This window comes from Pantoea sp. X-Soil-TKNS-1207 (assembly GCF_059730485.1).
Genome location: NZ_AP035959.1, coordinates 515,180 through 572,293, shown reverse-complemented (window position 1 = coordinate 572,293; position 57,114 = coordinate 515,180). Strand labels below are relative to the sequence as shown.

Annotated in this window: 53 protein-coding genes (2 of these 53 only partly in view); 31 read left to right on the top strand and 22 right to left on the bottom strand. The window is 58.8% G+C overall.

Going from position 1 to position 57,114, the window contains the following annotated elements; translation table 11 throughout:
- On the top strand, positions 1-219 hold the final stretch of the coding sequence (locus tag AC6I8V_RS22780; RefSeq protein ID WP_497846086.1) for a pentapeptide repeat-containing protein. Its footprint begins 1,899 nt before the window's first position; only the last 219 of its 2,118 coding nucleotides appear in the window; its start codon lies off the left edge, out of view; the stop codon is at positions 217-219.
- Between the two features lie 19 nt (positions 220-238).
- Here AC6I8V_RS22780 and AC6I8V_RS22775 read toward each other — a convergent pair whose 3' ends face one another.
- The gene (locus AC6I8V_RS22775) at positions 239-1,273 is read right to left on the bottom strand and encodes a LacI family DNA-binding transcriptional regulator (protein WP_497846085.1); all 1,035 of its coding nucleotides are present in this window, start codon (positions 1,271-1,273) and stop codon (positions 239-241) included.
- A gap of 218 nt (positions 1,274-1,491) precedes the next feature.
- Between AC6I8V_RS22775 and AC6I8V_RS22770 the strand changes: the two genes are divergently transcribed.
- From AC6I8V_RS22770 to AC6I8V_RS22750, 5 genes are all read left to right on the top strand, one after another.
- A complete protein-coding gene (locus AC6I8V_RS22770; RefSeq protein WP_497846084.1) occupies positions 1,492-2,520 on the top strand; it encodes an ABC transporter substrate-binding protein in 1,029 nt (342 codons plus the stop codon).
- 81 nt (positions 2,521-2,601) lie between these two features.
- Entirely contained in the window at positions 2,602-4,830 is a 2,229-nt protein-coding gene (locus AC6I8V_RS22765) for an ABC transporter permease (protein WP_497846083.1), read from the top strand.
- Positions 4,827-5,888, top strand: coding sequence for an ABC transporter ATP-binding protein (locus tag AC6I8V_RS22760; RefSeq protein WP_497846082.1), 1,062 nt, complete (start codon positions 4,827-4,829; stop codon positions 5,886-5,888). The genes AC6I8V_RS22765 and AC6I8V_RS22760 overlap by 4 nt, the downstream gene beginning before the upstream one ends.
- A 23-nt stretch (positions 5,889-5,911) precedes the next feature.
- Positions 5,912-6,712: an inositol monophosphatase family protein gene (locus AC6I8V_RS22755; protein WP_497846081.1), complete on the top strand. Its 801-nt coding sequence runs from the start codon at positions 5,912-5,914 to the stop codon at positions 6,710-6,712.
- Positions 6,713-6,792: 80 nt separating this feature from the next.
- Complete coding sequence (locus tag AC6I8V_RS22750) at positions 6,793-7,599, top strand: AraC family transcriptional regulator (RefSeq protein ID WP_497846080.1); 807 nt, start codon at positions 6,793-6,795, stop codon at positions 7,597-7,599.
- Here AC6I8V_RS22750 and AC6I8V_RS22745 read toward each other — a convergent pair.
- On the bottom strand, positions 7,570-8,208 hold the full coding sequence (locus AC6I8V_RS22745; RefSeq protein ID WP_497846079.1) for a LysE family translocator: 639 nt from the start codon (positions 8,206-8,208) through the stop codon (positions 7,570-7,572). The genes AC6I8V_RS22750 and AC6I8V_RS22745 overlap by 30 nt on opposite strands.
- A 390-nt stretch (positions 8,209-8,598) precedes the next feature.
- Here AC6I8V_RS22745 and AC6I8V_RS22740 point away from each other — a divergent pair, with 390 nt between their 5' ends.
- From AC6I8V_RS22740 to AC6I8V_RS22715, 6 genes are read left to right on the top strand one after another with little or no spacing between them, the layout of a single operon-like run.
- The gene (locus tag AC6I8V_RS22740) at positions 8,599-9,804 is read left to right on the top strand and encodes an SfnB family sulfur acquisition oxidoreductase (protein ID WP_497846078.1); all 1,206 of its coding nucleotides are present in this window, start codon (positions 8,599-8,601) and stop codon (positions 9,802-9,804) included.
- A gap of 9 nt (positions 9,805-9,813) precedes the next feature.
- On the top strand, positions 9,814-11,004 hold the full coding sequence (locus tag AC6I8V_RS22735; RefSeq protein ID WP_497846077.1) for an SfnB family sulfur acquisition oxidoreductase: 1,191 nt from the start codon (positions 9,814-9,816) through the stop codon (positions 11,002-11,004).
- Entirely contained in the window at positions 11,001-12,362 is a 1,362-nt protein-coding gene (locus AC6I8V_RS22730; protein ID WP_497846076.1) for an LLM class flavin-dependent oxidoreductase, read from the top strand. The genes AC6I8V_RS22735 and AC6I8V_RS22730 overlap by 4 nt, the downstream gene beginning before the upstream one ends.
- A gap of 23 nt (positions 12,363-12,385) precedes the next feature.
- Positions 12,386-13,183, top strand: coding sequence for a MetQ/NlpA family ABC transporter substrate-binding protein (locus AC6I8V_RS22725; RefSeq protein WP_497846075.1), 798 nt, complete (start codon positions 12,386-12,388; stop codon positions 13,181-13,183).
- A 2-nt stretch (positions 13,184-13,185) separates the two neighbouring features.
- The gene (locus AC6I8V_RS22720; protein WP_497846074.1) at positions 13,186-14,286 is read left to right on the top strand and encodes a methionine ABC transporter ATP-binding protein; all 1,101 of its coding nucleotides are present in this window, start codon (positions 13,186-13,188) and stop codon (positions 14,284-14,286) included.
- Positions 14,270-14,920 carry a methionine ABC transporter permease gene (locus AC6I8V_RS22715; RefSeq protein ID WP_497846073.1) on the top strand — a complete coding sequence of 217 codons (651 nt, stop codon included), beginning with the start codon at positions 14,270-14,272 and terminating at the stop codon, positions 14,918-14,920. Before AC6I8V_RS22720 ends, AC6I8V_RS22715 begins: the two co-directional genes overlap by 17 nt.
- Here AC6I8V_RS22715 and AC6I8V_RS22710 read toward each other — a convergent pair.
- Complete coding sequence (locus AC6I8V_RS22710) at positions 14,917-15,819, bottom strand: LysR family transcriptional regulator (RefSeq protein WP_497846072.1); 903 nt, start codon at positions 15,817-15,819, stop codon at positions 14,917-14,919. The genes AC6I8V_RS22715 and AC6I8V_RS22710 overlap by 4 nt on opposite strands.
- Before the next feature lie 100 nt (positions 15,820-15,919).
- Here AC6I8V_RS22710 and AC6I8V_RS22705 point away from each other — a divergent pair, with 100 nt between their 5' ends.
- Complete coding sequence (locus tag AC6I8V_RS22705) at positions 15,920-16,987, top strand: SDR family oxidoreductase (RefSeq protein WP_497846071.1); 1,068 nt, start codon at positions 15,920-15,922, stop codon at positions 16,985-16,987.
- 52 nt (positions 16,988-17,039) lie between these two features.
- On the opposite strand, the gene AC6I8V_RS22700 is transcribed toward AC6I8V_RS22705, so the two are convergent.
- The 6 genes from AC6I8V_RS22700 to hipB all read right to left on the bottom strand — a co-directional run bounded on the left by AC6I8V_RS22700 (position 17,040) and on the right by hipB (position 21,714).
- Entirely contained in the window at positions 17,040-17,669 is a 630-nt protein-coding gene (locus tag AC6I8V_RS22700) for an NrsF family protein (RefSeq protein WP_497846070.1), read from the bottom strand.
- Positions 17,662-18,213, bottom strand: a complete 552-nt coding sequence (locus tag AC6I8V_RS22695; RefSeq protein ID WP_497846069.1) for a sigma-70 family RNA polymerase sigma factor — start codon at positions 18,211-18,213, stop codon at positions 17,662-17,664. The genes AC6I8V_RS22700 and AC6I8V_RS22695 overlap by 8 nt, the downstream gene beginning before the upstream one ends.
- 16 nt (positions 18,214-18,229) lie before the next feature.
- The gene (locus tag AC6I8V_RS22690) at positions 18,230-19,462 is read right to left on the bottom strand and encodes a protein-disulfide reductase DsbD family protein (RefSeq protein ID WP_497846068.1); all 1,233 of its coding nucleotides are present in this window, start codon (positions 19,460-19,462) and stop codon (positions 18,230-18,232) included.
- 15 nt (positions 19,463-19,477) lie between these two features.
- On the bottom strand, positions 19,478-20,056 hold the full coding sequence (locus tag AC6I8V_RS22685) for a peroxiredoxin (RefSeq protein WP_497846067.1): 579 nt from the start codon (positions 20,054-20,056) through the stop codon (positions 19,478-19,480).
- A gap of 96 nt (positions 20,057-20,152) precedes the next feature.
- A complete protein-coding gene (locus tag AC6I8V_RS22680; RefSeq protein ID WP_497846596.1) occupies positions 20,153-21,466 on the bottom strand; it encodes a type II toxin-antitoxin system HipA family toxin in 1,314 nt (437 codons plus the stop codon).
- Positions 21,460-21,714 (bottom strand): type II toxin-antitoxin system antitoxin HipB, encoded by a 255-nt coding sequence (gene hipB, locus AC6I8V_RS22675; protein ID WP_497846066.1) that lies wholly within the window; start codon positions 21,712-21,714, stop codon positions 21,460-21,462. The genes AC6I8V_RS22680 and hipB overlap by 7 nt, the downstream gene beginning before the upstream one ends.
- Before the next feature lie 251 nt (positions 21,715-21,965).
- Between hipB and accB the strand changes: the two genes are divergently transcribed.
- The 3 genes from accB to AC6I8V_RS22660 are packed head-to-tail and all read left to right on the top strand — an operon-like array spanning position 21,966 to position 25,082.
- On the top strand, positions 21,966-22,412 hold the full coding sequence (accB, locus tag AC6I8V_RS22670; protein ID WP_497846065.1) for an acetyl-CoA carboxylase biotin carboxyl carrier protein: 447 nt from the start codon (positions 21,966-21,968) through the stop codon (positions 22,410-22,412).
- An 11-nt stretch (positions 22,413-22,423) separates the two neighbouring features.
- A complete protein-coding gene (accC, locus tag AC6I8V_RS22665) occupies positions 22,424-23,770 on the top strand; it encodes an acetyl-CoA carboxylase biotin carboxylase subunit (protein ID WP_497846064.1) in 1,347 nt (448 codons plus the stop codon).
- Positions 23,771-23,810: 40 nt separating this feature from the next.
- The gene (locus AC6I8V_RS22660) at positions 23,811-25,082 is read left to right on the top strand and encodes a Glu/Leu/Phe/Val family dehydrogenase (RefSeq protein WP_497846063.1); all 1,272 of its coding nucleotides are present in this window, start codon (positions 23,811-23,813) and stop codon (positions 25,080-25,082) included.
- Positions 25,083-25,163: 81 nt separating this feature from the next.
- Here the strand turns inward: AC6I8V_RS22660 and AC6I8V_RS22655 are convergent, their stop codons facing one another.
- Positions 25,164-26,243, bottom strand: a complete 1,080-nt coding sequence (locus tag AC6I8V_RS22655; RefSeq protein ID WP_497846062.1) for a porin — start codon at positions 26,241-26,243, stop codon at positions 25,164-25,166.
- Positions 26,244-26,755: 512 nt separating this feature from the next.
- On the opposite strand from AC6I8V_RS22655, the gene nac reads away from it, so the two are divergent.
- Positions 26,756-27,679 carry a nitrogen assimilation transcriptional regulator NAC gene (nac, locus tag AC6I8V_RS22650; RefSeq protein ID WP_497846061.1) on the top strand — a complete coding sequence of 308 codons (924 nt, stop codon included), beginning with the start codon at positions 26,756-26,758 and terminating at the stop codon, positions 27,677-27,679.
- A gap of 3 nt (positions 27,680-27,682) precedes the next feature.
- On the opposite strand, the gene AC6I8V_RS22645 is transcribed toward nac, so the two are convergent.
- Positions 27,683-28,375 (bottom strand): SDR family NAD(P)-dependent oxidoreductase, encoded by a 693-nt coding sequence (locus AC6I8V_RS22645; RefSeq protein WP_497846060.1) that lies wholly within the window; start codon positions 28,373-28,375, stop codon positions 27,683-27,685.
- Between the two features lie 321 nt (positions 28,376-28,696).
- Between AC6I8V_RS22645 and AC6I8V_RS22640 the strand changes: the two genes are divergently transcribed.
- Genes AC6I8V_RS22640 through AC6I8V_RS22625 form a run of 4 tightly spaced genes read left to right on the top strand, consistent with a single transcriptional unit; the run spans position 28,697 to position 32,588 of the window.
- Positions 28,697-29,599, top strand: a complete 903-nt coding sequence (locus AC6I8V_RS22640) for an ABC transporter permease (RefSeq protein ID WP_497846059.1) — start codon at positions 28,697-28,699, stop codon at positions 29,597-29,599.
- Positions 29,596-30,399 (top strand): ABC transporter permease, encoded by an 804-nt coding sequence (locus AC6I8V_RS22635; RefSeq protein ID WP_497846058.1) that lies wholly within the window; start codon positions 29,596-29,598, stop codon positions 30,397-30,399. The genes AC6I8V_RS22640 and AC6I8V_RS22635 overlap by 4 nt, the downstream gene beginning before the upstream one ends.
- A gap of 22 nt (positions 30,400-30,421) precedes the next feature.
- Positions 30,422-31,486 (top strand): extracellular solute-binding protein, encoded by a 1,065-nt coding sequence (locus AC6I8V_RS22630; protein WP_497846057.1) that lies wholly within the window; start codon positions 30,422-30,424, stop codon positions 31,484-31,486.
- 7 nt (positions 31,487-31,493) lie between these two features.
- Entirely contained in the window at positions 31,494-32,588 is a 1,095-nt protein-coding gene (locus AC6I8V_RS22625; RefSeq protein ID WP_497846056.1) for an ABC transporter ATP-binding protein, read from the top strand.
- A gap of 76 nt (positions 32,589-32,664) precedes the next feature.
- Here AC6I8V_RS22625 and AC6I8V_RS22620 read toward each other — a convergent pair whose 3' ends face one another.
- Positions 32,665-33,327: a TetR/AcrR family transcriptional regulator gene (locus AC6I8V_RS22620; protein WP_497846055.1), complete on the bottom strand. Its 663-nt coding sequence runs from the start codon at positions 33,325-33,327 to the stop codon at positions 32,665-32,667.
- A gap of 80 nt (positions 33,328-33,407) precedes the next feature.
- Between AC6I8V_RS22620 and AC6I8V_RS22615 the strand changes: the two genes are divergently transcribed.
- Entirely contained in the window at positions 33,408-34,928 is a 1,521-nt protein-coding gene (locus tag AC6I8V_RS22615) for an MDR family MFS transporter (protein ID WP_497846053.1), read from the top strand.
- A gap of 120 nt (positions 34,929-35,048) precedes the next feature.
- Positions 35,049-36,404, top strand: coding sequence for an 8-oxoguanine deaminase (locus tag AC6I8V_RS22610; protein WP_497846052.1), 1,356 nt, complete (start codon positions 35,049-35,051; stop codon positions 36,402-36,404).
- A 38-nt stretch (positions 36,405-36,442) separates the two neighbouring features.
- On the opposite strand, the gene AC6I8V_RS22605 is transcribed toward AC6I8V_RS22610, so the two are convergent.
- The 3 genes from AC6I8V_RS22605 to AC6I8V_RS22595 form a co-directional block, all read right to left on the bottom strand.
- Positions 36,443-37,168, bottom strand: a complete 726-nt coding sequence (locus AC6I8V_RS22605; RefSeq protein ID WP_497846051.1) for an SDR family oxidoreductase — start codon at positions 37,166-37,168, stop codon at positions 36,443-36,445.
- Between the two features lie 73 nt (positions 37,169-37,241).
- Positions 37,242-38,012: an enoyl-CoA hydratase/isomerase family protein gene (locus AC6I8V_RS22600; RefSeq protein ID WP_497846050.1), complete on the bottom strand. Its 771-nt coding sequence runs from the start codon at positions 38,010-38,012 to the stop codon at positions 37,242-37,244.
- A 22-nt stretch (positions 38,013-38,034) separates the two neighbouring features.
- The gene (locus AC6I8V_RS22595; RefSeq protein WP_497846049.1) at positions 38,035-38,658 is read right to left on the bottom strand and encodes a glutathione S-transferase family protein; all 624 of its coding nucleotides are present in this window, start codon (positions 38,656-38,658) and stop codon (positions 38,035-38,037) included.
- 135 nt (positions 38,659-38,793) lie between these two features.
- Here AC6I8V_RS22595 and AC6I8V_RS22590 point away from each other — a divergent pair, with 135 nt between their 5' ends.
- A complete protein-coding gene (locus AC6I8V_RS22590; RefSeq protein WP_497846048.1) occupies positions 38,794-39,672 on the top strand; it encodes a LysR family transcriptional regulator in 879 nt (292 codons plus the stop codon).
- A 6-nt stretch (positions 39,673-39,678) separates the two neighbouring features.
- On the opposite strand, the gene AC6I8V_RS22585 is transcribed toward AC6I8V_RS22590, so the two are convergent.
- On the bottom strand, positions 39,679-40,614 hold the full coding sequence (locus tag AC6I8V_RS22585; protein ID WP_497846047.1) for a LysR family transcriptional regulator: 936 nt from the start codon (positions 40,612-40,614) through the stop codon (positions 39,679-39,681).
- 163 nt (positions 40,615-40,777) lie between these two features.
- Here AC6I8V_RS22585 and AC6I8V_RS22580 point away from each other — a divergent pair, with 163 nt between their 5' ends.
- Positions 40,778-42,112 (top strand): MFS transporter, encoded by a 1,335-nt coding sequence (locus AC6I8V_RS22580; protein WP_497846046.1) that lies wholly within the window; start codon positions 40,778-40,780, stop codon positions 42,110-42,112.
- 16 nt (positions 42,113-42,128) lie between these two features.
- A complete protein-coding gene (locus AC6I8V_RS22575) occupies positions 42,129-43,295 on the top strand; it encodes a M20 aminoacylase family protein (protein ID WP_497846045.1) in 1,167 nt (388 codons plus the stop codon).
- A 168-nt stretch (positions 43,296-43,463) separates the two neighbouring features.
- On the opposite strand, the gene AC6I8V_RS22570 is transcribed toward AC6I8V_RS22575, so the two are convergent.
- A complete protein-coding gene (locus AC6I8V_RS22570) occupies positions 43,464-44,735 on the bottom strand; it encodes a gallate dioxygenase (protein ID WP_497846044.1) in 1,272 nt (423 codons plus the stop codon).
- A 13-nt stretch (positions 44,736-44,748) separates the two neighbouring features.
- Positions 44,749-46,128 (bottom strand): MFS transporter, encoded by a 1,380-nt coding sequence (locus tag AC6I8V_RS22565; protein WP_497846043.1) that lies wholly within the window; start codon positions 46,126-46,128, stop codon positions 44,749-44,751.
- A 493-nt stretch (positions 46,129-46,621) separates the two neighbouring features.
- Here AC6I8V_RS22565 and AC6I8V_RS22560 point away from each other — a divergent pair, with 493 nt between their 5' ends.
- Entirely contained in the window at positions 46,622-47,305 is a 684-nt protein-coding gene (locus tag AC6I8V_RS22560; protein ID WP_497846042.1) for a hypothetical protein, read from the top strand.
- Between the two features lie 18 nt (positions 47,306-47,323).
- Here AC6I8V_RS22560 and AC6I8V_RS22555 read toward each other — a convergent pair whose 3' ends face one another.
- The gene (locus AC6I8V_RS22555) at positions 47,324-48,559 is read right to left on the bottom strand and encodes a LysR family transcriptional regulator (protein WP_497846041.1); all 1,236 of its coding nucleotides are present in this window, start codon (positions 48,557-48,559) and stop codon (positions 47,324-47,326) included.
- 136 nt (positions 48,560-48,695) lie between these two features.
- Here AC6I8V_RS22555 and galB point away from each other — a divergent pair, with 136 nt between their 5' ends.
- Genes galB through AC6I8V_RS22535 form a run of 4 tightly spaced genes read left to right on the top strand, consistent with a single transcriptional unit; the run spans position 48,696 to position 52,108 of the window.
- Positions 48,696-49,433 carry a 4-oxalmesaconate hydratase gene (gene galB / locus AC6I8V_RS22550; protein ID WP_497846040.1) on the top strand — a complete coding sequence of 246 codons (738 nt, stop codon included), beginning with the start codon at positions 48,696-48,698 and terminating at the stop codon, positions 49,431-49,433.
- Entirely contained in the window at positions 49,430-50,146 is a 717-nt protein-coding gene (locus AC6I8V_RS22545; protein WP_497846039.1) for a 4-carboxy-4-hydroxy-2-oxoadipate aldolase/oxaloacetate decarboxylase, read from the top strand. Before galB ends, AC6I8V_RS22545 begins: the two co-directional genes overlap by 4 nt.
- 2 nt (positions 50,147-50,148) lie before the next feature.
- A complete protein-coding gene (locus AC6I8V_RS22540; RefSeq protein WP_497846038.1) occupies positions 50,149-51,240 on the top strand; it encodes a 4-oxalomesaconate tautomerase in 1,092 nt (363 codons plus the stop codon).
- A complete protein-coding gene (locus tag AC6I8V_RS22535; RefSeq protein WP_497846037.1) occupies positions 51,233-52,108 on the top strand; it encodes an NAD(P)-dependent oxidoreductase in 876 nt (291 codons plus the stop codon). The genes AC6I8V_RS22540 and AC6I8V_RS22535 overlap by 8 nt, the downstream gene beginning before the upstream one ends.
- 44 nt (positions 52,109-52,152) lie before the next feature.
- Here AC6I8V_RS22535 and AC6I8V_RS22530 read toward each other — a convergent pair whose 3' ends face one another.
- The 3 genes from AC6I8V_RS22530 to AC6I8V_RS22520 form a co-directional block, all read right to left on the bottom strand.
- Positions 52,153-54,186 carry a glycoside hydrolase family 31 protein gene (locus tag AC6I8V_RS22530; protein WP_497846036.1) on the bottom strand — a complete coding sequence of 678 codons (2,034 nt, stop codon included), beginning with the start codon at positions 54,184-54,186 and terminating at the stop codon, positions 52,153-52,155.
- Positions 54,183-55,562, bottom strand: a complete 1,380-nt coding sequence (locus AC6I8V_RS22525; RefSeq protein ID WP_497846035.1) for a glycoside-pentoside-hexuronide (GPH):cation symporter — start codon at positions 55,560-55,562, stop codon at positions 54,183-54,185. Before AC6I8V_RS22525 ends, AC6I8V_RS22530 begins: the two co-directional genes overlap by 4 nt.
- 203 nt (positions 55,563-55,765) lie before the next feature.
- Positions 55,766-57,114, bottom strand: partial view of a hypothetical protein gene (locus tag AC6I8V_RS22520; protein ID WP_497846034.1) — the end only. The gene runs 7,228 nt beyond the window's last position; 1,349 of the gene's 8,577 nt are visible here — the last part of the coding sequence; the start codon falls outside the window, past its right edge; the stop codon is at positions 55,766-55,768.

Below are 57,114 nucleotides of genomic sequence, written 5' to 3'. Positions count from 1 at the left end.
GGACCGGCGTTGGATCTGTTTGTGTATGCACGCATCAAGTGCCCGACGATGTTCACCATTGAAGCAAAAGAACGCTGGCGTTCATATTTCGCTCTCGGCGCCCTGCGAGATCCGCTGGATGCCCAGGCGTTTCTCTCCAGGCTCGATCGTTATGAATTTCCTGGCAGCGAGGGTCCCGCCATCAGGACGGTATTTAATGAGGTTTATCCTTTGCCTTAATCGCCGCTGGCAGCCGGTATCACCCGCCGCGTACCGATCCACGCCACACCACATCCGCCTGATACAGGCGGGTGTCGAGCTGTTGATCGCTTTTCGGCTGCAACGCCTGCTCATCGCGTTCGGCCTGCATCAGCCACTGCACCGCATCGCGGGCGAACTGTTCCACCGGCTGCGCAAAGGTGGTGAGGTTGTAGGATGACCAGCCCGCCTGCGCGATGTTGTCATATCCCATCAGACACAAATCTTCCGGTACGCGCAGCGCAAAGCGGTGGCGCGCTTCATCCATAAAACCACAGGCCACCAGGTCGGTAACGCAGAACACCGCATCCGGGCGCTGGTGCCGCGTCAGCAGGCGATGCGCCAGAATCTGGCCGCTCTCATACGACGTGGTGCCGAAGCGCTCGACCATCACCGGCAGCCCTGCCGCCGCCGCGGCGTGGAGAAAATCACTCTCGCGTTTCATCAGGCTGGGCGTACCCGCCAGCGAGTTTGCAAAAGCGAGGTGGCGACAGCCCGCGCGCATAAACGCCATCACCGCCGTTTCGGCCGCCGCGCGGGTATCAAGGTTGATGCTTAGCGAGCCGGGCAATGATTCGTCGCGGTTAATCAGGATGATGCGCTGACCATGCTGGTAGCACTGGCGGGTGATGGCGCTGTCGGGCATCCCGGAGAGGATGATCGACGCATCGGCGCGAAAATTGATGGCCTGTTGCAGCGCGGCAGACACGCTGTTGTCGGAACGATCGGTGTTGATCAGCATCGACACTTTCCCGGCTTCCTGCAAAAACTGCGTCAGCCAGCGCACCAGGCTGGCGCGATAGGGGGTGGCGAGTTCGGAAACCACCAGGCAGACGATGCCGCTGCGATTGCGCACCAGTCCGCGCGCCAGATGGTTAACGTGATAACCCAGCTCCTCAGCTGCTTTCATTACCCTGGCGCGGGTGGCGGCGGAGACGCTGGCCCCCGGCGTAAAGGTGCGTGACACCGCCGAACGGGAAACACCGGCGCGGTCCGCTACATCCTGCGCACTCACCACCGTCTTCTCATTGTGCATGGCAACCTCTCCGGCGATATCTGGGTGAACACGAGTCTGCCCGATTTTGCAAAGCTGTGCAAAATGAATCGCGTGTGAATTGTTTCAATTTTGTGACATCGCCTGTCAATTGCACAGCAAGCCAATTGACAGGCTATTTTATGTTCTCTACAAATTTGCACACATGTGCAAATAACAAAGTGCCAGTGAAGCACACCCTGCAAACCAAGGAGAACATCATGCGCTACACCCCTCTGTATGTCGCCATCGCTGTCAGCTGCACTGCCTTACCGTTCACCGCCTCCGCTGCGGGCAATCTGAATATGATCTGCTCCGCCGATGTGGTGGTGTGCGAACATATGACGCGCATCTTTAGCCAGTCACACCCGGACATCCAGGTAAATATGGTGCGTCTGTCGGCGGGCGAAGCCTACGCACGTCTCCGCAGCGAAGCCCGCAATCCGCGCACCGATATCTGGTGGGCCGGGACTGGCGATCCGCATATGCAGGCCGCAGAAGAGGGGCTGACGCAGGTGTACAAATCCCCGCTGCTCGATCAGCAACAGGATTGGGCGCAGAAGCAGGCGGAAAACTCCGGTTATCGCACCGTCGGCATTTACGCCGGTGCGCTCGGCTGGGGCTACAACACCAAATTGCTGGCGGATAAAAAACTGCCCGTCCCGGCCTGCTGGCGCGACCTGCTCAATCCGGCGCTGAAAGGGGAAATCCAGATCGCCAATCCGAACTCCTCCGGCACCGCCTACAACACTCTCGCCACCCTGGTGCAGATCATGGGTGAAGATCAGGCCTTTGATTACCTGAAAAAACTGAACGCTAATATCTCCCAGTACACCAAATCCGGCTCCGCGCCGGTAAAAGCCGCCGCGCGCGGTGAAACCACCGTGGGCATCGTGTTTATGCATGACGCGGTGGCGATGCAGGTGGATGGCTTCCCGATCAAAACCGTCGCACCCTGCGAGGGCACCGGTTATGAGATCGGTTCGATGTCGATCGTTAAAGGCGCGCGCAATCTGGCCAGCGCCAAAGTCTGGTATGACTGGGCGCTGAGCGCCGAGGCGCAATCCCATATGAAAGAAGCCAAATCCTTCCAGCTGCCCTCCAACCGCAACGCGGAAATCTCGCCATACGCGCCGCGCTTCGAAAACATCAAACTGATTGATTACGACTTCAAAACCTACGGCGACTCCGCCAAACGCAAAGCGTTGCTCAGCCGCTGGGACAAAGAGATTGGGTCCAGCGCGCAGTAATCCTTGCAGTCGCACATGCTGAATCGCGGTGGCCCTGGCCAGTAGTCCGCTTCAGCCTGAATTTTCAGGTCGAGGTGATTTATGAATGCGAACAATCGCCGCTTAGTCGCTGCGCTGATCGCCGGTGCCGTGGCGCTGACGCTGCTGCCCTGGTACAGCCTTGAGGCCGGTTTTTTCTCCGGCGGCTGGCTGCTCTCCCTCTGGCGCGATGCGGCCAATGCGCCCGCGTTGTGGCAGATGGTCGAATTTCAACATCCGTGGCTGGCGATCGCGCTGGCGCTCTATCTGCTGTGCGCGGCCTGCGGCCTGCTGGCGTCCGGTGGGTTGCGCAGCCGTCTGCTGCTGCTGTTTAGCGCGCTCGGCGTGCTGTTTCTGGTGATTGAGGGGCACGCCATTGGCTACAGCGGCTGGAGCTGGCTGTGGCTGGAAAATCACTTTGGCGCGCTGCAACAGGGACAACCGGCAATGGGGGCGGGCGCGATCCTGCTGCTGACCACGTTCCTGCTGCTGTTCTCCTGCGCGCTGGCCGAGCGCGGCGTGCTGAAGGGCGATGCCTTTGTGGTGGCTTCTCTGGTGCTGCTGACTGCCCTGGTCAGCGTGTTTGTGCTCTATCCGGTGCTGAGTATGTTTGTGGTCTCGGTGCAGGATGTGGACGGCAGTTTCAATCCCAGCGGCTTAATCAGCAACCTTCAGGACCCTTCTATCTGGAGCCTGTCCTGCCTGGCCGGCGGCACCTGCGGCACCGCCTGGCGCACCCTGTGGCTGGCGCTGATGACCGCCAGCGGTGCGACGCTGCTTGGGCTGGCGTTCGCGCTGGCCGCCACGCGCACGCCGCTGCCGCTGAAGAAAGCGCTGCGCATGTTGACCATCCTGCCGATTATCACGCCGCCGTTTGTAATCGGTCTGGCGCTGATTCTGTTGTTTGGCCGTTCGGGCGTCGTCACGGTGCATCTGGCGGCGCTGTTCGGCATCGAACCGGGGCGCTGGCTGTATGGCTTAACCGGGATCTGGATCGCACAGGTGCTGTCGTTTACCCCGATCGCCTTTCTGGTGCTTATCGGCGTGGTGGAAGGCGTCAGCCCCTCGCTGGAAGAAGCCTCACAGACGCTGCGCGCCAATCGCTGGCGCACCTTCAGCCGCATTTCGCTGCCGCTGATGGCGCCGGGACTGGCGAATGCCTTTCTGATCTGCTTTATCGAAAGCATGGCCGATTTTGGCAACCCGATGGTGCTCGGCGGCAGCCATGGCGTGCTGTCGACGGAAATTTTCTTCTCCGTGGTGGGGGCGCAAAATGACCCAAGCCGTGCGGCGGTGCTGGCGATGATTCTGCTGTGCTTCACCCTGGCGGCGTTTATCCTGCAACGGCTATGGCTGGGCGGCAAAAACTTCGCCACCGTCACCGGCAAAGGTGATGGCGGCCAGCATGGTCAGCTGCCGCGCGCGCTGCGCTATGGCGTGTACGGCATGGTGCTGCCGTGGGGACTGTTCACGCTGGTGATCTACGGCATGATTGTGGTCGGCGGTTTTGTGCAGTCGTGGGGATTAAACGATGCGCTGACGCTGGAGCATTATATCCGTGCGTTCCGCGTCAGTTTCAGTGACGGTCATCTGCTGTGGAGCGGGGTGGCGTGGAATTCATTCTGGACCACGCTGGAGATCGCGCTGATTGCCGCGCCGCTCACCGCGATTGTCGGCCTGCTCACCGCCTGGCTGATCGTGCGGCAGAAGTTTGCCGGTCGCCAGACCTTCGAGTTTCTGCTGATGCTGAGCTTCGCCATCCCCGGTACGGTGATTGGCGTCAGCTATGTCATGGCCTATAACCTGCCGCCGCTGGAGATCACCGGCACCGCGCTGATCCTGATCGCCTGTTTTGTCTTCCGTAATATGCCGGTCGGCGTGCGCGGCGGCATCGCAGCCATGAGCCAGCTGGACAAAAGCCTGGATGAAGCCTCGCTGACGCTGGGAGCCAGCAGCTTCCGCACTCTGCGCAAAGTGGTGCTGCCGCTGCTGAAACCGGCGATCAGCGCCGCGCTGGTGTATGCCTTTGTGCGTGCCATTACCTCCATCAGCGCGGTGATTTTTCTGGTGTCCGCGCAGTACAACATGGCGACGTCCTACATCGTCGGGCTGGTGGAGAACGGCGAATATGGCGTGGCGATTGCCTATTCCACGGTGTTGATCGTGGTGATGCTGCTGATCATCGGCGTGTTTCAGTGGCTGGTGGGTGAGCGTCGGCTGCGTCGGGCGCGGCCAGTCGCGGTGATCGCCCCGCCTGCCGCTACCTCATTAACTCAGGAGAGTGTCGTATGACTACAGTCAAAGCGGGTTCCGTGGTGTTTGAACATGTGGCAAAACGCTTTGCCGATTTTACCGCGCTGCCGGATCTGTCGCTGACGGTGGAACCGGGAACGCTGGTGACGCTGCTCGGTCCGTCCGGCTGTGGCAAAACCACCACGCTACGGCTGCTGGCCGGGCTGGAACATCCCACCGCCGGGCGCATCCTGATTGGCGGCCAGGATGTCACCCATCTGCCCGCCAACGAACGCGATGTGGCGATGGTGTTTCAGTCGTACGCGTTGTTTCCGCATATGAGCGCGATCGACAACATCATGTATGGCCTGCTGTCGTCCGGCATCAGCAAGCGCGAGGCGCAGGATCGGGCGCGCGAAGGGCTGAAGCTGGTCGGGCTGGAGCATCAGGGCGCGCGTTTGCCGTCGGAACTCTCCGGCGGCCAGCAGCAACGTATCGCCGTAGCGCGTGCGCTGGTGCTGGAGCCGCAGGTGCTGCTGCTGGATGAACCGCTATCGAACCTTGATGAGCGTCTGCGCCGCCGCGTACGGACCGATATCCGCGATCTGCAACAACGGCTCGGCTTTACCGCGGTGTATGTCACGCACGATCAGGAAGAGGCGCTGGCGGTGTCCGATAAGATCATTGTCATGAAAGAAGGGGATATTGCTCAGCAGGGCGCGCCGGAAAGTCTCTACCATGCGCCTAACTCGGTGTTTATCGCCGACTTTATGGGTGAGGCGAATATCCTGCCGTGCGAGGTGGAACAGGTGGAAGGCAGCGAGGCGCTGGTGCGGCTCGGCAGCCAGCGTTACCGCGTACGCGGCGCGGCGGCGCGCACCGGCAGCGCGCAACTTGCAGTGCGGCCGCAGTTTATCACCCTGAATCATCAGGGCAACGGCGCGCTGCGCGGCGAGGTGACGCACAGCACCTGGCTCGGCGACCATATCGAATATGAAGTGGCGACCGAGCTGGGTTCGCTGTTTATCGTCGATGCGCAGATGGAGCAGCAGTGGCCGTTAGCGACACCGGTCGCCATCGATTTTAAACCTCAGGGCCTCGCCCTGATTGCCGGATAACTGGCTTAACAAAAGGACAAATTATGAGTGAAGTGGATAACCAGGCCCTGCTGACGCGCCTGGCGCTGGCTGAAGAGGTGGCACGAGCCGGGGGAGCGGCGGCGCTGCACTGGTTCCATCAGCGCGACAGTCTGGTGGTGGAAACCAAGCACGATTTACAGGACGTGGTGTCCCGTGCCGACCGCGAAGTGGAACAGATGATCGGCCAGCGAATTCGTGAGCAGTTTGCCGACGACGGTTTTCTCGGCGAAGAGTATGGCCTGCAACCCGGCAGCTCCGGCTATACCTGGGTGGTTGACCCGATTGACGGCACCAGCCCCTTCCTCAACGGGATGCCCAACTGGTGCGTGTCGGTGGCGGTGCTGCACGCAGGCGTACCGGTGATTGGCGTGATTTTTGCGCCCACTTATCAGGAGTGCTACGTGGCGGCGCTCGGACAGGGCGCGACGCTCAACGGGCGGCGGTTGCAGGTTGACCCCGCGCGTACCCTGCAAAACCATGTCACCGGCTTTGGCGCTAACAGTTACGTCAGCCCGGAAAAAGTGGGCGAGATTCTGGCATCGTTACTGGCGGCGGGCGGCAACTTTATCCGCATCGGCTCAGGCGCGCTGATGCTGGCGTGGGTGGCGGCCGGACGGGTGGTGGGTTACTACGAACCCTATATGCACGCCTGGGACTGCCTGGCCGGTTATTGTCTGGTCAAAGAGGCGGGCGGCTGGTATCACCCGTTTAATACCGAAGGCGAACGGCTGCTGAAAGGGGCGCAGGTGCTGGCGGTGGCGCCGGGTGCGGAAGCGGACCTGAAGCGCATTGCCGGTTTGTAAGCGGCGGCGGGAATGCAGCGTTGCATTCCCGCGATTCCAGTGTTTTGATTAACCTCTTTTCCTGCATCGGATTTCACCTCGTGTCGCTGTCTGCTTCTGAATGGTTTAACCGCAAAGGTATTGAATGTTCACGCGTGACGGCCAGCGACGCCGCTTTCCCGCGCCATCTGCATGATGAATATGTGATTTGCGCCAACCTGAGTGGACGTGAAGCGGTATGGCTGGATGGCAAAATGCTGGATGTGCCCGCCGGACAGGTGACGGTTTACAATCCGGCGGCGATCCAGGCATCGCAGTTCAGCGTGGAGCCGGTGAGTTTTATCAGCGTGCATCTGCCGCAGGCGGTACTGCGTGAGGTCGTCAATCAGCAGGGATTAAGCAGTACCGATCAGGCGCCGGTGTTGCGTGAAGGCGCCTGGCACGATGCGCGGGTGTTTAGCGCCATCTGCCAGTTTGCCACTGCAACGCCTGAGGATGACGATCAGTGGCTGATGTGGTTATGCGGCGAACTGTTGTTCGATCGCGACAGTCGCCAGCAGGGCGATGCGCAGCTGATTGCCCAGGTGAAGGATTTTCTGCGTGCCAACCTGAGCGTGAAACCGCAGCTGGATACGCTGGCGCAGCTGGTGGGATTGAGCAAATATCATCTGGTACGCCGCTTTACGCAGCTCACCGGGATGCCGCCGCTGCAATATCATATGCAGCTGCGGCTGCATCATGCGCGCGATCTGTTGCGTCAGCGCGTGCGTCCACAGGACGCGGCGTTGCAGCTCGGCTTTTACGATCAAAGCCACTTTATCAACGCCTTCCGTAAAGTGATGGGCACCACGCCCCATCACTACGCGCAGCAAATTACCTCAGCTGAGGATAAATTCCCGATAGCCTGAGCCGATCACGTAAATCGCGAAATAACAGAAGATCAGCGCCGAAGCGAGGTAGGAATATTTCAGCAGGCGCTGCCCCAGCAGCTTCCCGCCCATACTCCCTACCAGACAGAGCACGCAGGTCCAGACTACGCCTGCGATAAAGAAACCGCTAAGGAACCACGAGGTGGAACCGGCGTTGCTATGGCCCATACGTGAAATCAGCGCGCCGCCGACGCTGGCAAACCACAGGATGGCGGTCGGCGACGACATCGCCAGCATAATGCCACGAGTGAATTCACGCGCCAGCGAACGCCGGGGTTGCTGCTGGTCGGTGTTGATGGCGGTCACCGAGTGATACGCCGCCAGCAGCATTTTCACCGCAAACCAGATCAACATCGCGCCGCCGCCAATCCACAGTACCCAGCGCACCGCGGCAAACTGCAATACCACCGCCATGCCCGCCAGCGCCAGCAGCGCATAGATCAGATCGCCAATGCAGGTACCGATCCCGAGCCAGAAACCGTGGAAATAGCCGCGCTGCATCGCCAGGGTGATCATCGCGATATTTGCCAGGCCAATATCCAGGCATAACGACAGACTCAGCAGAAAACCATTTGAAAACTGCAACATAGTAAAAACGCATCCCGCGCCGTTAAGAGAAGCGACATTGAACCATATTGCGCTGGGGTGGGTATTGGAAAGAATTGCGCGGCGCGGATGTTGGCCTGGTGCGCATCAATGCGCACCCTGCGCCCGGCATGAATGCCGACCGTATTAATTGCGTTACAGAGATGCGGTTATCCGCATGCTGCAAATCTATAGCGATATTTGTTATTAAGAATTGGATCACCGTAATAAATATTAAATATGCCGTGATTCAGACCTCAAATAATTATTATCTCAATAACGAAAACCCTTGTGCGGATATAGCATAACCGCGCTATTTACTTGTTTTATACCGCCTGATTATTATCCCTGCCATTCCGTTATTTCCCCGCAAAGCGAAAAGTGAAATAAATCATGACGCAAAATATTGTCAGGAGCCACGCCTGCGCGGCGGTGCTGAATAATGATGATGATGCGCTCAAAGCCGCACGCAATCTGGCGGAGCAGGCCAGGGCGGGCGCGGTTGAACGCGATCAGCAGCGTATTTATCCCCGCGAACTGCTGAATCAATTTACGCAGCTGGGGTTGGGCAGCATTAGCGTGCCGCGCCAGTTTGGCGGGGCAGGTTTGTCATTCCAGACGGTGGCGGAAGTATTCCGTTTAATTTCCGCCAGTGATCCGTCGCTGGGGCAGATTCCACAAAATCACTTTGGCCTGATTCAATTTATCCTCGGCGAGGGCACAGCCGGGCAGCAGCGGCAATTGCTGACTGCGGTGGTCAGCGGGCAGCGCCTTGGTAACGGCGGCCCGGAAAAAAATACCCGTCATACCCGCGATGTACAGGCGCAACTGGTGACAACGTCACAAGGGCTGCAACTCACTGGCGAGAAGTTTTACTCCACCGGCGCTTTGTTTGCCGACATCCTGGTGACCACGGCAATGCAGGATGGGCAGCCGGTGATGGCATTTATTCCTTTACCGGCCGCCGGGCTGACGATCGTCGATGACTGGTCCGGAATCGGCCAGCGCACCACCGCCAGCGGTACGGTGCAACTGCATCAGGTGGCGGTTGATCCGGCATGGGTAATGCCTTTGCCCGCGCCGGAAAAACCCACGCTGCGCGGCGCGGTCTCGCAGCTTATTCAGGCGGCAATTGATGCCGGTATCGCCCAGGGCGCGCTGGATGATGCGCTGGATTTTGTGCGCAGCAGTTCACGCCCGTGGGTGGATGCGGGGGTCAGCCGCAATGCCGACGATCCCTATATCCTGGCGGATGTGGGCCGCATCAGCACCGAGCTGACGGCAGCTAATGCCCTGCTGGCGCGGGCGGCGAAGGTGCTGGACAGCATCGACCCGCAATCGCTTAACGCGGAAAACTGCGCGCGGGCGTCGATTGCGGTGGCCGAGGCCAAAGTGCTCACCACCGAGGTGGCACTGCACGCCAGTGAAAAGTTGCTGGAGTGGGGCGGCAGTCGCGCCACGCTGCTGCGCCATGGTCTTGATCGCCACTGGCGCAATGCCCGCACCCATACCCTGCATGATCCGGTGCGCTGGAAAACCCATGCCATCGGCAACTATTACCTCAATGATGCGCTGCCCGCGCGCCATGCCTGGATTTAAGGAGCTGCCATGACCCAGGTTCAGCCAAAACAGCCTGCCGTGCGTCTCGCCACGGCGCAACAGGCGCTGGCGGCGGCGCAGGAACTGGCCGCCCGTTTTCGTCGTGATGCCGCGCAGCGCGACCGGGAACGTCAGCTGCCGCACGCCGAGTTACAGCAATTTTTTGCCGCCGGGCTGGGAGCGATTACTGTGCCTCAGGCCTGGGGCGGCATCGATATCCCCACCGCCACCCTGGCGGCGATCGTCGCCATCCTCAGTGAAGCGGATGCGGCCATCGGCCAGGTGCCGCAAAACCACTACTACGCGCTGGAAGTGCTGCGCGTTAACGGCAGCGCGGCGCAGCAGCAGCGGCTGTTTGGCGAAGTGCTGGCCGGGGTGCATTACGGCAACGCGCTGGCGGAGTACAGCGCACCCGCCGCGCATCAGCGCAGCACGCGTGTCGAGGGGCTGCGGCTGAACGGCACCAAGTTTTACGCCACCGGCGCGCTGTTTGCCGACCGCATCCCCACCGCCGCCCGTGGCGACGATGACAAAGAACTGCTGGTGTTTGTGCCGCGTCACCAGCCGGGCGTTAGCGTCATTGATGACTGGAGCGGCTTCGGCCAGCGCACCACCGGCAGCGGCAGCGTGCAGTTTGTGGATGTCGCCGTCAGCAGTGAGGATGTGGTGCCGTTTCAGACCGCTTTCGAACGGCCAACCTCCGTCGGCCCGTTCGCCCAGATTCTGCACGCGGCTATCGATCAGGGCATCGCCCGCGCCGCCTTCAACGACATGCTGGCGTTCCTGCGCAGCCGCGCACGGCCCTGGCCGGATAGCGGCGTAGAGCGTGCCACGGACGACCCGCTGACGCTGGATCGCACCGGTCGGCTCGCCGCGCGTCTGGCGGCGGGCGATGCGCTGCTGGCGCTGGCCGGCGATGCGGTTGATGCGGCGCGCCAGCAATCGACGGCGGAGAAGGTTGCAACGGCGTCGGTGGAGGTGGCGAAAGCACGCGCCTGGACCACGGAAATCGCCCTGGAAGCGGGCAATTTGTTGTTTGAACTCGGCGGTTCTCGCGCCAGCCTGCGCGAACACAATCTGGACCGTCACTGGCGCAACGCGCGCACCCATACGCTGCACGATCCGGTGCGCTGGAAATATCCGGCGATTGGTAACTACCTGTTGAACGGCGTGTTGCCGCCGCGTCGGGGAACGATATGAGCCAGAAGCAGATCCTGATCAACGCCTTTAATATGAACTGCGTCGGACATATTCATCACGGCATGTGGACGCACCCACAGGATAGATCCGTCGATTTCAATTCGCTGGAGTACTGGACCGATCTGGCGCGTTTGCTGGAACGCGGCCTGTTCGACGGCATCTTTATCGCCGATATCCTCGGCGTCTACGACGTTTATCAGCAGGGCATCAGGCTGACGGCCAGCGAGTCGATTCAGCTGCCGGTTAACGATCCGCTCATGCTGGTTTCCGCCATGGCGGGCGTAACGCAGCATCTCGGCTTTGGCGTCACCGCCAATCTCAGTTACGAAGCGCCTTATGCCTTCGCCCGGCGTCTCTCGACGCTCGATCATCTCACGCGCGGACGGATTGGCTGGAACATCGTCACCGGTTATCTCGACAGCGCCGCGCGGGCCATGGGCCAGCGTGAGTTGCTGGCGCACGACCGCCGTTACGACCAGGCCGATGAGTTCCTCGATGTGGTGTATCAGCTGTGGGAAGGCAGCTGGCAGGATGATGCGCTGGTGGTGGATCGTCAGCGGCGCCTGTATGCCGATGCGCAGAAAATCCATCAGATCGATCATCAGGGTGAATTCTACCAGGTGCAGGGCTACCACCTCAGCAGCCCGTCGCCGCAGCGAACGCCGCTGCTGTTTCAGGCGGGCAGTTCAGCGCGCGGGATGCAGTTTGCGGCGCGTCATGCCGAATGCAGCTTCGTCAACGCCAGCACCCCCGAGGCGATGCGCCAGCAAACCCAGCGTCTGCGTCAGGCGGCGGTGGATGCCGGACGACGCGCCGACGATCTGCGCATCTTTATGGGCGTCAGCGTGATTGTTGCCCCCACCGAGCGCGAAGCGCAGGAGAAGTACCGCAGCTATCTCGCGTATGCCAGCCCGGAAGCGGGCATCGCCCACTTTTCCAGCTCGATTGGTATGGATCTGGCGGCGTTTGATTTCGATGAGCCCATCACCAGCGGTGACACGCGGGCGATTGAATCGGTCAGCAAAGCCTACAACGGCTGGACGCGGCGACGTTTGCTGGAGCAGCACGCGATGGGTAGCCGCTACCCGCTGGTGGTGGGCAATCCGTCGCAGGTCGCCGACACCTTAATCAACTGGATCGACGCCGGTGATATCGATGGCTTCAACCTGACGCGCATCCTTAATCCGCAAAGCTACCGCGACTTTATCGATCTGGTGGTGCCGGAGCTGCAACAGCGCGGGCGCTATAAAACCGCCTATCAGCCCGGTTCGTTACGCAAAAAGATTTTTCAGCAACAGGATCGTCTGCCTGAACGCCACCCGGCGGCGCGCTGGCGGCCTGCGTCCAACCTTCGTTAATCCATTTACCTCAGGGAATCGTTATGAACATTTCATTAAAACTGGCCGCGTCATTGCTGGCCTTTAGCACCCTGGCCAGCGCCGCCAGTTACAGCGGTCCGCTGAAGGTGGGCACCACCGCCGCATTCGCGCCCCCGCTGGAAACCGCCGTCGCCGAAGCGAAAAAGCAGGGTCTTGAGGTGCAGCTGGTGGAGTTTACCGACTGGACGGCACCAAACGTCAGCGTGGAGAACGGCGATATTGACGTGAATCTGTTCCAGCACAAACCTTTCCTCGCCAACGCTAACCAGGAGGGCGGTTTCCACCTGGTGGCTTATGCCCCGGCGATCATCAATAACATTGGCCTGTATTCGAAAAAACACACTTCGCTGGATCAGATCCCGCAGGGCGGCACGGTGGCGATAGCCAACGACCCGATTAACGGCGCGCGTGGTCTGCTGCTATTGCAGAAAGCCGGGCTGATCACCTTAAAACCGGGCGTCGGTCTCAAGGCTACCGTCGATGATATCGCCAGCAACCCGAAAGATTTGAAGATTATTGAGGTGGAAGCGGTGCAGTTGTCGCGTTCGCTGGATGAAGTCGATCTGGCGCAGGGCTACCCGCACTATCTGCGCCTGGCGAAAACTATCGACCCGGAAAAAGCGCTGCTGTTTGATGGCCTGGAACACCCGGAATATGTGATTCAGTTTGTCATCCGCGACGGACATCAGGACGATCCGCGTCTGGCGAAGTTCGTGGATATCTATCAGCATTCGCCGGTGGTACGCGCCAAACTGGATAGCTTCTACGGCAAGCTGTACCAGCCGGGCTGGAGCCAGTAATCATGGTCAGCCTGACATTGCCCGGAGAACAGGATGCGCTGCTGACGCCTGCGCGACAGCGCGCGGGCAAGGTGCACGTCCAGATCCGGGGATTAACTAAACGTTATGCCGGGCAGACCCAGGACGCGTTGAAAAACATCGATCTGCAAGTTCAGCGCGGGGAGATCTTCGGCATTATTGGTCGCAGCGGCGCCGGGAAATCGACGCTGATCCGCTGCCTTAACCGGCTGGAAGCCCCCACTGCCGGGCAGGTGGTGATTGAGGGTATGGATATTGGCACCCTGAGCGATCGCCAGCTGGTGCAGTGGCGACGCCGCACCGGCATGATTTTTCAGCACTTTAACCTGCTGTCGGCGAAAACGGTGCGGGAAAACATCGAGCTGCCGATGAAGGTGGCTGGCGTACCGGCGGCAGAGCGTCAGCGCAAGGTGGATGAACTGCTGGCGCTGGTGGGGCTGGAGCAGCGTCAGCACGCCTGGCCCGCCCAGCTTTCCGGCGGGCAGAAGCAGCGCGTCGGCATTGCGCGTGCGCTGGTGCATGACCCGGAACTGCTGCTGTGCGATGAAGCGACCTCGGCGCTCGACCCGGAAACCACCCGCGCCATTCTGGCGCTGCTGAAGAAAATCAATCAGCAGCGCCATATCACCATCGTCCTGATCACCCATGAAATGGATGTGGTGCACGATCTTTGTCATCAGGTGGCGGTGATCGAACAGGGCGAAATCATCGAGCGTGGCCCGGTGTGGCAGGTCTACAGCGACCCGCAGCAGGAGACCACACGTCAGCTGCTCAACCCGCAGCATCAGGCGTTGCCGGAAAATATTGTGCCGTTGCTGACCGCCACGCGGCAGAGCAATGCCTCGCGCCTGCTGGTGCGGCTGCGTTATACCGGGCAGGGCGCGTTACCGGATCTTGGCGCGCTGAGCCAGCGCGTAGCAGGGGAAGTGACGCTGTTGTTCAGCGCGATCGAGTGGGTGGACAACAAACCAACCGGCCAGCTGTTGCTGTTGCTGGACGCGCGTCATCACGCTGACGCCGCGCAACAGGCACTGGCGGGTATCGCCGACCAACTGGAGATTGCAGGGTATGTCACTGGCTATTGAGCGTTTATGGACCGGGCTGCTGGATACACTGCTGATGGTCGGGGTGTCGTCGGTCTTTGCGCTGGCGCTGGGCCTGCCGATGGCGGTGGTTCTGGTGGTCACCGGACGCGGCGATCTGTTTCCCAATCCGTTACTGAATCGGCTGCTAGGCTGGCTGGTGAACCTGTTTCGCTCCATCCCGTTTTTGATTCTGATGGTGGCGCTGATCCCCTTTACCCGCTGGGTGGTGGGCACCACGTACGGCGTATGGGCGGCTACGGTGCCGCTGACGCTGGCGGCCACGCCGTTTTTCGCCCGCATTGCTGAAGTGAGTCTGCGCGAGGTGGACAAAGGGCTGACCGAAGCGGCGCAGGCGATGGGGTTTCATCGCTGGCATATCATCTGGCACGTATTGCTGCCGGAAGCGCGGCCTGGCATCGTCAGCGGCTTTACCATTACGCTGGTGACGATGATCAACGCCTCCGCGATGGCCGGGGCGATTGGCGCGGGCGGCTTAGGCGATCTCGCCTATCGTTACGGTTATCAGCGTTTTGATACCCAGGTGATGCTGACGGTGATTGTGGTACTGGTGGCGCTGGTCACTCTGCTGCAATTTTTCGGCGATCGACTGTCACGGCGGCTGAACCATCGTTAACGTATCGGCAGGCCGCTCAGCGCGCCCAGCAGCGCATCGACTTTCGGCAGCAGCTGCTTGCGACGCGGCCACACCAGCGTCAGCGCCAGACCCGCGGGCTGATGCTCGGGCAGGATAATCTCCAGCTCGCCGCGCGCCAGCTGCTCGCGCACCAGCCATGACGGCATCTGACCCACGCCTAATCCGGCGCACACGGCCTGCACCTGGGCATCGACATCGCCCAGCGCCATCCGGTGCGGCAGGGTGCGCCAGTACAGATGACCATCCTCGCCCTGCAACAGCCAGGGTTTGGTGGTGCCGTCAACCCGTTCATATAAAATCGCCTGATGCTGCATCAGTTCGGCGGTGCTGATTGGCCGCCCGGCCCGCGCCAGATAATCCGGCGCGGCGCAGAACACCATGCGCTCACGGCCCATCTGCCGACAGCCGAGCGAAGCGGGCAGATCGGTGACGTTCCCGATGCGCACCGCCACATCAATCCCTTCATCGAACAAATCAACAAAACGGTCAGAAAAACTCAGGCTGAGTTCCAGCTCGGGATGTTGCTGACAAAATGGGATCAGCAGCGGCATCACCGCCAGACGGCCGTAGGTGTTGGGCACCGCCAGCCGCAGCCGTCCGGACGGGATGCTGCGTTGTGCCGCCAGCACCGCTTCCGCCTCCGCCAGTTCTTCCATAATACGGATGCAGGTTTGATAGTAGGCGTTACCGGCATCGGTGAGCTTCAGGCTGCGCGTGGTGCGCTCCAGCAGGCGCGAACCCAGCCGCGCCTCCAGCCGGGTAACGCTTTTGCTCACCGCCGAACCGGTGATATGCAGGCGCTCCGCCGCCGCGGCAAAGCTGCCGCTTTCCACGCTGGCAACAAAAGGGACGATATCTTTCAGGCGCTGATCGTGCATCTATTCATGAACTCAGGTTGGGAATGATGTGAATTAATGCCAGAGATGGGAATTCAATTCTCTATTACGCTAATGATTACGCAAACCGAGGAGAATTGAAATGCAAAAGCAGGCGTTAATTGTAGGCATCAGCGGCGTGATTGGGCGTGCGCTGGCAGATAAGTTACTCAGCGAAGGCTGGCAGGTGACTGGCCTGTCACGCGGGCGCGGCGCTGTGCCGGAAGGGTGCCGCAGCCTGACGGCGGATCTCACCGATGCCGATGCAGTGAGCAAGGTGCTGGCCGATGTGCAGCCGGATGCGCTGTTTTTTAGCGTCTGGTCGCGTCAGGCGAATGAAAAAGAGAACATTCGCGTCAACGGCGCGATGGTGCGTAACGTGATCAACGCGCTTGGCGATCGTTTGCAGGGGGCGCATGTGGCGCTGGTCACCGGGCTGAAGCATTATCTGGGGCCGTTCGAAGCCTACGGCAAAGGTGCGGTGCCGGTGACGCCGTTCCGTGAGGAGCAGGGCCGTCAGCCGGTTGACAACTTCTACTATGCGCAGGAAGACGAGATCTTTGCTGGTGCGGAGAAGTTTGGCTATCGCTGGAGCGTGCATCGTCCGCATACCATCATCGGTTATGCGTTGGGCAATGCGATGAATATGGGGCAGACGCTGGCGGTGTACGCCACGCTATGCCGGGAGAAAGGCTGGCCGTTTATCTTCCCCGGCTCGCCTGAGCAGTGGAATGGCCTGGCGGATGTCACCGATGCCGGACTGCTGGCGGAACAGCTGCTGTGGGCCGCCACCGCGCCACAGGCGGCGAATCAGGATTTCAACGCAGTGAATGGCGATGTGTTCCGCTGGAACTGGCTGTGGCCGCGTCTCGCCGCGTATTTCGGCATTGAGGCGGCGGCGTATCCGGCGCAAATGATGCCGCTGGAAGGACGGATGCAGGATGCCGCGGCGGCGTGGCAGGAGATTGCTCAGCGTGACGGGCTGCGCGAAGCCGATATCAACAAACTGGCGTCGTGGTGGCATACCGATGCCGATCTGGGACGTCCGATGGATGCCTTTACCGATATGAGCAAAAGCCGCAAGGCAGGATTTACCGGTTATCGCAGCTCGCTGGATTCATTTATTCAGCTGTTTGATAAGCTGAAAGCGGAGAAGGTGATTCCGGGGTAAGTATCAATTAACAGGGTCGGTATGAATACCGACCCTACCGATATTGCTGGCGTTACGACAACGCCACCCAACGTTTCCCCAGCAGCACCGTCAGCGCCACGATGGTGACAATCGCTGCCAGATGCATAATAAAATCATCCACATGCAGATGCACCGGGTGGCAGAAGGCCAGCAGCGTCACGGCCATGCAGGCGACGCCAAAGCCTGCCATCGCCAGGCTGCGTACCGGATGCAGCGCGCGGGTGCGCCGCAGGCTGGCAATCATCATCACCATCATCGGCGTGCTGACCACCAGCAAAAAGGTGTAGCAGTTGGTGCCATCTCCCACATGCAACGGTGGTTCGACGCGGGGAATATTGATGATGCTTAACGCCAGCCACAGCAAACCCAGCGGCAGCAGGGCTTTCCAGCTGATGCTGCGACGTCCGGCGATGCTCATATTAAAAGCGTTGCGGATCGCCAGCGTCCCCAGCACAAATGCCAGCGCCAGTTGCAGCATCGCCCAGTGGGCGCCGGGTTGCGACCAGTCAGTCAGGCTGCGCTGCACCAGAAAACTGGCTATCACGCCGCACGGCAGGGCAGCAGCCAGCCAAGCCAGCACCCGCCAGCCGGTGGGCAGCGGCCGTTTTACCGGCTGTGCGGACTGGCTGAGTTTTTCAATCAACAGGTTGTGATCAGTCATGATGTGCTCCAAAGCGGCGCAGATTGGTTAGCGCACGATGCAGCAGCGATTTCACCGCTGCCACGCTCAGGTTGTTATGCGCTGCCGCCTCTGTCAGGCTCATTTCGCGTAAATGGACGTGTTCGACAATTTCCCGCTGGCGTGAAGGCAGCTGCCGCAGATAACCTGCCAGCTCCTCCTGCGAATCCTGACGCTGCGCATCTGCCGGGGCGGGTGTCTCCGCCAGCTCATCCTCTTCCACTTCCCAGCGTTGATGGCGTCCACGGCGGCGCAGCGCATCCACTGCGCGCGCCGAGATGATCGCCATCAGCCAGGGCAGGAAGGGATAGGCGGGATCGTAGGTATGACGTACCCGATGCACTGTCAGCAGCACATCCTGAATCACGTCTTCAATCAGCGCGTCGTCAGCGAGCTGTTTTCGTACCTGCGAACGAATCACCGGCACCAGCGCTTTTAGCAGCCGCGTGTAAGCCTGCTGATCGCCTGCCTGCGCGCGTTCCATCAACGCAGGCCAGCTGTCGCGCCCGGTATCGCTTATATCCATAATCCGCCTTGTAGGGTCAGGCCTTTTTGCTCGCCGCCTGATTTAGCGCATCGACCACGATGCCGGGGGTTAGCACCTGCGGCAGCACTTTAGGTGGTCCGCCATCAGCTGGGTAAACCAGATACATGGGTAAACCACCCTGGCCAAACTGGCCAAGCGCGTCATCGACATCGGGGTTAAATTTGGTGGAATCCGCCACCATGTAGAGGGTGCCGGTTTTCGCCAGAGCATCTTTCACTGCCTGGGTAGACAGCGTGGTTTTCTGGTTGACCTGACAGGTTATACACCAGGACGCGGTGAAATCCACAAAAATGGCTTTGCCGTGCCCGCGCTCTGCCGCCACGTTTTGCGGCGTCCATTTGACTTCGGTGACGCTGGCTGTCGCCTGGTCGCCAGGTAGGCCCTCACCGGGTTTGATCATCCCCGGCAGTGGGGCGAGCACCGCAATCACCAGCACGGCGGTGACGGCAAACAGGACTTTATGCCCTTTCCCGGCAAAACGACGTTTCTGCGCCATGCCGTATAACCACCCGGCAAAGCCCAGCACCACCGAACCTGCCAGCAAGGTTGCCAGCGCGCCACTGCCCGCCTGCTGTGCCAGCACCCAGACCAGCCAGGCATAGGCGCCAAACATCGGGAACGCCAGGCCACGTTTCAGAATATCCATCCACGCGCCGGGACGCGGCAGAAACTTTGCCAGCGCCGGGAACAACGACACCAGGGTGAAAGGTGCGGCAAAGCCGAGCGCCAGCGCGAAGAAGATCACCAGCGCCACCGCCGGTGGCTGCACCAGCGCGTAACCGATAGCGCTGGCCATAAAAGGAGCGGCGCATGGGGTAGCGACAATAATCGCCAGCGCACCGGTCAGGGCCGAACGGACAAACGCACCGCGTCCGATATCGATGGCACCCACCTGCTGCACCGACAAACCCACTTCAAACACGCCAAGCAGGTTAAGGGCCGCCGCGAGGATCACCAGCGCCAGCAGGGCGATAACCAGCGGCGATTGCAGCTGAAAACCCCAGCCAACCGCCGCGCCACCAGCACGCGCAGCCAGCAGGATACCCGCCAGAGCCATCATGGTGACTACAACACCGAGTAAAAATGCCAGCCCTTCACGGCGCGCGCTGGCGCTGTTATCGGAGTGACGCAACAGGCCAAGCGCTTTCAGTGACACCACCGGAAAGACGCAAGGCATAAAGTTGAGAATGATGCCGCCAATAAAGGCGGCCAGCATGGCGGTTAACATTGCTGGCCTCGTCGGTTAGTTAGTCGCGGTTTGCGGATGGGCGTCGCTGTACTGTTTCACGGCAGCGAGCGCTTTCTCGATATGGGTATCCGGGTTTCTGTCAGTATAACTCAGCAGTATGTCGCCATTTGGCGCGATCACGTAGGAGGTACGATCGGACAGGGTTTTGCCTTTCATCTGCATTGTTGTCTGATACTCTGCGGCCACTTTGGCGCCAGGATCGGCAGCGACGGTGAATTTATCGCGGCACTCCAGTTTGGAGAAGTCGCTAACCTGATCGGTGTTACCGGCGGTCACGCCAATCACCGTCGCCCCCATTTTTTTGAAGTTGTCGGTGGCTTCGGCGAAATCATGTGCTTCGACGGTACAACCCTTGCTGAACGCAGCCGGGAAGAAGTACAGCACGACCGGACCTTTCTGCAACGCCTGTTGCAGTGAGAAGGTCAGCGGTTTACCCGCCAGCGCGCCCTGCAATTCAAAGTTGGGCGCTTTAGCACCGACGGGCAGGGCGGCAGTGGCCGACAGCGAGGTCACAGACAGGCCCAGCGCGGCAGCCATGGTCAGGGTACAAACGAGGTTTTTCATGCGTTTCATTATTTGCTCCTGCGGGTTTGAGGGAGTTCCGGTTGGGTGACTCTTTTAATCAGTTCGCTGGAGCCTGCGGGAAAGTTTCGGTGGCGTGAAAAAATTTTATTGTTGCAGACGCGCCAGCATCCGCAGGCTATGGGTAAACAGCGCATCGGCGATACGCGGCGGGAAGTCGGCAGGTAACTCGCTCTCTACCCGACGGATGGCCTGGGGAAATTGGGTAATAAAGAAATCGATGATCTCAGCCATCCGGTTCTGATCAAAATTGACCGCTTTGGCCGTTGCCATAAAATGCCGGGGGAAAATTTTATCGACCTCTGCTTTTTTGCCTTTGGTTGCTTTCAGCCCCATTGCCAGCTTCAGATCGCGAATATTCAGTCCGGTGCCGCCCATCACGGGATAAGCAGAGATGACATCATAGAAAGGCGTCAATCGATAGCTGCCGCCTCTTTCAATAAAGATCGAGAAGTTTTTAGCATGTCCATCCGTAGCGCCCATTAGCCACTGGAAAACCTGAAATTTCATAAATGCATCGCGATCGGCCAGTGCCTGGCTGGATCCCATCAGGAAAGCCATGATGTCAGCAATGCCAGGCCCGCCATCGGATTCATACTTCAGCGCGGAAGGCAGTCCAAAGGTCTGACACATATCTTCCTGTGGTAACCGAATCAGCTGTGTTTTGTCGTTATTCCAGCGGCGGTCAAAACGTTCCACCGCCAGCGCGCGTATGCCACCCACATGAAGAATGCTGGCCGTGGGCACATTGAAACCCAGCTCTCGGGCGAGTGCCAGACAGGCGTATTCGTTCTCAACGCTTGCGCGCATATCCAGGGTGGCGAAAGGCTGTTTTATCTCGCCGATGGGCAGCTTGATAATATGCGATGTCGGGGTTGCCCCATGCGGAATGCCCCAGCCTGCCGCGGTTTTCAGCAGTGCGGTTTTTTCCTGGGCGCCGGCCACCGAAATGCGGAAATCCTCTTCCCCCCTGATCATGCCCAGCGGAATATCCGCCTGGTACGCGGAGAGAACATGGCCGAGTTTTTCGTCATCGAGAAGCTCATAGTGCAAACCGGGTGCAGCGGGTTCACTGTCTGATGTCAGAAGCATCACCGCACCCACACTGTCTTTACCCACTTCGCGCAACAGATCAAACGGCTGCCGCGACTTCGCCTGATAGCGCGCCACGATACGATCGCGAATCAACGGACTGTCAGGCAACAGGTTATCAAAATAGTTAATCACGCTGGGGGAGGCGATCACCGGCAATTGCAGCGGTAATGATAAAGAGAGTGGACGTGCCAGCCGGTTATTCAGCCAACTCTCCGCATACTGGAAAGTATGGGCGCCATTGCTTTGCCGGGTCAGCACGCCAACGCGTTCGCCATTCATCCATGCCGTCAGCGCCTGCTTCACCAGTCATTCTCCTTGTCGTAAGTCGCCGCGTTCTCGTTTGCTTCCATCTTCTCGTGAATAGCCAATTTCAGCTCAAGGGATTGCAGGATCTTAAACAGCGTAGCGAGTGTGGTCAGGTCAGGATTGTTTTCAAAATGGGAAATCGTGGCCTGCTTCAGGCCCACTTTTTTGGCGAGTTGTGTCTGCGTCCACTGGTTTTTCTGACGTATCAACCGGACATGCTGAGCAAGTTGTCTTGGGCTATAAATCATCACCGATCCCCTGAGGTGGTGGGATAACCGTTAACAGGATATCCCCTGATAAGGATATTTTCTAAATTATCCCCTACAGGGGTTAATGTCAACATTATCCCCTTGTGAGGATACCGCCTCATTTATCCCCTTTCGCGGATAACGCCCCTGGCACGTTTTACTTATAGTCCCAACTAAACTCCCTATGGCCTGTGCGGCGGTGCGCTCTGCTATAACAACTTCCGATATGTTAACGCGTATGGAACCCGTTTATGGATATTCGCAAAATCAAGAAACTGATCGAACTGGTGGAGGAATCCGGCATTGCTGAGCTGGAAATCTCTGAAGGTGAAGGGTCGGTGCGCATCAGCCGCGCTCCTGCCAATGTCACGTATCCGGTTATGCAACAGGCTTATGCCGCGCCTGCGCCGCAGCCCCCTGTCACCCCGGTTGTTGCCCCGGTTGGCAGCGCGCCGGAAATCAGTGGCCACATCGTGCGTTCACCGATGGTAGGTACCTTCTATCGCACCCCGAGTCCGGACGCGAAAGCCTTTGTCGAAATCGGCCAGAAAGTTAACGTCGGCGACACCCTGTGCATCGTTGAAGCGATGAAAATGATGAACCAGATCGAAGCCGACAAAGCCGGCGTGGTGAAAGCGATTCTGGTTGAAAGTGGCCAGCCGGTTGAATTTGACGAGCCGCTGGTTGTCATCGAATAACGAGGCGAACCATGCTGGATAAAATTGTCATTGCTAACCGCGGTGAGATCGCGCTGCGCATTCTGCGTGCCTGTAAAGAGCTGGGCATCAAGACTGTGGCGGTGCACTCCACGGCGGACCGCGACCTCAAGCACGTGCTGCTGGCGGACGAAACCGTCTGCATCGGCCCGGCGCAGTCGGTCAAAAGTTACCTGAATATCCCGGCCCTGATCTCCGCGGCCGAAATTACCGGCGCGGTGGCGATCCACCCCGGCTACGGCTTCCTGTCTGAGAACGCCGATTTCGCCGAGCAGGTTGAGCGCTCCGGCTTTATCTTTATCGGCCCGAAAGCCGATACCATCCGTCTGATGGGCGATAAAGTGTCGGCGATCACCGCGATGAAGAAAGCGGGCGTACCGACCGTTCCCGGCTCTGACGGCCCGCTGACCGAAGACATGGACAAAAACCGTGCCTTCGCGAAACGCATCGGCTATCCGGTGATCATCAAAGCCTCCGGCGGCGGCGGTGGTCGCGGTATGCGCGTGGTGCGCAGCGATAAGGATCTTGAGCAGTCCATCAACATGACGAAAGCGGAAGCCAAAGCGGCTTTCAACAACGACATGGTGTACATGGAGAAGTACCTCGAGAACCCGCGCCACATCGAGATCCAGGTGCTGGCTGACGGCCAGGGCAACGCCATCTATCTGGCGGAGCGTGACTGCTCAATGCAGCGTCGCCACCAGAAAGTGGTGGAAGAAGCTCCGGCACCGGGCATCACCCCGGAACTGCGCAGCTTTATCGGCGACCGTTGCGCCAGAGCCTGTGTGGATATCGGCTACCGTGGCGCAGGCACCTTTGAGTTCCTGTTCGAAAACGGCGAGTTCTACTTTATTGAGATGAACACCCGTATTCAGGTGGAGCATCCGGTGACCGAGATGATTACCGGCGTTGACCTGATCAAAGAGCAGCTGCGTATCGCTGCCGGTCAGCCGCTGTCAATCCGTCAGGAAGATGTGGTGATCCGCGGCCATGCGGTGGAATGCCGTATCAACGCCGAAGACCCGAACACCTTCCTGCCCAGCCCCGGAAAAATCACGCGTTTCCACGCGCCGGGCGGCTTTGGTGTGCGCTGGGAATCGCATATCTACGCCGGTTACACCGTGCCGCCGTACTACGATTCGATGATTGGCAAGCTGATCACCTACGGTGAAAACCGTGACGTGGCAATTGCGCGTATGAAGAATGCGCTGGCGGAGCTGATCATCGACGGCATCAAGACCAACGTCGAACTGCAGATGAAAATCATGTCCGACGAAAACTTCCAGCAGGGTGGAACCAATATCCACTATCTGGAGAAAAAACTTGGGTTAAACGACTAATCAATCCCCCCTCGAAAACCTGAAAAACCGGAGGTCAGTTTTGTCTGCACTTTCCTATGTGACGGGCGACCGTCACTCAGCCTGGTCAACCTATCTGACGCAGGTCGAACGCGTATTGCCGTTATTAGGCGAACTTAGCCGCTGGGCCGATACCCTGACCCACCCGAAACGCGCCTTAATTGTTGATATTCCGCTGGAAATGGACGACGGCACCGTGCGCCATTTCGAAGGTTATCGCGTGCAGCACAACCTGTCGCGCGGGCCGGGCAAAGGCGGCGTGCGTTTCCACCCCGACGTGACCTTAGAAGAGGTGATGGCGCTGTCGGCATGGATGACCATCAAGTGTGCCGCCCTCAATCTGCCGTTCGGCGGTGCGAAAGGCGGGATTCGCGTCGATCCGGCGACGCTGTCGCGCAAAGAGCTGGAACGTCTGACACGTCGCTACACCAGCGAAATTGGCACCATGATTGGACCGCAGCAGGATATTCCGGCACCGGATGTCGGCACCAATGCGCAGGTGATGGCGTGGATGATGGATACCTGGTCGATGAATGTCGGCGCGACCACCACCGGCGTGGTGACCGGCAAACCGGTACATCTGGGCGGTTCGCTGGGACGGGTGAAAGCCACCGGGCGGGGCGTGTTTGTCACTGGCTGTCGGGCGGCGGCGCAGCTGGGGCTGGATGTGGTTCACAGCCGCGTGGCGGTGCAGGGTTTTGGCAATGTCGGCAGCGTCAGCGCCGAGTTGTTCCACGCGCAGGGGGCGAAAGTGGTGGCGGTGCAGGATCACAGCGCCACGCTGTATCTGGCGACGGGGCTGGATATTCCCGCGCTACAGGCATGGCAGCAGGCCAACGGCAGCATCAAAGGCTTTCCACAGGCGGATCATATCGCGGAGGAGGGTTTCTGGTCGCTGGATTACGACATTCTGGTGCCCGCCGCGCTGGAAGGGCAGATCACCGCTGAACGCGCGCGCGAACTGCGCTGTCGTCTGGTAATTGAAGGCGCCAATGGTCCAACACTGCCGGAAGCCGACGATGTGTTGCAGCAGCGTGGGGTTGCCGTGGTGCCGGACGTGATTGCCAACGCCGGTGGCGTCACCGTGAGTTATTTCGAGTGGGTACAGGATTTCTCCAGCTTCTTCTGGAGCGAGGAGGAGATTAATCAGCGGCTCGACGGCATTATGCAGGGCGCGATCGATACCGTCTGGCAAAAAGCCGACGCGTTGCAGGTGACGTTGCGTACCGCCGCCTATGCGCTTGCGTGTGAACGTATTTTACTGGCAAGAAAAGATCGCGGATTGTATCCGTAACTATCAATCGCGCCGCGACAACACCTGTAGCGGCGCGATTTTCAGCAGCGTGCAGCAGATGTTTCGCACGCTGTTCTCACATCAGAACTGATACACCAGCCCGAGCGCCAGTTGATCATCATTTGGCAGGCCAAGTTTGTTGTTATCGTCCAGCAGGTTGATCTTCCAGGTGACAAAGGTCTTCATATTTTTGTTGAAGTAATAGGTCAGCCCTGGCTCGAGGAACTTCAGCAGGTACTCATCCCCTACGCCTTCAATCTCTTTCGCTTTGGTTTGCACCCAGGCAAGGGACGGGCGAATACCGTTGATGAACTGATATTGCAGCGTGGCTTCAAAGCTCTCTGTTTTATTGGCGAAGCCGCTTTCACCGGTCAGGCTATTGCTGATGGCATAGGCGTTACGCGTCTGGCCGTAGAAGGTGCCGAAGTACCATTGGTTGTCGTCATACTTCGCGCCAACTGCCCAGCTTTCGCCGTGCGCGCCGCGGCCGTAGACGCCATCCGCATTCTGCGCATTGGTGCGATTAAGGTTGGCATAGCCGCCGACCACGCTGACGCCGAAATCAGTGGTGTAACCCAGCGACGTAGCCCAGCCGTCACCGTTGGAGGTGCTGATAGCATCGCGCTGGTTTTTGCCCTGATATTGCAGGCCTAAGCTCAGGCCATCGACCAGGCCGAAGAAGTCGCGGTTGCGCCAGGTCGCCACACCGGTCGAGCGGCCACGCAGGAAGCCGTCGGCGGAGCCGGTGGCGCCGCCAAATTCCGGCAGCACATCAGTGTAGGAGATGGCGTCATATACCAGGCCATAGTTGCGACCATAATCAAAACTGCCGTAGTGGCCCGCTTTCAGCCCGGCAAAACCAAGGCGGGTTTTGTTACCGTTCTGCGCATCGCTGCCTTCGCTGTTGTTGAGCTGCGCCTGATATTCCCACTGGCCGTAGCCGGTGATCAGGTCGTTAACCTGGGTTTGGCCTTTAAAACCAAAACGCATGTAGGATTGGTCGCCATCGAGGCTGTCGTTGCTGGAAATATAATTTTCCCCCTGCACCTTGCCGTAAAGATCGAGTTTGTTGCCATCCTTATTATAAATTTCCGCCGCATGACCCACACCAGAGATTAACAGGGCGCTGGCGACGCAGGTTTTAATCGAGAGTTTCATCATTTATTCCTCGTTTTATGCTTTTGTCATCTTGTTGGGATAAAAACCCAGGGTTATTCATCGCCAGAACTTAATAATTAGCGATGAAAGTAAATGCAGAAAAAAAGCCGCTGGCCGTTAAGTTGGTCGAACGCATAATCAACATGCGTGAAAAACAAGCTCAGGCAGCCAGCCAGCGGGTAAAGCGCACACACACAGATTTTGCAAATGAATAGCGACGATGAGGGCAGGGGGTTTATTATTTTTCAGGTCATTTATCGTCGATAAAGCGCGTTAACGAAACGTGCGAAATTCGTCACTAACATAGGGCGAGAAATATCGTTGCTGATAAGATAATTTTGTTTTGGCCGGATAGTATTTGCTTATTGCCTGTTTAACCCGCTCACGGTGGGAGCTCATATAAATTACCTATCTGGCGAAAGGCATTCCTTCTTACCGGCGTAAAAATAAAGCCGATATAGTCGCTGTAGCCTGGTGAAAATAGCAGCACAGGCACTAACCCGCGACGAGACAACATGAACATACGGCGTTTGAAGTCCTTTATTACCATTGTGGATATGGGCAGCATTACCCGTGCGGCAGATGCGCTACATATCGCGCAACCGGCACTCAGCCAGCAACTGGTGGCGCTGGAGGAACACTTCAAACGACAGCTGTTGATCCGCAGCCAGCAGGGCGTGGTGCCCACCGAAGCGGGCAAAGTGTTGTACGGTCATGCCAATGCCATGCTGCGCCAGTTCGCCCAGGCGGAGGTGGATGTGCTGAGCGCCGGGCAGTCGCTGTCGGGACGGGTGTCGGTCGGGCTGGCGCCCTTCAGTGCCGCCTCAACGCTGGCGATGTCGCTGCTGAGCGAAATGCGTCAGCGGCATCCGGGAATTTTGCTGCATCTGGTGGAGAGCGTCGGTCAGGCCTATAGCGAACTGGTGGCGAATGGGCGACTGGAGATGGCGCTGCTGCACGGCTGTGGCGGCATTAAAGGACTGCATTACGAACCCCTGCTGGAAGAATCCTTCTACTTTGTTGCGCACGCGGATTTCGATTTCGATGATGACGGCGGCCCGTTGCAGGTCAGCCAGCTTGGCGCGCTGCCGATGTTGCTGCCGCCCGCCTATAACTTTGTGCGCCGCGCCATCGACGAAGCCTTTAGTCTGAATCATCAAAGCATCCATATTGTCGGCGAACTGGAAGCGGTGAAAAGCATTGCTCGCGCGGTGGATGCCGGTCTTGGCTGCACCATCATGCCGAAGGCGATTGCCGAACGTATTCAGTCGGAATCACGCGATGTGGTGATCCGCTCGATCAGCGGCCCGACCATTAGTCAGACGCTGTCGCTGTGCGTCTCAGATCGCACGCCGCTATCAGAACCGGCAGCGGCGGTGCGCGAGTTATTAATAGAACTCACCTCCGGTTTAACGGAGGCGGGCAATATCCTCGCCTGACGGTTACAGCATCGCTTCTTTGCGGCAGTTCACCAGCAGTTCGGCCACCGAAAGGTTGTTCGGCAGGCGCAGCAACAGCTCCACCATCTCCGCCAGATCGTCCGGCTGCGTCATCTCTTCACGGCTGATTTCGGTCTCGCCCTGGGTCATATCGGTAGCGATATAACCAGGACACAGCGCGGTGGCGCGCACGCCTGCTGACCAGCACTCCTGGCGGATACCATGCGTCAGGGCCACCACGGCAAATTTGGTCATGGCGTAGCCGACATTGCTGCCAACGCGACGCCCGGCCAGCGAGGCAACGTTAACCACCCGACCATTTCCCGGCTGCATCAGATAAGGCAGGGCGGCCCGGCTGAGACGCAGCGGCCCTTTGACGTTGATTTGCCACATTTCGTCCAGCGCCTGCTCGCCCTCATCCAGCACGCGCACGCGCGGGTTGATACCGGCGCAGTTTACCAGCGCATCAATACGACCAAACTGCGCCACGGTGGCCGCGACCCACGCCTCGCCGGAACCGGCGACGGTGGCGTCATAGGCATGAACCAACAAACCGGGGCGCGCGGGCAGCGTGGCAGACTGGCGCACGCCGGCGGATACGCTAAATCCGGCCGCCAGCAGGCGTTCGGTGATCGCCCGCCCCAGACCGCGTGACGCCCCGGAAATCATCACTACGCGAGAGGTTGTCGCTAACATTTTTCGCTCCTTTAACCTGCGGATAAGAGAAAAAGCATAGGGTTGGGGGTTGCGCAGCGGCAAATATCCCTTTGCTGTGGCGACATAACGCAATGTGATTGCGGAGCGATAAGAAAAATATTGCCCATAACGGGAAGCAATATGCGCATCGTGAAAATGTATTGGGTGCCGCTCAATTAATCATATTAACGTTTTGTGACGCGAAAAATTAAAAATCAAAGCCGTCATTTCAATTTCTTATATTAAAGACTTTCTTGCCCTGAATATTTCCCTGAAGTCGTTATTAAAACGTAGTGCGAAATTTTGCCTGGAGGAAGTCCGATGACCGCTATTCCCACGCCGCTGCCGCGCGTTAAATCCTCGAGCCGCTGGCAATCGCCTGCGCTGCTGATTATTCCGCTGCTGGCGTTTCAGCTTTTTTTCTTTTTTGTCCCCTCCATCAAACTGATGTTATTCAGCCTGATGACGCAATCCGCCGACGGAAATATCACTACGCCCTGGACATTCAGCCATTACTGGCACTTCTTTAGCGTGGCGTTGTATAGCGATGTGTTATGGAACACGCTGCGCATCAGCGTGATCACCGCGTTAATTGCGGCGGTGCTGGCCTATCCGGTCGCCTCGGTGCTGGTGCGCGGCCATGCGCTGGTGGCGCGAACGCTGACGCTGGTGATCATCGCCCCGCTGGCCGTCAGCGTGGTGGTACGCGCCTACGGCTGGCAGCTGATTCTCAATAATGGCCCGACCGGGCTGCTGAATTATGTGTTGCTGCATCTGGGGCTGATTGAGCGTCCCAATACGCTGATGTTTACCGAGTGGGCGGTGATTATCGGCTCGCTGCATATCTTTTTCCCGATGATGGTGCTGCCGCTGGCGTCGGCGCTCGGCAGGATTGACCCCAATCTGCCGTTTGCCGCCCGCACCCTGGGCGCGCCGCCGTGGCAGGTATTTTTCCGCATCACGCTGCCGCTCAGCCTGCCAGGGCTGGTGGCTGGCATGACGCTGGTATTCTCGCTGGCCGCCGGATCTTATGTCATCCCGGCGCTGATTGGCGGGCCGCGGGCGCAGATGCTTGGCAACCTTGCGGAGCAGCAAATCGTCGCGGTATATGACTGGCCGTTCGGCGCCACCATCGCCACCATTCTGGTGTTTATCGTGATTGCGGTGAACACGCTGTCGATGAAGCTGCTGGGCGGGCGTCGTCTGCCGGGAGCGGCAAAATGACCGCGCGTTTATCTGGCTGGGGCGGGGCTGCGCTTTATACCTTCGCTGCCGCGATGATGGTGTTCATTCTGGCGCCGATTCTGCTGATCATCGCCATCTCTTTTTCTGATGGCTATTTCGTCAGCTTCCCGCCAACCGGCTTCACCCTCGACTGGTACCGCAGCGTGCTCGGCAACCGCGAATTTACCGATGCGCTGCTGTTCAGCACCCTGTTATCGCTCGGCACCACGCTGCTGTCGTTGCTGCTGGGGATTCCTGCCGCTTTTGCGCTGGTGCGCGGCCAGCTGCCGTTCGCTTCGCTGTGCAAAGGCCTGCTGCTGTCGCCGCTGATTTTCCCGGTGCTGATCACGGGCCTGGCGTTGTTGCAGCTGTTTACCGGCTACGGCTGGAGCAACGCCAAACTTAATCTGCTGCTGGCGCACACCGTGGTGACCTCTCCCTATGTGGTACGCACGGTGATCACCAGCCTTGAGCTGATCAATCCAGACCTGGAAGAGGCGGCGCGTACGCTGGGAGCGACCCGCTGGGCAACCTTCCGCCAGGTGATATTCCCGCAAATCGTACCGGGAGTGATGTCCGGGGCGATCTTCTGCTTCATGGTCTCGTTTGATAACTACCCGGTCTCCATGTGGCTGGCCGACTCGGAAAACACCCCGGTGCCGGTGGTGCTCTATCGCCAGATCGGCACGGTATTCGATCCTTCGGTCGCCACCATGTCGACCCTGATTATTCTGCTCGCCACCGTGGTGGTGATTGCACTGGAAAAATTAGTGGGCCTGCGTCGCGCCATGGCCGCTTAACCTTCACACCAGAGGATGCTCTATGACTGCTATGAAACGTCGTACTTTTATTAAAGCGGTGGCCGGTGCGGCGCTGTTGCCGTATATCCAGGTCAAAGCCAGCGCGGCAGATCGCGTGCTTCAGGTGGGGGTGTATAACTCGGCGCAGGGCGCGTTGATCAAACAGAAGGTGCTGCCGGCATTTGAGAAAGAGTATAACTGCAAGGTGCTGACCACCGAAGGCGCCACCCTGGCGAACATCGCCGCCCTGCGCGCCACTAAGGCAAAGCCGGTGTTTAGCGTGATGTCGATGGATGATATCGGCGTGCCGCAGGCAAAAGCTGAAAATCTGATCGAACAACTGCCCGCCGATGGCATTCCTAACCTGAAAAACGTGTTTGACCGTTATCTGCTGAGCGATCGTTATGGCGTGGGCTTTTCCGTGTCGATGGCCGGATTGTTTATAAACCCGCAAATCTCGCAGCCCATCGCCAGTTATAACGACATTTTCACCTCAAAGTACGCGCACCAAATGATCCTCAACACGCCTAAAAACACCCAGAGCATCCTGATGCTGATCGTGGCGGCAGCGCTGGCGACCGGCAAACCGCTACAGGAAGCGCAATATGATATCGACAAGGGCTGGGACAAGCTGGCCGAGCTGAAGAACAACGTGATGACGGTGTACGACGGTGAAGCGCAGGTGATGATGGTGGCGCAGGGCCAGGCGATGGTCGGCGGCATTGAGTATTCCAAAGCCATCTATCCGCATACCAAAAAAGGCATTCCGCTGGATATGACCTATCCGAAGGAGGGCGCCTTTACCGGCATCAACGGTCTGGCGCTGGTGAAAGGTGCGCCGCAGCCTGAACTGGGCCTGGCGTGGATTAATCGTCTGCTGGACGCCGATGTCCAGAAGATGCTGGCGGAAGTGACGCTTAGCGCGCCGACGGTGCGCGGCATCAATTTCGATGAAGCGACCCTGAAATATCTCGCTTATCCGGAAGAGAAAATGAACCAGCTGAAGCTGTTCACCCCGGACTGGACCTACATTATCCCGCGCCGTGCCGAACTGCTGGAGCGCTACAACCAGACTTTCAACGCCTGAGGTTAACATGCAGCGATCTTTTGAAGTCCGGCTTGATCGGCTTAGTAAACATTACGGCAAAAGCGTGGCGGTGGACGAGGTGTCGCTTAAGGTGAATGCCGGTGAAATCCTTGCGCTGCTCGGCCCAAGCGGCTGTGGCAAAACCACCTGCCTGCGCATGGTGGCGGGGCTGGTGACGCCCACGTCAGGCGATATTCTGGTTGGGGGGCGTTCCATCCTTGACACCGCCGTCCATCGCCGCAACATCGGCCTGCTGTTCCAGAACTACGCGCTGTTTCCGCATATGACGGTGGCGGAAAACGTGGCGTTTGGCCTGAAGATGCGCGGCCAGTCGCGCAGCGAATATGCGGATCGGGTCGCGAAAGCGCTGGATATGGTACAGCTGAAAAGTTACCGCGATCGCTTACCGGCGCAGCTCTCCGGCGGCCAGCAGCAGCGGGTGTCGCTGGCGCGGGCGCTGGTGATTGAGCCGGATATGCTGCTGCTGGATGAACCGCTCGGCGCGCTGGATAAAAGCCTGCGCGAAAGTATGCAGCTGGAGATTCGCCAGCTACAACAGCGGCTGGGGCTGACCACCATTATGGTGACGCACGATCAGGATGAAGCGCTGACTATGGCCGATCAGATTGCGGTGATGCAGGGCGGTAAACTGGAGCAGGTGGCGGGGGCGGCGGAAATCTACCAGAAACCCGCCACCGCCTTTGTCGCCGGTTTTATCGGCGCGTCGAATTTCCTCTCGGCCAGCGTGGTGCAGCGCGATGCGCAGCGCAGTGAATTGCATACCACGAGCGGGATGCGGTTGGTGGTGCCAGGTGAGCTGAGCGCGCAACAGGCGCTGACGGTCACCATCCGCCCGGAAGCGATTCGTCTGACGCCGTTAAGCGCGCAGCAGGGGACGACGGAGTGCAACGCCACCCCGGCAGAAGTGACCCAGGTGGTGTATCGCGGCTATATGCTGCATTACAACCTGAAGCTGCCGGGCGGCGAAACCATGATTGCGTGGAAACAAACCCAGGGTGAAGCCGAAGCGCAGAGCTTTGTCGCGGGGGATCGGGTGTATGCCCAGTGGACGAGCGAGAGCAACCATGTGATTGCCCGTTAAAAAAACGCGATAACTCGCGCCGCTACGCAATTTTCATGCTGTGGGTGCGGCGCGCTGTATCGCGCATATTGAGGCACTATTCAGGTCTGATACCTTTACAAAACAAACTCAGCGTATGCGCCACAATCATTTCCCGGTTGAACGCGGGATCGCTGGCGAAGCGGGTGAACGGCACCAGCACCATGCTGAGAATCGAGGTCATCAGCAACTGCGGCTCCAGATCCGGGTTCAGCAATCCCTGTTGCTGCCAGCCCTCAATCAGCTTTTTCAGCTGATCACGTTCGGCATGGCCAAAACGATTCTTAATATGCTGGCCTAATCCTCCCTGGCCTTCCGTCACTTCCTGCATCCACAGCGGGCCAAACCAGTTGTGCTCGTCGATAATCGCGGCAATCTCACGGATAAACGCACTGAATGTTGTGACAGGGTCACGCGGTTGATTGACGAAATGCGCAACCAGACGCTGGCGCAGCGGCAGAAAACGCTCCTCAACCACCACATCCAGCAACGACTCGCGCGACTGAAAATAGTAATTAAGCATTGCCGGACTGACGCCCGCTTTGCGCGCAATCGCGTTCAGGGAGGTTTCGCCAATACCGTTTTGCGCATACAGCGTCAGGGTGATATCCAGCAGATGTTCGCGCTGCTGCGCACTAATCGCGCCGCCACGCGGACGGCCAGGACGGCGTGGTGCGGATTTGGCGGCCTTACTCTCCCCAGGGACTTTCTGTGCGGTCATTTTTGCGCGCTCACTTGTTTCGTGTCAGACTTCGATCAATATTAATTGTGTATTTAATTAATTTCAATATGGTGTCTCCTATGAAACCCAATTCTCTGGCGAAACCTGCCGCCAGCACCGATGCAAAGCGTCAGTCAGTTGGCTGGCTGATGGGCGCGTTGATGCTGGTGATGTTGTTGTCCGCCCTCGATCAAACCATTGTTTCAACCGCCTTACCGACGATCGTCGGCGAGCTGGGTGGGCTGGATCGCCTGTCGTGGATTGTGACGGCTTACATGCTGGCCTCAACCCTTGTTGTACCGTTATACGGCAAATTCGGCGATCTGTTTGGCCGTAAACGGGTGCTGCAAATTTCGGTCGTTCTGTTCCTGATTGGCTCGGCGTTGTGCGGGCTGGCGCAGAATATGGAGCAGCTGATCCTCACCCGTGCGTTGCAGGGGCTGGGCGGCGGCGGCTTGATGGTGGTGAGCATGGCGGCGGTGGCCGATGTGATCCCGGCCGCCGAACGCGGTAAATATCAGGGCCTGTTTGGCGGGGTGTTTGGTCTGGCTACCGTCATTGGCCCGCTGCTCGGTGGTTTTATCGTGCAGCATGCGTCGTGGCGCTGGATTTTTTACATAAACCTGCCGCTCGGATTGTTTGCGTTGCTGGTCATTAACGCGGTATTCAAAAGCGACAGCAAACGCAAAGCGCATGAGATCGACTATCCCGGCGCGGTATGTCTTTGCCTGGCGCTGGTGGGGATTACGCTGTTCACCAGCGAGGGTGGGTCGCTGCGCGCCTGGTCCGATCCACAGCTGTGGTGCATCCTCGCTTTTGGCGTGGTTGGTCTGATTGGTTTTGTCTACGAAGAACGCCGCGCGTGGGAGCCGATTATTCCGCTGACGCTGTTCCGCAACCGCAGCTTTCTGCTCTCCAGCCTGATCGGCTTTATCGTCGGGATGTCGCTGTTTGGCAGCGTGACCTTCCTGCCGTTGTATTTACAGGTAGTGAAAGGCGCGACGCCAACCGGAGCCGGTTTGCAGCTGCTGCCGCTGATGGGCGGTCTGCTGGTCATATCGATTATCAGCGGACGGATCATCAGCCATACCGGCAGATATCGCCTGTTTCCGATTGCCGGTACCTTGCTGGCGACAATCGGCATGGCGCTGATGACCACCCTGACGCTGGACGCGCCGACCTGGCATATCTGGCTGTTCTCCAGCATCCTGGGGATGGGAATGGGGATGGTGATGCAGGTTCTGGTGCTGGCGGTGCAGAACACCGTCGCACCGGACAGCATTGGCGTGGCGACCTCATCGGTGACGCTGTTCCGTTCCGTTGGCGGGTCCATTGGCGTGGCGCTGTTTGGCGCGGTATTCAGCCAGGTGCTGAAATCCGGGCTGACAAAGCTGGTGGATAAAGGCGAGGAGCTGCCGCGCAGTCTCGATCCCGCCGCGATTCACCGTTTGCCGATGGATGTGCAGCTTCCCTATTTGCAGGCGTTTGGCGACGCCGTCCATGCGGCGTTTCAGATGGCCGCAGGCGTGATGTTGCTGGCTTTCCTGCTGTCATTGTTTATGCCGGAATCGCCGCTGCGCCAGAAAGCGCACCGCTCGTAGTCCCTTTTCAGGCCATCGCTTTTGCGGCATAGTAGTGCCGCATCGCGATGCGCCTGGATCAGCAGACAGGCAATAACTGAGCTGGCTTACCCTTTGTTTATCAACTGAGAGGAGCCAGCCATGAGCGCTGCCCGTATCTGGATCAAAAACCCGTTAGCCGTATTTCTTCCTGACACTCTCGATGGCCGTGGCGGTCTGGTGGTGGAAGGTTCGCGCATCAGCGAAATTCTCGCTGCCGGTCAATCTCCGGCGCAACCCTGTGCCAGCGTGGTGGATGCGCGTGAGCATGTGGTGCTTCCCGGCCTGATTAACGCCCATCATCATTTTTATCAAACCTTAACCCGCGCCTGGCTCCCGGTGGTCAATCAGCCGTTGTTTCCGTGGCTGAAAACCCTCTACCCGGTATGGGCGCGTTTAACTCCTGAGGCGCTGCATCTGGCGAGCCAGGTGGCGATGGCGGAGCTGCTGCAATCCGGCTGTACCACCGTCAGCGACCACCATTACCTGTTTCCCCAGGGGATGGAACAGTCGCTGGATGTGCAGGTGGATGTCGTACAGCAGCTTGGGATGCGCGCGCTGCTGACGCGCGGCTCAATGAATCTGGGGGAAGAGCAAGGCGGATTACCGCCACAGCACACCATCCAGGACGCGGACACCATTTTGCAGGACAGCCTGCGTCTGATTCAGCGTTACCACCAGCGCCACGACGGCGCGCAAATTCAGATTGGCCTCGCGCCCTGTTCGCCGTTTTCCGTCACCACCGATTTAATGCGTGAAATCGCCCGCCAGGCGGAACAGCACGACGTGCGCCTGCATACCCATCTCGGCGAAACCCTTGATGAAGAGGCGTATTGCCAGCAAACCTTTGGGATGCGCTGCGTTGATTATCTGGAAGATGTGGGCTGGCTGAGCAAGCGAACCTGGCTGGCGCACGGCATTCATTTTAACCCGGATGAGATCAAACGCCTTGGCGCGGCAGGCACCGGCATCTGCCATTGCCCGGTATCCAATATGCGGCTGGCATCGGGCATTTGCCCGACGGTGGAACTGGAAGCGGCAGGCGCGCCGGTGGGGTTGGGTGTCGATGGTTCCGCCTCTAATGATGCGTCGAACCTGATGTACGAAGCGCGTCAGGCGCTGTATCTGCAACGCTTACGTTACGGTGCTGAACAAATCACGCCACAGCGCGTGCTGCGCTGGGCGACGGCAGGGTCAGCGCGTCTGCTGGGCCGTCAGGATATTGGCGAACTGGCGGTGGGTAAGCAGGCGGATATCGCCCTGTTTAAACTCGATGAACTGCGCTTCAGCGGCAGTCATGATCCGCTTTCGGCGCTGATCCTGTGTGGCGCGGAACGGGCGGATAAAGTGATGGTCGGCGGCCAGTGGCGCGTGTTGGATGGCGAGATTGTCGGGCTGGATAGCGCCGCATTGATGGTCAGGCATCGTGCGGCGGCGAAAGCGTTGATTGCCGGGTAAGAGATGCAGGCCGCCGGGGGGCGGCCTGGTCCGGGGGCTTAAATCTGCGAGACGCCGATTGACGCGCCGCCATCGACATACAGGGTCTGCCCGGTGATAAATCCTGCCTCTGCGGACAGCAGGAACTGAATCGTCGCGGCGATTTCGTCCGGTTGCCCGAAGCGTTTCATCGGTACGCTGCTCAGGTAACGCTGTTCACCTTCACTGCCCGGTGCGTTGCTGGCGCGAAACAGTTCAGTTTCAGTGGGACCAGGCGCGACTGCGTTCACCGTGATGCCCGTGGTAGCCAGCTCCAGCGCCCAGCTACGGGTAAAACTCACCAGCGCGGCTTTAGCCGCCGCATAAGCGGTGCGTTGCGGCACACCTAACACCGTCAGACTGGCGATATTCACCACCCGGCCCCAGCCGCGCGACTGCATTCCGGGTAACGCTGCCTGCGTGGCCAACAGGGCAGGCTGCAAATTGACTTTCAGCACCTCATCAAGCGCATCAAGGGTGACATCCGCCAGCAGCTGCGGGCGCACCAGGCCAACGTTATTGATGATGCCATCGATGGCAAATCGTGCCGTCAGGTCGTGCAGCGCCGCGTTGAAACCCTGGCTATCGCCCAGATCCAGGGCGACAAAATGGCCGGGAAACCCCTGCGGCGGCGCGTTGCGCGCGATACCGATAACCTGATGTCCGCTGGCCGCCAGACGCTGCGCCAGCGCCAGGCCAATCCCTTTACTGGCACCGGTGATCAGAAACGTTCTTTGCTGATGCATATTGTTCTCCGTGAGACAAAATACCCCCCAGTCGCACCTTTATCGTCGGCGCGGCTGGGTTAATCAAGGCGAGTTATGACGCGGAGGCCGCCTGCAATGCCACGTCGGCGGCGCTGATCCCTTCCAGCGCCAGGCCGTAACCGGCGCCTTCATCCACGATGCGACGCAGTTTTTGCGTCAGCGCGATACGCGTATAGCGGCTGGTCAGCGGCGGCAGCGCCGCCAGTGATTCGGCCAGTTCATGCGCGCGGGTCAGCAGCTGCCCGGCGGGCAGGATCTCATTAATCACGCCCCATTCTTTGGCGGTGGCGGCATCCAGTTCCTGGCGGGTGAGCAGGAAGTAGCGGGCGCGAATGCTGCCGATCACCTCCGGCCACAGCAGGTTGACGCCATCGCCGGGGACGATCCCGAATTCGAAATGCGGTTTGTCCTGAAACACCGTGTCCGGTGTCGCCAGCACCATATCCGCCAGCAGCACATATTCGGAATGGAGGCGTACCGGGCCATTTAACGCCGCGATCACCGGAACCTCAATATCCAGCAGATTCATCAGCACTTTCTTCCCTTCGCGATAAATCTTGTCGTAGCCGCGTGGAGTAAAGAAATCAAAGCCTTCCGGGCTGATGCTCTCCATAAAGGCTTCACCGGCGCCGGTCAGAATCACCACGCGGTTATCCGGGTCCGACCCTATCTGGTGGAACAGCTCGACAAACTCTTCATGGGTGTGACCATTAAACAGCAGCGTACCGCCGTCGGTGTGAAACATCACTTCCAGCACGCCGCTGGCGGAACGGGTCAGACGGGCGTTGTTAAAGGCGTTACGGTAATTTTCAAAACGAGACATGATCGATTTCCTTTTTCAGTTATCAGGACAAAACAAGGGCATTCAGTTTTTCGGTTGCACGCTGGACGGCAGGGCGGGCAGAGATGGCGTCAAACCAGCGGGTCAGATGTGGCAGACCGTCAAGCGTGACCCCGGCAAATTCGCGCCGCCAGAACCAGCCGTAGTGAGCGATATCGGCGATGCTGTACTCCTCACCGGCGATAAACGGGGTGGCGGCCAGCTGGTTTTCCAGCAGCGCCGTCACGCGGGCGGCTTCGCTGTTAAAACGCTGCTGCGCCAGGGGTTGCGGCTCGCTGGCGAGGCGGTTAAAGAAGCCTGCCTGACCAAATGCCGGGCTGACTGCCGAGGCATGGAAGAACAGCTGTTCAAACACCCTGGCGCGCGCTTCACCCTGCGCAGGCAGCAGGCGGCCGTGTTGTTCTGCCAGCCAGACCAGAATGGCGGCGGATTCGCTCAGCGCCATTCCGCCGCGGCTATCCACCAGTACCGGCACCTTAGCGTTGGGGTTCAGCGCCAGGAAATCGGCCTGTTTTTGTTCACCCTGACGCACATTCACCGCGCGCAGCTGCCAGGGTTGCTGCAACTCCTCCAGCATGATGGCGGGCTTGATGCTGTTGGGGGTGGCGAAGGCATAAAGTTGGTACATGTGCTGGCTCCACTGTTTTCATCATTAACGATGCAGTCACTGCATCCCGTTGTTGTTGACGCTAAGTATCTGCTAATGTCGGGTAGTAATGGCAGACAGCAAAAAACCATAATGGCTATTCCGGGGAGGAATACGGTGGATCGACTTCAGGCGATGCAGATGTACGTTCAGGTGGTGGATGCAGGATCGTTTTCTGCGGCGGCGCGCATTATGAATATCGGCCAGCCGGCGGTGTCGAAAATCATCGCCCAGCTGGAAAAGTATCTGGAGGTCCGTCTGCTGCTGCGCACTACCCACGGCCTGACGCCAACCGAAGCCGGGCAACGGTTCTACGAACGGGTGCGCATTACGCTGCAACAGGCGGAAGAGGCAGAGATGGCGGCGCGGGGGGCCGGGAAAGGTTTGACGGGCATATTACGGGTGGCGGCGGCGCCCACCTTTTCGCGTCTGCATGTCATCCCCTATCTGGCGCGTTTTATGGATCAGCATCCGCAGCTGAAGGTGGATATCGTGCTGGACGATCGGCCAATCGACCTGGTGGCGGAAGGGATTGATATCTGCCTGCGTATGGGAACCCTGCATGACTCCGGCGCGGTGGCGCGCAAGCTGGCGACCTCGCGCCGCTCGGTGCTGGCGACGCCGGAGTATCTGGCGCGTTATGGTCATCCGCAGCAACCGGACGATCTCAGCCAGCATCAGGCGCTGGTTTTCAGTCAGTTGAATAACCCGTGGCGCTTCACCCGCGCGGGGGAAGAGGTGACGGTGGCGGTGGATGGCCGTCTGCACCTTAGCGCCGCCGAAGGTATCCGCGCTGCGCTGCTGGCGCATATGGGCATTACCATCGCCTCGGACTGGATGTTTTCGCAGGAGATCGCCAGCGGGGCGGTGGTGCGCCTGCTCGACGACTGGAAACTGCCCGATATTGATCTCTGGGCGGTGTTCCCCGGTGGACGCATGGCAACCGCCAAAGCGCGCCAGTTCGCCAGCTTTGTCGAATCCTGTTTTACGGCCTAGCGGACGTTACTTTTGCACCACCATTTCACGCGCATCGCTTTGCTCAAGCCAGTCGCGGCTGATGACGCGCAGCATCTCCACAAAGGTGTGAGCGGCGGTGGAAAGTCGGCCGATATTCGGGCACAGGATGCCAATATCGGTAACGGGCAGCACTTCCTTCAACGCCAGGGGGCGGAGGGTCTCTCCGTAGCCCGGAAACCGCAGTCGCGCCGATGACCACATGCTCACCATCTCGGCCTCCTCCATCATGCGCGCCATCACCCACGGCGATGAACAGTGGATCACCCGCTCCGGCAGCGGCAGGTTATAGCGGCGGAAAACCTGCGCCAGAATCGACCGATCGCCCGGCTCGTCCCAGTCCAGCCAGGTATAGGAGAGCAGCTTACGCAGCGAGGTGGTATGCGTAATGGGATGCTGTATCCCGGCGATAATGGTATTGCTGAGGGAATAAAGCATTTCGTAGTACATCGGTGCGATGCGCATCCCGTCCGTGGCGGAAATCACTGCCAGATCAATGCGATTGTTCTCCAGCGCTTCGTACAGATTATGCGGACGACCATCCATGGCGATCAGTTTGACGCCGGGAAAACGCTGCTGATAGTGAAGCAGCGTGGTGGTAAACGGCCCGTAAGAGGCGGCTGAGGTGAATCCGACGCGCAGCTGGCTCATCGCTTTGCCGAGCAGATTGTCGATCTCCTCCCGCGCCTGGACGAGCGAGCGGTCAATATCCCTGGCATGGCGCAGCAAAACCTGACCATATTCATTCAGCACCACCCCGCGTGAAGAACGCTCCAGAATCGGCATCCCAATTTCTGCCTCCATCTCCTGGATGGTTTTACTGATGGCGGGCTGGGTCAGATGTAAGGTGCGGGCCGCTTTGCCGATGCTGCCCTGCGCAGCCACTTCCAGTAACACATCGAGCTGATTCAGTTTGATTTTCATTTTTTACTCAGCATTTGCTCACGATGATGGTGCAGCAAATGCACCGTTATTAGCCAGTTCAGATAACTCAAGGCATAACTTTTCCTCATGATTGAAATGTAATTTATTTATGACAATAGTGCATCTCCCCTCGTTTCTGGACAGTCACTGGAAGGAGTTGCGTATGAATAAACAAAAATGTGCCCCTGCTGAAGTGGAGCTGGCCGTTTCGCTTCCCTTACACCACGTTGAGGCAAGCCAGCGCCGCACGCGGGCAACATCGCTGTTTGCCGTGACGCTGGGTAACGGCCTCGAAATTTATGACTTTGCCGTTTACAGTTTTTTCTCCGTGATCATCGGCCATCTTTTTTTCCCCACCGACAGCAACTCCGCCTCGTTGCTGCTGGCGGTGGCCACCTTTGGCGTGGGTTTTTTCATGCGTCCGCTCGGCAGTTTGCTGCTTGGCCAGTACGCGGATAAACGCGGGCGCAAAGCCGCGCTGACCCTGATTATGGGGCTGATGGCGCTGGGGGTCGCGCTGGTGGCGTTTGCGCCAACCTATGCCCAGGCGGGAATGTGGGCGCCGCTGATGCTGGTGCTGGGGCGTCTGTTGCAGGGTTTCTCGGCCGGAGGGGAAGTGGGTGCCGCCACCAGCTGGCTGATGGAGGCCGGTGGGGCATCACAACGTGGCGCGCGGGTCAGCTGGCAGATGGCGAGTCAGGGCGGAGCGGCGCTGCTGGGGGCGGCAATGGGAGCGTTACTGAGCCATAGCCTTAGCCATGACGCCCTCTATAGCTGGGGCTGGCGCGTTCCCTTTATTCTTGGCCTGGCGATTATGCCGGTGGGCATGTATATCCGCCGCCACCTGGATGAAACCCATAATCCCGGCGCCGGGCAGGCGATGGAAAACCCCGCTGGCCGCTTATGGCGTGCGCATCGCCGTAAAATGCTGCTCGGCATTTTGCTGGTGATGAAAAGCACCACCACTTTTTACATCATCGTTTATTACATGCCCGCCTATATGGTGCATACCCTGCGGATGCCAGAGGCTACCTCTTACTGGATCAGCCTGACGGCGGCGGTCTTAACCCTGACGGTGCCGTTCTTCGCAGGCAAACTGGCGGATCGACTGCCACGTCGCAAACCGCTGATGCTGGTCAGCGCCAGCGCTTCGCTGCTGTTGATATGGCCGATCTTTGCCACGCTGCACAATGGCGCGCCCTTTGCTCTCACCCTGGCGTTAATTGTTATCGACCAGATACTGGCGAATATCAGCGCCGTGGCTTTCTTCCTGCTGATTCTGGAAGCCTTTCCGCGCCCGGTGCGCGCGTCGGGCATGGCGCAGATCTACGCGATTGGCGTCACCTTGTTCGGCGGCTTCGCCCAGTTCAACGTCACCTGGCTGTTAAATGTTACCGGCAACGCCATGGCGCCGGCGTGGTATCTGCTGCTCAGCGCGGTGGTATCGCTGGCGGCGCTGATCGCCTGGCGCGAAGAACCCGTTTTATCCGATGAATGAAACCTGAGGTCAAACCATGTTGATTAAAGAAATTCTCGACTACGAAGAAGAAATGATCGCCATCCGCCGCGATTTCCATCAGCACCCTGAGCTGGGTTTTGAGGAACACCGCACCAGCGCGCGTATTGCCGAATTACTCACCGCCTGGGGCTATGACGTCCATCGCGGGCTGGCTGGCACCGGTGTGGTTGGCCGCTTAACCGCAGGCAACGGCAGCAAACGGCTGGGGTTGCGCGCCGATATGGATGCGCTGCCGATTCACGAGCAGACCGATGTACCCTGGCGCAGCCAGACGGCGGGGGTAATGCATGCCTGCGGCCATGATGGTCACTGCGCGATGTTGCTCTCTGCGGCGCGTTATCTGGCGGAAAAACGGCCCTTCAGCGGCACCTTGCAGGTGATTTTTCAACCTTCTGAAGAGTCGTACGGCGGTGCGCGTCGCATGATGGATGACGGCCTGTTCCGTCTCTTTCCCTGCGATGCGGTGTTCGGCTTACACAACTTTCCGCTGTTGCCGGCAGGCCAGTTTTTCACCCGTCCTGGCCCGCTGATGGCCTCATCCGACAGTATGACCGTCACGCTGCACGGCAAGGGCGGACATGGATCGACGCCGGAAAACACCCTCGACCCCACCGTCGCCGGTGCCGCGATTGTAATGGCGTTGCAGACCATTGTGTCGCGCAATGTTGATCCCCAGGAGGCAGCGGTGGTGACCGTCGGCAGTTTCCAAAGCGGCAACACCCATAACGTCATCCCGGATAGCGCCGTGCTGAAACTGAATATACGTACCTTTAGCGGCGCGGTGCGCGAGAAAATCAAAGCGCAGATCGCCAGTCTGGTCGAGGCACAGGCGGCCAGTTTTGGTTTGACGGCCAGCCTGCAACCCGATTTTGGTTATCCGGTGACCATCAATCACGAGGCAGAAACGGCGTTTGCCACCCAGGTGGCGCGGGATACCTTCGGCAGCGCACGGGTGGCCGATTACGCGCAGGTCAAACCGCTGATGGGCAGCGAGGACTTCGCCTTTATGCTGGAAGAGGTGCCGGGGAACTACATCTGGCTCGGCACCAGTAGCGGTGAGAACGATTATGCGGTGCATCATCCGCTGTATCAGTTTAATGATGCCTGCCTCTCGACGGGCGCAACCTACTGGGCGCGTTTAACCGAAGCATTTCTAAGATAAGGGAAATTTTCGCCCTGTGCGGTCAATAAATGACCGCGAGCTTACCGGGGCGCGCAGGCTGCGGCCCGGAGAATGTTATCCACAGGGTTTTGGGGCGGATATGCACCCGGAATGTGGACAACAGGATGCAGATGCCCGGTTCAGCGCCGGGCATAAAACAGCGCATCCTTATTTCGGGGCTTTATCCTCTTTGCCCGCCACCGAATAGGTCACCTGTTGATTACGTGTCTTCATAAATTCATCCAGTGATACCCCGCGCATCGCGGCATAGATATCCAGATTGGACGCGCCGATCACCGCACCCATTTTCTCCAGCAGGAAAAAGCTGGCGCCATATTGGATCAGGCTGCGCCAGTCGCGCCGACGGATCATATCGCTCTCCTGCGGGCTGAGCTGGGCTTCGTCAAACAGGGCTTCAGGATCGTGACGGAAACGCTCGCGCGGGCCGGGCTGAATCAGCTGATGCAGAAAACGGTTCAGACGCAGGCTGTCCAGGCTGCGTTGCTGGGTGAAGGGGTAGCAGCCCGGCAGCTTTTCAATCCCTGCCAGTTCACGCGCGATTTTCTCGCGATGCTGCTGGCGGCTATCCACCGGCGTTTCACCGGCCTGATTTTCCAGCACCAGGGTCGCAATGCCGGTCATGGAGGGCAGGTAGTAGCCCTGATGTTTTTTCACCACATTGGCGGAGAGCGCGCCGCGCATCACCAGCCACATAATCTCTTCCGCGCCTTCCACCCCGCTCAGTTCCGCATATTGAGCAATGGTCAGCTCGGTAAGGCGTTCGGGATCGTCAACCAGCAGATCCATAAACTGCTTATCCCACTCAACATTGTTAAAGCCACAACGTTCGCCGTGTACCTGATGCGACAGGCCGCCGGTCGCCACGATGGCGACATTAATGTCTTCCGGGTAGCTCTCAATCGCGCGGCGCAACGCCTGGCCGAGTTTATAACAGCGGCGGGCGGACGGAATCGGGAACTGCAACACGCCAACCTGCAACGGAATGATTTTTGTCGGCCAGCCGTCTTTAAACGGCAGCAGGGCCGAGAGCGGGGAGAACAGGCCATGATCGAGCGGCTTATCCATAAAGAACGACATATCAAATTCGTCGCTCATCAGGCTGGTGCCAATATGACGCGACAGCGCGGCATCCCCTTTTACTGGCGGCAAATCACGCGGACCGCCACCCTCATCGGCCACGCGATATTCGTTATCAATGCCCAGCGAGAATGCCGAGTAGTGATCAAAGAAAAACGAGGTGACGTGATCGTTAAAGATATAGACCAGCGCATCAGGTTTCTTCTCTTCCAGCCACTGCTGCATCGGTGCGAAGCTGGCAAAAATCGGCTCCCAGGCACCTTCATGCTGTTTATCGTGGTCTACGGCAAAACCTATTGTAGGGGTATGAGAAACGGCCAGGCCGCCAATGATGTTCGCCATCAGATATCTCCACTTATCGGTTATTTAACGTTTGCGACAGCGCCGGGATGTCGCCCAGCCCGGCGCCTTTTATTTTCATGGTCAGAGGAATGGTGCGATGCAAAACGATGCTCAGCGCCGCCAGTAACGCGGGCAGGGCAAGGATATAGAAAATGGCGGATTGTGCCGGGAACGCACCAATCAGCAGCCCGCCTACCGACGAGCTGAGAATCGCGCCGGTGCGGCCAATGCCGTGCATCCAGCTTACGCCGGTCGCGCGGATTTCCGTGGGATAGTAGGCCGGTGAGTAAACCTGCAATCCGTTTTGCGCCCCGTTGATACACATGCCTGTGACAAAAATGAACGCGCCCAACGCTACGCCGCTAAAGCCAAAGATGCCCTGAGCGACCAGACACAGGCAGCCCAGCAGGTAGACCACGCCAATCACATATTTGGCGTGCATTTTGTCCATCAGCGCGCCGACGATAATGCCGCCCACCGGTCCGCCGAGCTGGAACAATCCGGCGAGAATGGCCGCCTGCTCCAGTGAGAGTCCACCGGAACGCATAATGGTGGGCAGCCAGCCGTTGAGCAGATAAATCACGAACAGCCCCATAAAGTAGGTCAGCCACAGGATGACGGTGCCGCGTGCGAAGCCGTTGCGGAACAGCTGCGAAATGGTGCTGTGGCGATTGACGCGCGGGGAGTGCAGCACAAAGGCGTTGTCGCCGCTAAAGGTTCCCCCCATACGATTGAGCAGCGCGGCGATCCGATCGCGCGGCACCTTACGCACCAGCAGATTAAGCACCGACTCCGGCAGCAGCCAGACAAACAACGGCAGCATCAGTAAAGGTACGGCTCCGCCAAAAATCAGCACCGCCTGCCAGGTGTAATGACTCAGCAACCCGGCGGCGATAAATCCACCCAGCCCCGAGCCGATATTAAAGCCGCTGAACATCAGGGTAATCATCACTCCTTTACGCCGCTCCGGCATATATTCCGACAATAGCGTGACGCAGTTGGGCATGACCGCACCCAGACCCAGCCCGGTGATAAAGCGCAGCAGCGCCATTTGCAGCGGCGTAGCGGCGAATGCACAGACCACGCTAAAGGCCGAGAACACCAGAAACGACAGCAGAATAATACGTTTGCGGCCGAAGCGGTCAGAAAGGGGACCGGCAATCAACGCGCCGATAGCGACGCCAAACATTGCCGCACCGAGGATCGGCCCCATGGTGGCGCGGGAGATGCCCCAGTGTTCAATCAGCGCCGGGGCGATAAAACCCATCGCCGCGGCATCATAACCGTCAAACATGATGATGATCAGGCAGAGTAATAAAACACGCCACTGAAAGGGCGAAATGGGCCGGGCGTCGATCCATGCTTTTACATCGACCAGGTTGTTTGTGCTCATGGGTACACTCTCTGTTATGCCGCTCGGGGCCGCTATTGTCATGATGAGAGAAATTTAACAATCCAATCACACCTTAAGCATGGTGATGGGCAGTGTCTGTCAAAAAAGGCTTTTAAGGGTATGAGTTAGATTTATATTGTGAGCTGCCTGACAAACCCGGAGAGGGATAAAGCGGCGCTCAGGTGGCGCTGGCTGCTGAGAAAGTAAAGGTGGTGTATGAATTTCGTTTACGAGGCTGGAAGGGAAGACGCCCGCTGTCCGCAATGTCATGCCAAACCACCGGGATATTCAGGCAAATAAACAGGCGGCCGCGTTGCCGCGTAATAGCATGCCAGACATTAGCGTTATTAACGGGTTTGCTAAAGTTTTCTCCGCACTGACCGTTTACTATACCGCGTGATTTTATTTGACGGTGCGCCTGCATCAGGTTCCAGGGACAAATGGGGGGAACCCGCAGGCGTTTTCTGTAAGCAAAAAAGTGAAAGGAAAAAAAGTGAAACTTAAGCAATTAACCCTCGGCGCTTTATCGGTGGCGTTACTGGCCGGATGCGCAGGGAATAAACAAGATCGTAAGGTTACCGCCGCCAATGGCAGCACCCTGAGTGTCGGCACCATTTTTGCGCCGCCGGATATGAACGGCAATCGCTATGCCGATACGCATCTGCGCGTCGTTGGCCCGGCAACCACGGGGGTGGTGGCCGGTCTCACCGCCTTAGGCGCTGTGCTGGGGGGTGGCATTAGCCTGGGTTCGGGCACATTCGATAAGAGTGGCTATAAAGGCAGTAGCGTTGATTCCCTGCCGGAGCCGACCGCCAGCTATTTTACGCCGCAGGCTGAAGCGAAAATTCGCCAATGGCTCGATAAACAAAGCGGCAGCACTGGCTATAAAGAAACGCTGTATATTGCTGCCTCCACATGGTCGCTGGTCTATACCGACCTCTCCGCCAGCAATAGTAATTACGATTTAAACTATCGCGTGATTTTCTATAAACGCCCGGAAGGGGGCAACATGTTCAGCGCCTTTGTGACGGCGGAATGTTCCCCGGCGGTGAAAACCGCGCCGCTGAGCGAGTGGCAAGCCAACAACTACCAGAAAGTCACCCAGGAAACCCAGAAAATGATGGACTCCTGCCTGCCGGTGCTGGAGAGCCAGCTGCCGCATCTGCTGAAAAAATAACGCCAGCCAACCCGGACGCTAGCCAGCGGCCGGGTTCGCCTCCCGTGCCGCAACCCCGGCAATACAACGGATTAACGCTTCGGCGGCGGGGGCATGGAGTGCGCCCTGACGCAGCGTTAAACCAATCTCCCTGCGCGTGTTGGGTAAGTCGAACTGCAAAGGTTGCAGGATGCCGGCGCGCAGTTCGTACTCCAGCTGATGTGACGAGACGACGGCGACCATATCGGAATGCAGCAGCAGGCCACGGACAATCGCCAGATCGCCACTCTCCACCACCGGGGTTGGCGCGGCCATTCCCAGCGCCTGAAAGGCCGCATCCAGCAGATGGCGCGCCGGAGAGTTATCACGCGGTAATACCCACTGCGTAGCGGCTAAATCTGTCGCTGTGATGTGGCGTCCCGCCAGCGGATGCTGAGGCCGCACCAGCAACACCAGCGATTCGGCAAACAGCACCTGATTGTGGATATCCAGCACGCTCTCATCCTGACGCAACGCGCCGAGGATGAAATCAATATCGCCCGCACGTAACTCGGTGATTAACGCATCAAAGGCGCTCTCGTTGGTGACGACTTTAATGCCGGGATGCGCCGCCACCAGTTCGGTGATCGCCAGCGGCAATAGCGTACTGCGGCACAGCGGTAACGCGCCGACATGCACCGTGCCATGAAATATCCCTTTTGCCGCCGCCAGATCTTCCGGGATATGACGGATTTCATTTAATGCGCGGCTGATAAACGGCGCCATTTCCCGCGCGGCGCCGCCGGGCATCATCCCCTTTGGCGTGCGCTGAAACAACGCCAGCCCGGCCCCTTTCTCCAGCACCTTGAGCGCGGCACTCACCGCAGGCTGGCTGATGCCGAGCGAGTTCGCCACGCTTTGCGTATGGTGCAGGCGATACAGCCGCAGAAACACCTGCAAGCGGCGCACGTTAAACAGCCAGATCGGTTCGGCATCGTCGCGGTGGTGATCGCGCTGTTTTAATCGACCCAGCGCGCCCGGTATCTGCTGCAACTCATTAATGGCGCGTTGCGCGCGCGGCAGCACGCATTTTCCCATCTCCGTCAGCAACATGCCGCTGGCATGACGTTCAAACAGCGGCGTAGCTAAAGTGTGCTCAAGATCACGAATGGATCGGGTGATCGCTGACTGAGTGCGAAATAATTTCTCCGCAGCTTCAGAAACCGTGCCGCGCTCCGCAATCATGCAAAATGCACGCAATTGCATGATTTTAATCTGGTTATCATCGGATTTCATTTTTGATGCGACAAAGCCTCAGCTGGCGATCGGAATCACAACATAAATAAAAATCATAGCTGGCGCAATGAAAGGCATTATTCGCCCGCGCAGCTGCATGGCAGGATGAAAAAAACAGCAACAGCAGGAAAGAGAGATGGAAAACACCGCAAAAAAAAGTGCCCTGGTTGTAAGCGCCCATTCCGCTGATTTCGTGTGGCGTGCAGGCGGCGCTATCGCCTTACACGCTGCCCGAGGCTATGACGTGCATGTGGTTTGCCTGTCGTTCGGTGAACGAGGTGAGTCCGCCAAACTGTGGCGTAAAGGGAATATGACCGAAGCGATCGTCAAAAGCACGCGTCGTGCCGAAGCCCAGGCCGCCGCGGAGATCCTCGGTGCCTCGATTGAGTTCTTTGATCTCGGCGATTATCCGTTACGCGCCGATACCGAGACGCTATTCCGTCTGGCCGACGTGTTCCGCAAGGTACAGCCGCACTTCGTGCTGACCCACTCTGTTGCTGATCCCTACAACTATGATCATCCGCTGGCGGCGAATCTGACGCAGGAAGCGCGCATCATTGCTCAGGCGGAAGGCTACCGTCCTGGCGAACCGATTATCGGCGCGCCGCCGGTTTACTGTTTTGAACCGCATCAGCCTGAGCAGTGCAACTGGAAGCCGGATGTGCTGCTGGATATCACGGCGGTGTGGGAGAAGAAATACGCGGCGATCCAGTGCATGGCCGGTCAGGAACATCTGTGGGAGTACTACACCCGCGTGGCGTTGCAGCGTGGCGTGCAGGCGAAACGCAATGTGGGCATCGCCTCCTCACGGGTGATCAGCCACGGCGAAGGTTATCAAAGCCTGTTCCCGCGCGTGACGGAGGATTTGTCATGAGCCTTGTGAACCAGAGAGGCGTAGTGGTACGGCATATCGAACGGGCTGAACCGGGGCTGGTGACGCAGTTTGCCGCCTTTGGGGTGGCAACGGTGCACGAAGCGCAGCAGCGTCAGGGCTTGCTGGATGTGCGCATCCGTCCGGTGCAGCAGGGCACGGCGATTGCCGGTAGCGCGGTCACGGTGCTGGTGACGCCTGGCGATAACTGGATGTTCCATGTGGCGGTTGAACAATGTCAGCCCGGCGACGTGTTGCTGGTGGCGCCCAGCTCGGATTGTCACGATGGTTTCTTTGGCGACCTGCTGGCGACATCGTTGCAGGCGCGCGGCGTGGTGGCGCTGGTGGGCGATATCGGTATTCGCGATAGTCAGACGCTGCGCGATATGCATTTCCCGGTCTGGTCGCGGGCGGTGTACGCCCAGGGTACGGTCAAGGAGACGTTAGGTTCGGTGAACGTGCCAGTGATGTGCGCCGGTCAGTTAGTCAATCCGGGGGATATCGTGGTGGCCGATGATGACGGCGTGGTGATCGTGCCACGTACTGAAGCCAGAACGGTGGCACAGGCGGCGCAGCAACGGGTCGAACTGGAAGAGAGCAAACGTCAGCGCCTGGCCGCCGGTGAACTGGGTCTGGATATTTACCAGATGCGACAAAAGCTGGCCGAAAAAGGGCTGCGCTACGTCGATTCTCTGGCAGAACTGAAGAAGTCCTGATCATGAAACAGACGCTGATACCCTGTGTACTGATGCGCGGCGGCACCTCCAAAGCCGCCTGCTTCCTTGCGAAAGATCTGCCCGCTGATGCCGGGTTACGCGATCGCGTGCTGCTGGCGGTGATGGGATCGCCCGATGCGCGTCAGATTGACGGTATTGGCGGCGCCGATCCGCTGACCAGCAAGGTGGCGATTATTTCCCCTTCGACCCGCGCCGACGCGGATGTCGATTATCTGTTTGCCCAGGTGAATGTGGATAAAGCCGTGGTCGATTACGGCCAGAACTGCGGCAATATCCTCGCCGCAGTCGCGCCATTCGCCATCGAAAAAGGGCTGGTGGCTCCCCAGGGTGGCATGACGCGGGTGCGCATTTTTATGGTGAACACCGGGCAAATCGCGGAGGCGCAGCTGCCAACGCCGGACGGCGCGGTGGAGTATGAAGGCGATGTCCGCATTGACGGTGTGCCGGGATTTGGCGCACAGCAGGTGCTGAGTTTTGCCGATATCGCTGGCTCCACCTGCGGGTCGTTGCTGCCTACCGGGCAGGCGCAGGATGTGTTTGCGGGTGTGGCGGTGACCTGTATCGACAATGGGATGCCGGTCGTGCTGCTGCGCGCGGCCGATCTCGGACGCACCGGGCAGGAGAGCCGTGAACAGCTCGATAATGATGATGAGCTGAAGGCGCGGCTGGAAGCGATTCGTTTGCAGGCCGGGCCGCGGATGAATCTCGGTGATGTGACCACGCGTACCGTGCCCAAAATGACCCTGATTGCCGCACCTGTAGAAGGTGGCACCCTCTCCACCCGGACCTTTATTCCCCATCGCTGCCACGCGTCGATTGGCGTACTTGGCGCGGTCAGCGTGGCGACCGCCTGCCTGATCCCTGGCTCGGTGACGGAAGGGATCGCTCAGCTACAACCGGGCGCGGAACAACGACTGGTGGTGGAGCATCCCAGCGGCGAATTTAGCGTGCTGCTGCAACGTGATGCGGCGGGGAACGTTACGCAAAGCGGATTAATCCGCACCGCGCGGCTGCTGTTTATCGGTGCGGTCGCCGTACCGGGTTCGCTGTGGCAGGGAGGATCGAATGACTAATATCGCCATTATTGGCTTCGGTGAAGCCGGGCGTGTTTACGCCACGGATCTTGCGGCGCAGGGCGCGCGGGTGACGGTGTGGGACAAAAAATTTCTTAGCGCGGATGCGGCGTCGTTGCAGGCGCTGGCGCGCCAGGCCGGTGTGCAACCGGCACCCAGCCTGGATCTGGCGCTGGAAGGCGCCACGCTGGTGCTCTCCCTGGTCACGGCAGGCAATGCGTTAGCGGTGGCGGAGCAGGCGGCAACGTTGTTGCGTGCCGGGCAAACCCTGCTGGATTTCAACTCGGTGGCTCCCGAAACCAAACGCGCGGCGGCCCGAGCCATCGCCCGTGGAGACGGGGATTATCTCGACGTCGCGGTGATGGCCCCGGTGCCGCCGAAACGCCTCGCTACGCCCTTATTACTCGGCGGCGCGCAGGCAAGCGCTATCGCGCAGCAGCTCAGCGCGCTGGGATGCCAGGCGACGGCAGCCAGTACGGAAATTGGCGCGGTGTCGGCGATTAAAATGTGTCGCAGCGTGATGATCAAAGGGCTGGAAGCGTTAACCACCGAATGCCTCGGGGCTGCGCAACGCTATGGCGTGGATGCTGCGGTGCTGGCGTCGCTGCATACCAGCTTCCCTTCGCTCGGCTGGAATGCCGGGCTGCCAGATTATCTGATCAGTCGGGTGGCGGAGCATGGCGTGCGGCGCGCAGAAGAGATGCAGGAAGTGGTGAAAACGTTGCAGGATGTCGGGCTGGCGGGGGAGATGAGCCAGGCCATACGCCACATTCAGGCGGAGTTACCGGCGCAGCTCAGTTCCCATCATCTGCAATATCAGGATCTGCTGCCGTTCAGCTGGCGTGCGGTGCTGGCAAAGCTGGCGTAACGTGGCGACGGGCAGGGGCAGCATCCATGCTGCTCCTGACGGCGTTATCTATTCAGCACATCGGCGCTGCCGCCTTCGCGCAGGAATACCGGAATGGCGCTAAGCGGTGCGGCGACGGTGATGCGCTGACCTCCCTGATAACGCTCGCCGTTGCGGGCAATCCACTGCTCGCCCGCGGGCAACCAGACATCCCGTTCGCGTTGTCCGGCGTGCAGCACCGGCGCCACCAGCAGCTCGCGGCCCAGCAGATACTGATCTTCCACCTGCCAGCTTTCCGGCTGCTGCGGGTAGTGATAAAACAGCGGACGCATCACCGGATCGCCCTGTTCATGGGCCTCACGCATCAGGCCATCGATATAGGGGCGCAACCGCTCGCGTTGCAGCAGGCAGCTTTTCATCAGCGCGAAATTGTCGGCACCGTAGCTCCACACCTCATTGGGTGAGCCGCTATTGCACTGGGCAATGCCGTCGCGGAAGGCCTCGGCTGGCGCAACCTGCGGCTCGCGATAGCCATGCAAACGCATCACCGGACAGAACACCGCCCACTGGAACCAGCGGATCAGCAATTCGTGGAACGCCGGGTCGTGGATGTTGCCGCCCTGGAAGCCACCAATATCGGTGGTCCACCACGGAATGCCCGCCATCGCCATATTCAGCCCGGCGGTGAACTGGTTACGCAGCGCATGGAATGAGGAGTGAACATCCCCCGACCACGCCAGCACGCCGTAGCGCTGACTGCCCGCCCAGGCGCAGCGCACCAGATTGACGATTTCAGTTTCGCCTGCCTGTTGCAGCCCTTCATAAAATCCCCGCGCAAACAGCTGCGGATAGATGTTACCCACTTCCTGCACCGGTCCGAGGTGATAGCGATAGTTATCAAAATCGTAGGCGCGGTACTCCGGCTCGGCTTCATCCAGCCAGAAGGTGCGGATGCCATGGTCATAATAATTACGCTTCACCTCCTGCCAGACAAAATCGCGTGCCGCAGGATGGGTTGCATCGAAGAAAGTGGTATTTCCCATAAAGTCGAGATTCACCGACACGCCGCGTTCGCTGTTGACCAGCAGGCCTTTTGATTTCATCAGACGATAGTTGTCGCTGCGGCTGTCCACGGTCGGCCACACCGACACCATGGTTTCAATCCCCATCGCCTTCAGTTCCTGCACCATCGCACGCGGGTCCGGCCAGTCGCGGGCATCAAAACACCAGGTTCCCTGATTCGGCCAATGGAAAAAGTCGATGACGATTACCGACAGCGGCAGTTGCAGGCGGCGATATTCGCGCGCCACCTCCAGCACTTCCTGCTGGCTGCGGTAGCGCAATTTGCATTGCCAGAAACCGGTGGCGAAGCCGGGCATCATCGGCGCGGTGCCGGTGGCGCGGCCATACTGCCGCACAATCGCCGCTGGCGTATCGCCTGCGGTGATCCAGTAATCCATCTGGTCGGTGACTTCGGCCTGCCAGCGCGTGCCGTTTTTACCGAAGGTCACTTCGCCAATCGCCGGGTTATGCCACAACAGGCCATAACCAAGGTTTGAAACCATAAACGGCACGCTGGCCTGCGAGTTGCGCTGGGCCAGCTCCAGCGTGCAACCCTTCAGATCGAGACAATCCTGCTGGTATTGACCCATGCCATAGATTTTCTCTTTCGCACGCGCTTCAAAGCGGACGCTCAGCTGATATTTGCCCCCCGGAATCGGGCGGAAGCTACGCCCATCCAGCTTCAGGGCGCTGATATATTTGTCCTGGCTTTTTTCGGTCGCGCCAATACCGACGGTGCTGCGCTGTCGCCAGAACTCTTCCAGCAGCAGCTCGCCATGCTGGTTATAAAATGCCAGCTGACCACGGATGTTCAGCGTGGCGGTGATGTTGCCGTTACGCAGGCTGAGAGACTCCTGCTGGTGACGGATCTCAACGTCGCAAGCTGGTGCGGGCAGCAGCGCCCAGTCGCTGTCGATTAACTGTGGCTGGCAGGTGGCGCGCACCCGCAGGCTGTTTGCCCCCCAGGGTTCAATGACCAGGGTCTGGCGGTCAAAGGTCCAGATAATTCGCTGGGATTCGGCGCGTAATTCGCTCATGACAACTCCTGTGGTTGTAAAACGGTGGGACCAGTTGCGCCGGGCTGCGCAGATACTTTGTGGTGATTGATGGTGCGCATAATGGCGTCGTTAAGTTTGTAGCCGCGCATCGCCAGCGCGCTCAGCAGCGCCAGCAGACCGGGAATGACGGAAAACAGCGCAACGATAGCCATCATGGCGGCGGGTTGCTGATGCGCAGCCTGAGCCACGTAACCGCTCAGGCCAAGGGTCCAGCCGACAATGGCTCCGCTGATCGCCATCCCCATTTTCAGCACCGCCAGCAGGGTGGAGAACACGGTGCCATCCATGCGTTTACCCTGGCGGTATTCGCCATAGTCGACCACGTCGGACATCATCACCCACATCAGGGTGGTGGTGACCTGGTAGAAACTGGAGACCACCAACGTCATGCCAACCAGCAGCGCGAGGATGGTGGGGAGAAACACGATGCTGATACTGAGCAGGCCGGTGATCACCGCGCTGAGGGTAAAGACGGTGATTTTGTTCAGACGACGGGTCAGCAGTTTTGCCAGCACGCTGCCGACGCTTTTGCCCAGAATATGCGCGGCCAGCAGCCACATAAACAGGCTGGCGTTGCCGAGAAAGTAGGTGACGTAATACATCATCGCGCCGAGACGTACCACGCCGAAGGAAATGTTGCAGAACACCAGCAGCGCGACCACGCGCCATTGATCGTTACGCAGCAAATCACGCAGGTCGGTGAGGAAATGGCTGTGGCTGGCAGGGGCGTTGACGCGCTCACGGGTATTAAAGAAGCAGATGAAAAACATCAGGGTTGCCAGAGCGGCCATGATCGACATCGCGGCGAAATAGCCTTCCAGTTTGTTGCCACCACCCAGCCAGGTCGCCAGCGGCATCATCAGAAAGGTGGACATCGCCCCGCCCAGCGTGGCAAGAAAAAAGCGCCACGACTGCAACGAAATACGCTGGTTATCATCGGTGGTGATGATCGCCCCCATCGAGCAGTAGGGGATATTGATGGCGGTGTACATCAGCATCATCAGGCTGTAGGTGACGGCGGCGTAAATCATTTTGCCGCTGAGCGACAGGCTTTCCGGCACAGCATAAATCAGCATACAGCTCAGGCCGAAGGGCACCGCCAGCAGCAATAGCCAGGGACGAAATTTACCCCAGCGTGAACGGGTTCGATCCGCAATCCAGCCCATTGCGGGATCGGTCACCGCATCGGCAATGCGCGCCAGCAAAAACAGGGTGCCGACGAATACCGCCGGTAAACCCACCACGTCGGTGTAATAAAAGGTGAGAAAAATAATCACGTTATCGATGGCGATATGGCTGGCCATATCACCGAGGCCGTAACTGATTTTTTCTTTAATCGTTAAGCGTGCTTGCATAAAGATTCCCGCCTGTCGTTGAATCGCTAAGGGTTTCGCGGATCAGTTATAGGAAGCGTCCGGGGGTGAGACAATTGCGGGATCTGTTTCGGGTTTTATGATTTTTGCTTAATGTGATACGCGTAACAAGAATGGCAACAAATAATTAACATGGCACCACCCATAATGCGGATGGCGGTTAATCAACAGCTTAGATGTAGCGGTCAGACGCCAATCAGGTAGGGCGGTTGCGAAAAGTCACTTTCGGCCAGCACATCAAAGGTGCTCATATATAAAAAAAACGCTTTAGTCAGGTCTTCCGCCGTCGGCGTTTGCCACGAGTCACACAGCAAACCAAAAATCATTTCCGGATCGGACATAATCAGGCGGGTGACCAGAACATCGCTGGCAAATAACGCGTTAAAAACATCCAGATGACGGCTACGCTCGGTGGCATCGAGATCGATGATCTGTAAAAACTGCTGGGTGCAGGGCAGCGCATAAAAAAGACGTTCTTCTTCGCACCAGCTATCCGCGGCGGTTGCCCGTTCCAGATGAATTCTGTTCTGCAAACGCCATAAGAAGCCCGTGCCGGAGAGTTCATTCAAAAATATTGGCGAGGAGAGCCGGTGTTTAGTCCAGCGGGCAAAGTCGCGCGCGCTGCGCGGTTGATTGCTGACGCCAGCCAGGCGTATCTCTGCGTTTCCGCTGCTGACCCGCAAGAGATCGTCATATTGTTCAGGGTTAAGCAGTCTGGCTGGCGCCAGGCTTTTACCGGTGAGGCTTGCGGTTCCGGCGCAAAGCAACAGGCTCACGGGCTGGTCTGCTGCCGCAGCGCTGAGCCTGATGCCCTGAGATGAGGCGATCGGTCTGATGACGATGATGCGTTTTGCCTGATGCGGTTGTTGCCAGTACGTCAGGCTGCCATTGATATGCTGCTGAAATGCTCGGGCAGATTCACGCATCCGCCCGGCCCGCCAGAGATGAGGCGGCAATGCCAGGAACTGGTCTAACAACCGGGTTTCATCCGGCAGTCCGGCGGTGAGCAGACGCAGCTGATCTAACGCACGCTGCCAGGCCGGATAATCGAGCGTCGTGCGGTTCGCATCAACGCGAAATTGCCAGGGTTCGAAGAAGATCTCTTGGGTCACATGCGGTTGTTGATTGTAAACACGGAAAAAACGGTTTTGCGCCATGCAGGTCTGATAGAGGCGTGCAGCCTCTTCTGTACCATCGCCGTTGCGCCGGTTCGCCGCTTTAAAGCCTGCGATCGCGGCAACAGCGCGGGAAAGATGCGCCATGCTTGCCTCGAGCCAGTCCGCCAGACCCGCTGTTTTATGCACGACCAGGTGGGGATCCTGATTAATCAGACTCGCCAGCGCGGTAAAAATCCTTTGTTTGTTTTTCAGGTTGCTAAGGGTTTGATTGCAAATCCGGTCATCATAAAGATCGTTATAACGCCACGAAAAGACATTCCAGACGCTGTCGCTAACGGCAATCGTTAACTGCGTGCGTTTCTCCAGTTCAGTTAGCAGGCTGCGCCCACTGTTCCTGAGATTGAGATCGATCTCGA

Coding starts and splice junctions, on each gene's coding strand:
- AC6I8V_RS22775 (WP_497846085.1), bottom strand. CDS start 1,273: ATGCACAATGAGAAGACGGTGGTGAGTGCGCAGGATGTAGCGGACCGC.
- AC6I8V_RS22770 (WP_497846084.1), top strand. CDS start 1,492: ATGCGCTACACCCCTCTGTATGTCGCCATCGCTGTCAGCTGCACTGCC.
- AC6I8V_RS22765 (WP_497846083.1), top strand. CDS start 2,602: ATGAATGCGAACAATCGCCGCTTAGTCGCTGCGCTGATCGCCGGTGCC.
- AC6I8V_RS22760 (WP_497846082.1), top strand. CDS start 4,827: ATGACTACAGTCAAAGCGGGTTCCGTGGTGTTTGAACATGTGGCAAAA.
- AC6I8V_RS22755 (WP_497846081.1), top strand. CDS start 5,912: ATGAGTGAAGTGGATAACCAGGCCCTGCTGACGCGCCTGGCGCTGGCT.
- AC6I8V_RS22745 (WP_497846079.1), bottom strand. CDS start 8,208: ATGTTGCAGTTTTCAAATGGTTTTCTGCTGAGTCTGTCGTTATGCCTG.
- AC6I8V_RS22740 (WP_497846078.1), top strand. CDS start 8,599: ATGACGCAAAATATTGTCAGGAGCCACGCCTGCGCGGCGGTGCTGAAT.
- AC6I8V_RS22735 (WP_497846077.1), top strand. CDS start 9,814: ATGACCCAGGTTCAGCCAAAACAGCCTGCCGTGCGTCTCGCCACGGCG.
- AC6I8V_RS22730 (WP_497846076.1), top strand. CDS start 11,001: ATGAGCCAGAAGCAGATCCTGATCAACGCCTTTAATATGAACTGCGTC.
- AC6I8V_RS22725 (WP_497846075.1), top strand. CDS start 12,386: ATGAACATTTCATTAAAACTGGCCGCGTCATTGCTGGCCTTTAGCACC.
- AC6I8V_RS22720 (WP_497846074.1), top strand. CDS start 13,186: ATGGTCAGCCTGACATTGCCCGGAGAACAGGATGCGCTGCTGACGCCT.
- AC6I8V_RS22715 (WP_497846073.1), top strand. CDS start 14,270: ATGTCACTGGCTATTGAGCGTTTATGGACCGGGCTGCTGGATACACTG.
- AC6I8V_RS22710 (WP_497846072.1), bottom strand. CDS start 15,819: ATGCACGATCAGCGCCTGAAAGATATCGTCCCTTTTGTTGCCAGCGTG.
- AC6I8V_RS22705 (WP_497846071.1), top strand. CDS start 15,920: ATGCAAAAGCAGGCGTTAATTGTAGGCATCAGCGGCGTGATTGGGCGT.
- AC6I8V_RS22700 (WP_497846070.1), bottom strand. CDS start 17,669: ATGACTGATCACAACCTGTTGATTGAAAAACTCAGCCAGTCCGCACAG.
- AC6I8V_RS22695 (WP_497846069.1), bottom strand. CDS start 18,213: ATGGATATAAGCGATACCGGGCGCGACAGCTGGCCTGCGTTGATGGAA.
- AC6I8V_RS22690 (WP_497846068.1), bottom strand. CDS start 19,462: ATGTTAACCGCCATGCTGGCCGCCTTTATTGGCGGCATCATTCTCAAC.
- AC6I8V_RS22685 (WP_497846067.1), bottom strand. CDS start 20,056: ATGAAACGCATGAAAAACCTCGTTTGTACCCTGACCATGGCTGCCGCG.
- hipB (WP_497846066.1), bottom strand. CDS start 21,714: ATGATTTATAGCCCAAGACAACTTGCTCAGCATGTCCGGTTGATACGT.
- accB (WP_497846065.1), top strand. CDS start 21,966: ATGGATATTCGCAAAATCAAGAAACTGATCGAACTGGTGGAGGAATCC.
- accC (WP_497846064.1), top strand. CDS start 22,424: ATGCTGGATAAAATTGTCATTGCTAACCGCGGTGAGATCGCGCTGCGC.
- AC6I8V_RS22655 (WP_497846062.1), bottom strand. CDS start 26,243: ATGATGAAACTCTCGATTAAAACCTGCGTCGCCAGCGCCCTGTTAATC.
- nac (WP_497846061.1), top strand. CDS start 26,756: ATGAACATACGGCGTTTGAAGTCCTTTATTACCATTGTGGATATGGGC.
- AC6I8V_RS22645 (WP_497846060.1), bottom strand. CDS start 28,375: ATGTTAGCGACAACCTCTCGCGTAGTGATGATTTCCGGGGCGTCACGC.
- AC6I8V_RS22640 (WP_497846059.1), top strand. CDS start 28,697: ATGACCGCTATTCCCACGCCGCTGCCGCGCGTTAAATCCTCGAGCCGC.
- AC6I8V_RS22635 (WP_497846058.1), top strand. CDS start 29,596: ATGACCGCGCGTTTATCTGGCTGGGGCGGGGCTGCGCTTTATACCTTC.
- AC6I8V_RS22630 (WP_497846057.1), top strand. CDS start 30,422: ATGACTGCTATGAAACGTCGTACTTTTATTAAAGCGGTGGCCGGTGCG.
- AC6I8V_RS22625 (WP_497846056.1), top strand. CDS start 31,494: ATGCAGCGATCTTTTGAAGTCCGGCTTGATCGGCTTAGTAAACATTAC.
- AC6I8V_RS22620 (WP_497846055.1), bottom strand. CDS start 33,327: ATGACCGCACAGAAAGTCCCTGGGGAGAGTAAGGCCGCCAAATCCGCA.
- AC6I8V_RS22615 (WP_497846053.1), top strand. CDS start 33,408: ATGAAACCCAATTCTCTGGCGAAACCTGCCGCCAGCACCGATGCAAAG.
- AC6I8V_RS22610 (WP_497846052.1), top strand. CDS start 35,049: ATGAGCGCTGCCCGTATCTGGATCAAAAACCCGTTAGCCGTATTTCTT.
- AC6I8V_RS22605 (WP_497846051.1), bottom strand. CDS start 37,168: ATGCATCAGCAAAGAACGTTTCTGATCACCGGTGCCAGTAAAGGGATT.
- AC6I8V_RS22600 (WP_497846050.1), bottom strand. CDS start 38,012: ATGTCTCGTTTTGAAAATTACCGTAACGCCTTTAACAACGCCCGTCTG.
- AC6I8V_RS22595 (WP_497846049.1), bottom strand. CDS start 38,658: ATGTACCAACTTTATGCCTTCGCCACCCCCAACAGCATCAAGCCCGCC.
- AC6I8V_RS22585 (WP_497846047.1), bottom strand. CDS start 40,614: ATGAAAATCAAACTGAATCAGCTCGATGTGTTACTGGAAGTGGCTGCG.
- AC6I8V_RS22580 (WP_497846046.1), top strand. CDS start 40,778: ATGAATAAACAAAAATGTGCCCCTGCTGAAGTGGAGCTGGCCGTTTCG.
- AC6I8V_RS22575 (WP_497846045.1), top strand. CDS start 42,129: ATGTTGATTAAAGAAATTCTCGACTACGAAGAAGAAATGATCGCCATC.
- AC6I8V_RS22570 (WP_497846044.1), bottom strand. CDS start 44,735: ATGGCGAACATCATTGGCGGCCTGGCCGTTTCTCATACCCCTACAATA.
- AC6I8V_RS22565 (WP_497846043.1), bottom strand. CDS start 46,128: ATGAGCACAAACAACCTGGTCGATGTAAAAGCATGGATCGACGCCCGG.
- AC6I8V_RS22555 (WP_497846041.1), bottom strand. CDS start 48,559: ATGAAATCCGATGATAACCAGATTAAAATCATGCAATTGCGTGCATTT.
- galB (WP_497846040.1), top strand. CDS start 48,696: ATGGAAAACACCGCAAAAAAAAGTGCCCTGGTTGTAAGCGCCCATTCC.
- AC6I8V_RS22545 (WP_497846039.1), top strand. CDS start 49,430: ATGAGCCTTGTGAACCAGAGAGGCGTAGTGGTACGGCATATCGAACGG.
- AC6I8V_RS22540 (WP_497846038.1), top strand. CDS start 50,149: ATGAAACAGACGCTGATACCCTGTGTACTGATGCGCGGCGGCACCTCC.
- AC6I8V_RS22535 (WP_497846037.1), top strand. CDS start 51,233: ATGACTAATATCGCCATTATTGGCTTCGGTGAAGCCGGGCGTGTTTAC.
- AC6I8V_RS22530 (WP_497846036.1), bottom strand. CDS start 54,186: ATGAGCGAATTACGCGCCGAATCCCAGCGAATTATCTGGACCTTTGAC.
- AC6I8V_RS22525 (WP_497846035.1), bottom strand. CDS start 55,562: ATGCAAGCACGCTTAACGATTAAAGAAAAAATCAGTTACGGCCTCGGT.